Below are 57,671 nucleotides of genomic sequence, written 5' to 3'. Positions count from 1 at the left end.
GACGTGCTGGGCAAGGACCAGCGGACTGCCGTCGAGCTGATCAAGGAAGCCGGCCTCGAGGTCGGCACCATCGACCAAAGCTACAACGACGATGTCGACGAAGGCAAGGTCGCCGAGCAAACGCCCAACGGCCACACCAAGAAGGCCAAGGGCACCAAGGTGAACCTGGTGATCTCCAAGGGCCCCAAGCCCTCCGAGAAGGTTGAGGTTCCCCTGCTTGTCGGCCTGACCAAGGACCAGGCAGAAGCCGCGCTGGCAAGCGTTGGCCTGAAGGGCAACGCCTCCGAGGAGGCCAACGAGGCCGATGAGGGCCAGGTCTTTGAGCAGGGCACCGAAGCCGGTAAGGAAGTCGAGAAGGGCACGACCATCTCGTATAAGGTCTCGAGCGGCCCGGATACCACGTCCGTCCCCGACCTGACCGACATGACCGAGGCCCAGGCGCGCAACGCCCTCGATATGGCAGGCTTTGGCGTCGACGTGAGCTACCAGGAGAACGACTCGGTTACCGAGGGCACCGTGATCAGCTGGAACCCCAGCGGCAAGCAGAAGCCCGGCGCCACGATTACCGTCGTCATTGCCAAGAAGTCCGGCAAGGCCTCCGTCCCGGGCAACCTATACGGCAAGAGCATTTCCGCCGCCGTTACCGCGCTCAACAACGCCGGTTTCTATAACATTGGCTTCTGTGACCAGAACGGCAATCCCGTGAGCGGTAACGAGGATGCCACCGTTACGGGCGTCTCCCCCACCGGCAAGCAGTCCACCGACAGCACGATTACGCTGACGGTTACACTTTCTGGCTCGGGTTCGGGTTCGGGCACGGGCACGGGCGGCGATTCCGGTACGACCAACTAAGTCGCCCCCCACCGTTCATTTCGGCTCTCGCCGCAAACATATTCGCTCACAGGCGCCCGCTTGCTTCCCCAGCAAGCGGGCGCTTCGTTTTTGACATGACATGAACCAGAAGAGCCCGGCACCGTAGCGGTACCGGGCTCGATATTCCCCTGGTGCCCCCGGGCGGATTCGAAAACTCCCCCCCGCGGGGAAATAAGTGACGCGGGTGTCGACGGTCCGAATCCTGCCCTTAGACCAGAAGAGCCCGGCACCGTAGCGGTACCGGGCTCGATATTCCTCTGGTGCCCCCGGGCGGATTCGAACCGTCGACACCCGCTTTAGGAGAGCGGTGCTCTATCCCCTGAGCTACGGAGGCATGTTGTACTAGTGTAGCAGATTTGCGCCACTACCATGCAGCGCATAGCCACTCTTCGAGATAGTCGTCTGCGACGTTCTTTAATGACTAGTCGTTTAAGAACGTCCCAGGCGACTAGTCGCCTTTATGGAAGAGGCTTTTGATGACGGAGGGGATGCTCTTGGCGCCCTTAGCCGTCACATCGATAAAGTCGGGCGAACGAACGAGCTTGTCCTCGTCAATGTACTTACGCACCGCGCGAAGCGTTTCCTTGTCATTGCGCGTCGAAAACGTAAAGTGGCCATTCTCTTTGGTAAAGATGGCAAAACGCGTAATCTTCTTGGTGCCGCGCAAAACCTCGGCGGCAATATAGTCGACCTCGTCCCACGGGATTTGGATATAATCCTCGGGATTACGCTCGTTATAGTACTCAAACGCCTTATTGCCCACCATCACGTTACCGTGACTGGTAAGCCCCATCAGGCAGGTTGCCGGCGTTGCCAGATCGACCGTGCTGTTCTGAGATTGCGCCATACGCGCCTCGCCCTCCAATAAAAACAATCGGACCGCATCCAGTGTACCCACCGGGTGCGGTCCGTTTCAATGGCTCAAAAGCCCTTGCCTAGCAACTCTCGGTCTTAAGCCGAAGCGTGCTTACATGAAGCCGCAGACGCGACCGATGATGCCGACGGCGAAGAGAGCCAGGATGATGACGATCGGGCTGACCTTCTTCTTGAGGAGCTTGCAGACCAGAAGGGTCAGGCACACGGCGGCAAGGCCGGGGATGAGCTGATCGAGGTTGGCCTGAAGCGTGGTGACCTTCACCGGGTCGAGTGCGTTGGCACCGACAGAGCTGTACATCGTCAATGCCTGCTTGATGCCCTCAGAACCGGCGGGCAGGTTGGCCCAGTCGATATAGGCGCCAGCGGACTGCGTGACCTTGGAGACGACCGGGGTGAAGGAGATGGACACCCAGCGCTCGACCAGGGCGCCGATGATGAACATACCCAGGATGGAAGCACCCTCGGTGACCTTGCCCATCAGACCGCCGGAGAGGTCCTTGGCGATGGAGGAGCCGACCTTGTAGCCAAACTCCTGCGTGTACCACAGGAAGGCGTAACGGATGATGTTCCACGCGAAGAAGAACAGCAGCGGACCGGCGATGCTGCCGGACAGGGCCAGGGAAGCGCCCAGTGCGCCCAGAATCGGGCGAAGGGTGAACCAGAAGGCGGGGTCGCCGACGCCGGCGAGCGGGCCCATCATACCGACCTTGACGCCCTGAATGGCGACGTCGTCAATCGGAGCACCGTTGGCGCGCTCCTCCTCAAGGGCGAGGGTAACGCCAATGACGGGGGCGGAAACATAGGGGTGGGTGTTATAGAACTCCAGGTGGCGCTTAAGAGCGGCAATCTGGTCATCCTTGCTGGTGTAGAGCTTCTTGATCGCAGGGATCATTGCGAAGCACCAGCCGCCGTTCTGCATACGCTCGTAGTTCCACGAGCCCTGAAGGAACTGATGACGGAAGCAAACCTTCTTACGGTCAGCCTTGGTGAGCTGAATCTTGTTCTCTGCCATATGTATCACTCCCCTCCTACTCGTAATCGTTCAGAATGTCGCCGAGCGGGTCACCGGAGCCACCGCCCATGCCGCCACCCTGCTTGGCCAGATCCTTAAGGCCAAGGTAGATGAGGGCAAGGGAGATGCCGATGAGGCCAAGGGCGATCAGCGTGAGCTGAGGGATGGCAGCAAGGACAAAGCCGAGGATGAAGAACGGCCAGGTCTCCTTGGTGGCCATCATGTTGATGACCATGGCGTAACCGACGGAAGCGACCATGCCGCCGCCGACAGCCATGCCGCCGGACAGCCAATCGGGCATAGCGTTAAGCGCGTTGGTAACAGCCTCGGCCGGGATGATGCACAGAAGTACTGCCGGGATGGCGATACGAACACCCTGCATGAGGATGCCGGCGTACTGCCAACGCTCGATGCCGGCGAAGTCGCCCTTCTCGGCGCAGGCGTCCATGCCGTGAACCATAGCGGTAGCCAGGGTACGGCAGATCATGGTCAGGAACAGACCAGCGACCGACAGCGGGACGGCGACGGCGATGGCGGCGGTAACGGCCTTGGCCGAATCGGTGGCGCCACCGTTGAGGGCGAGCACCATGATGATCGAAGAAGCGACCGAGGCCAGAGCGGCGTCAGGCGCGACGGCGGCGCCGACGTTAGCCCAGCCAAGGGCCATCATCTGGAGCGAACCGCCCAGGAGGATGCCCTCCTGAAGGTGACCGGTTACGAGACCGATAAGCGTGCATGCCACGAGCGGCTGATGGAACTGGAACTCATCCAGAATGCCTTCCATACCGGCAAGCAACGCGACAATCGCAACAAGCAGAATAGTGATTGCAGACATGTATCGGACCCTCCTTTACTATGCTTGAGCGGCCAGTTCGGCCTTAGCTTTCTTCAACATGGCGTCGAGATCCTCGGAGGAATCCGAAGGAACCTTGCGGACCTCGAACTTGACGCCCTTGGCCTTGAGAGCCTCGAGAGTCTTAACGTCGTCATCGCCCATGGCGACGGCGTTGGTGACGACGACCTTGCCCTTGGAGTGAGCCATGGAACCGATGTTGGCTTCCTTGATGTCGACGCCGGCCTCGATGGCCTTGAGCAGATCCTGCGGGTTCTCGAAGAGCAGCATGGCCTTGGTGTCACCAAAGCGCGTGTCCTTGACGACCTCGGCCATCTTCTTGATGGGCACGACGTTGGCATGGACTCCCGGAGGGGCAGCCTGCTCGATCATGGTCTTGCGGAGCTCGTCGTGAGCAACGCCGTCGGAAACCACGATGATGCGGTTGGGGTTGATCTGCTTGGTCCACGTGGTGGCCACCTGACCATGAAGCAGACGGGTGTCGATACGGACGTGGGCGATCTTGATGTGCCCGTCGCCGATGACCGTTCCCGGAGGGATGGCGCCTGCAGGAGCAGCGGCGGCCGCAGCCGGCTTCTTCTCCTCGGGCTCCAGAGACTCGGGCTTGACGCGCACGCCAGCCTTAGCCTCAGTCACGAGATGTTTTGCGATCGCATGTGCAGTGTTCTTTGCGTCAAAGCGCTGCGAATATGCCTCGATGAGCATAGGCAGGTTGACACCGGTGACGATAGCCCAGGAATCGTGGCCCTCGATGAGCCCGCTGATCTGGTTGAACGGCGTGCCGCCCCACAGATCAACGAGGAAGAGCACCTGCTCCTGGTCCTCGAAGGAAGCGATTGCTTCCTCGACCTTGGCACGGAAGTCGTCGGGGCCCATGCTCGGCTCGAGCGAGACCACGGCAACAGACGGCTGATCGCCAAAGACCATCGAGCCCGTCTGCTTGATTCCAGCCGCCAAGTCACCATGGCTAGCAAGAACAATACTTACCATCACATAACCTCCTTTTTGTCTACGTATTTCCTACACGACAAAAAAGAGTATAGCTGCAATTACAGCAGAATTATATGAAAAACTGCAAAAGGTAGCATTATTTGTTTAAACGTCTTGATTTATTACAACCTGATTACATTCCAGCATTTTGGCTGATTTACTGCTGAGGATTGATAACTGATCTATGTACATGACCGAATTGAGCACGCTGTTCATTATTGCCGGTTTTAAACAGACACAAATGTGCTCTGGTTGAGGCTATTTCGTTTAAACAGATGGTGCTTGACTAATGGTAAGAAATATGCTCTAGCAAAGTAGTCGTTGGGGACGTTCCTAAATGGCTAGTCATTGAGGACGTTCTTTTTCGACTGGTCGTTTAAGAACGTCCCCAATGTCTAAGTTAGGCGATGTGGAGGGGGTTGGCGGCGTCGACGGCATCGGGGGCGTCGGAGAGGTCGCCAGGAGCAGCGTCTGCCGGGTCCTCGTCGGGGGTCTCGATCTGCTTGATCATGACCTCCTGGCCCTGCAACAGGTATGTCTCGCCGCTGCCGCAATGGGGGCAGGTCTTGCCGTGCTCGACCGTCGCGTAGTCGCAGCCGCACGCCTCGCAATGCGTCACGGCCTCGACGGGCTCCACGATAAGCTCCGCGCCCTGCGTGATAGGCTTTTTATCCGCCGCCCAGCGCCAAGCGTCGAGCAGCAAGTCGGGAACGACGCCCGAGACCTCGCCCAGCAGCAACGTCACGCTCGAAACGCGACGCACGCCATTGGCGCGCGCCACATTCTCGACATCGCGAATAATGTGGTAAACGATTCCCAATTCATGCAAGGCGAAAACCTTTCAACAATGGTTGATGCGATGTCAGCCAAACGTCAGCGAGCGACGATCCAGGTGCCCCAGGTTGCCCCGAAACAAGGCGTCCGCTGGGCTTTTGCCCGCGGCGCCGCAGTTGAGGGGCAAGATGGGGTACCTGGGTGCCGCGCAGCGTCGGCAGTGCCGCCGTTCGTTAGAACGGCGGAACCTCATTACTTCTTCCCAAACTTGATTTTGATGGCGCGCTTGAGTGCGTACTTGCCCAGGCTGGGAAGCTTTTGCTCGTATTTGACCATCGTTGAGCACTCGGGGCGGTCGCGATCCAGATGGATGGCGTCGAACGCGCACTTGGTGGTGCACAGACCGCAGCCGATGCACTTGTTGGGGTCGACGATCGAGGCGCCGCAGCCCAGGCAGCGAGCGGTCTCGGCGCGCACCTGTTCCTCGGTAAAGGTCTCGACGTACTCGCTAAACGGCGCGGCCTTCTCGCGTTCGCGGTCCACATGCGCAACCTCGCGGCTCGCGTTGTCGTAGCTCTCGAGCACAACGTCGTCGCGGTCGAGCGCGGTGTAGCGGCGCTGGTTGCGGCCGATGGTGAGCGTGGAGCCCGGCTGCACAAAGCGATGGATGGACACCGCGGCCTCGTGACCGGCGGCGATGGCGTCGATGGCAAAGCTGGGGCCGGTGTAGACGTCGCCGCCCACAAAGATGTCGGGCTCAGCGGTCTGATAGGTCTGGGGGTCGGCAAGAGCACCCTGGCCGCGGCCGAGCTCCACCTTGGAGCCAGCCAGCAGGTCGCCCCACACAATGGACTGGCCAATCGACATGACCACGCGGTCGGCATCGACGCGGCGCAGATCGTTCTCGTCGTACTCGGGCGCAAACCGGCCCTCGTCGTCAAAGACACGCGTGCAGCGCTTGAAGGTGATACCGCACACACGACCGGCCTCGTCCAGGTGAACCTCCTTGGGGCCCCAACCGCAGCTGATGTGAGCGCCGTCCTCAACGGCCTCGCGACGCTCCTCCTCGCTGGCGGGCATCTGGGCCTCGCTCTCCAGGCAGAACATCTCAACGTGCTCGGAACCCAGACGGCAGGCGTTGCGCGCGACGTCGATGGCCACGTTGCCGCCGCCCACCACGATGGTGCGGCCGGGCAGCGCGTCGATCTTGCCACTGTTGACCTCGCGCAAAAAGTCGACGGCCACGGTCACGTCCTCGGCCGCCTCGCCCGGAATACCGGCGAGGCGGCCGCCCTGGCAGCCGATGGCAACATAAAAGGCCTTAAAGCCCTGCGCGCGCAGCTCGTCGAGCGTCACATCGCGACCGACCTCCACGCCATAGCGGAACTCGGCGCCCATCAGGCGAATGATCTCGACCTCTGCCTCGATAACGTCCTTCTCCAGCTTAAAGCTGGGAATACCGTAGGTGAGCATGCCGCCCGGGCGCTCGTTCTTCTCGAACACGACGGGCTTGTAGCCCTTCTCGGCCAGATAGAAGGCGCAGGACAGACCGGCCGGGCCGGCACCGATGATGGCAATCTTCTGATCGAAGCCGCCAGCGCGTGTCGGCGTCACCACGGGCGGGACATAGCGGGTCGCGGCATCAAGATCGCGCTGGGCGATAAACTTCTTGACCTCGTCGATAGCCACGGCGGCGTCCACACGGCCGCGGGTGCAGGCATCCTCGCAGCGGCGGTTGCACACGCGGCCGCAGATAGCGGGCAGCGGGTTCTCGCGCTTGATGAGCGCCAGCGCCTCGTCATAGCGCCCCTGTGCCGCAAGCTTCAGATAGCCCTGAACGGCAACGTGCGCGGGGCAAGCCGTCTTGCAGGGCGCGGTGCCGGACTCGTGCGTCTCGATACGGTTATCGTTGCGGTAGTTGGGCGACCACTTGGTGTGGTCCCACTTGGTGGCATCGGGCAGCTCCTGGCGCGGATACTCAGGCACCTGTCCGCCGGCCTTTTTGCTGCAGAGCTTCTGGCCGAGCTTGGCGGCACCGGCAGGGCACACCTCAACGCAGCGACCGCAGGCCACGCACTTGTCCTTCTCGACCTTGGCGACATAGGCCGAGCGCGACAGGTTGGGTGTGTTGAACAGCTGCGAGGTGCGCAGGGCGTAGCACACGTTGACGTTGCAGTTGCAGATGGCGAAGATCTTGTTCTCGCCATCGATGTTGGTGATCTGGTGTACAAAGCCGTTGTCCTCGGCCTGGCGCAAGATGTCGTAAACCTCGTCGCGGGTCACGTAATGACCACGATCGGTCTCGACCACGTAGTCGGCCATATCGCCCACGGCGATGCACCAATCTGCCGGGTCGTCGGCGCAGCCCTCACCCATCACGCGACGGCTCGCGCGGCAGCTGCAGGTGCTAGCGGCATACTTACCCTCGTATTTGTCGAGCCAATGCTCGATATGCTCGATCGGCACCGAGGTGCTCGCGGCATCGATGGCCTTCTCGACCGGAATGACATGCATGCCGATGCCGGCACCGCCGGGCGGCACCATCGGCGTGGCCTTGGACAGCGGTCCCTTGGACGCCTGCTCAAAGAACTTGGCATAGACCGGATGCTCCTCGAGCTGGCTCACACGCATGTTGAGGAACTCGGCGGAACCCGGCACCAGCATGGGCAGCACCCACTGCTTGGCGCGCTCGGGGTTTTCCCAGTTGTACTCGAGCAGACCCGTGTAGCTCATGTCGTCGAGCATTTTCTCGATATCGGCTTCGGGCATGCCGGTGAGCTTGACCATCTCGGGCAGCGTATAGGGACGGCGCATCTTCATCTTGCAGAGCACTTCGGCCTGCTCGTCGGTCGCGGCCTCGGCAAACGACCAGTACTCGTAGCCCAGCAGCTCATCGCGATGCAGCAGGCGGTTGGTGCAGTGCTCGCACAGCTTGACGATTGCCTCGCGCGGATGCTCCGGCAGCGGCGGCACGAACTCCGAACCGATATCGGGCTCGGTATAGCTAATTCCCGGTCCGTTGAGAATCATGGTTGTCCCTTCTCTTGCCACAGCCCGGCGAGGCCGCGGCACCCCTCTTTTTTTGCAGGCCGGGCATGCCCCCATGCCGTTCACCCACCATTGTTGACATTGTGTCAAAAATAGTATTGACGAACCGTCAACAATATTCAAGACTGTTAGGCGAACGGTCCGGCAAAAGAGGATGAAAGGCGGCAAAACATGGGCAACAACGCAGCAGGTACCTCTGTGGTCGATGCCATCCCCGCATCCGATAGCGCGGCAAAGCGCCTGACGGGCGACGAACGCCGTCGCGAGATCCTCGATGCCGTGCGCACCGTAAGCTCCGAGCTGGGCGTGTCCCACCTATCGGTATCGGCCGTGACCAAGCGAGCCAGCTGCACGCGCTCGCTGTTCTACCACTACTTCGCCGACATGGACGCCGCCGTCACCGCCGTCATGGACGAGGCAATCGACGGTTTTATCTCCGAGCTCGAGCAGTGGAATGCCGGCCGCACCGTTGGTGATATCGAGGGCGCGCTCGACACCGTCGCCCCGCTCTTTAAACGCCTGGTCGCCAGCGGCCACGAGCTGCCGAGCACGCTCACCTCGAGCAGCGGCGCGCTCTACGGCGGCTTTTTGCACAACGTGGTCCAGCGCGTGGCGCAGTATATCTGCGATACCACCGTGGTGGATTTTGTCGCCCATCATGAGCTACGCATCGACCATGTCTACGAGACGTTCTACACCCTCATCATGGGTCTTTTGATGTATATCCGCACGCACCCCGATGTGCCCGACGAGACGGTCAAGGAAATCATCGCCTCGACACTCCACATCGAGGGCTATACCGCCAAGTATCCGGAGCGCAAGCCCCAGAACTGACGACATTCGGCCAAACTGCCCGCGATCAGAAGAGGGGCCGCGGGCGTGTGAAAGGAGAGCAGCATGCTGTTCGATGTTTGGGGTAGCGATACCCTTATCCACTGGGCCGGCTGGGCCATGGTCTTTATTGGCCTGATCGTGCTCAACGAGGTCGGCCGCCGCACCAAGCTGGGCGCGGCCATCATCTTTGGCGTGGCTCCGCTGGCCATGACCATCTACTGCGTCGCCATCGCCATCGGCGTTTCGCAGGGCGCCGAGTGGGCGCTCACCAACCCCACCCATGTGTACCAGAACAGCTGGTTCCACTACGCCAAGGTCTACGCGGCGTTGGCCGGTTGCTGGGGCTTCATCGCCATTAAGTATCAGTGGGGCAAGATCGGCAAGGCACACTGGTTCCGCGCGTGGCCGTTTGTGATCGTCGCCATCAACATCATGATCGCCGTCGTGTCCGACTTTGAGAGCGCCTATCACTTCTTTGTCCTGGGCCAGTCCACTTGGGTCACCTCCGAAGGTGCTACGCAGCTTGCCGGCTGGAACAACGTGTTCAACGGCATCGCCGGTATCATCAACATCTTCTGCATGACCGGTTGGTGGAGCGTCTACGCCTCCGAGGACAAGACCGACATGCTGTGGCCCGACATGACCTGGGTCTACATCATCGCCTACGATATCTGGAACTTCTGCTACACCTACAACTGCCTGCCCACCCACTCCTGGTTCTGCGGCTTTGCGCTGCTGCTGGCGCCCACCGTCGCCGCCTTTATCTGGAACAAGGGCGGCTGGATCCAGAATCGCGCCTTTACGCTTGCCATTTGGTGCATGTTTGCCCAGGTGTTCCCCTACTTCCAGGAGGAGTCCATCTTTGTGACCCACTCTACGCTCGACCCCGGCGCCGCTACCGCGGTCTCGATCGCCGCACTGGTCGCCAACGTCGCCGCGATCATCTACATCGCCTACCGCGCCAAGAAGCTCGGCCGCAATCCCTACAAGCAGGATGTCTTTGAGGGCACCAGCGATTGGGAAAAGGCCACCGCTCGCCGTGCCAAGGTTGATTACGCGCACGCCGAGTAACATGTTGGCCGCTGTTGGCACTTGGGCATAGGCCCGCTCACCAGGCCTTTCAATCCAATGTCTCGCAGAGCCCCCGAAAAGCGTTTCGCTCGCTTTCCGGGGGCTTTTTGTCGTTGCGCCTCTATTCATCTATTCAAAAACACGCGCATATATAAAATCGGATTTCAAATCATGCGGCGGCTCTATGGAGCCCCGTTTTTGGGTACAGTGTTGTCCCGATGTCGAGCTTGGGGGATATATGAAAGATGAGACGATGGGCCAAGAGGATGCGGCCCAAGATGCAGAAGCATGCGCCGAGGCCCTGGAGAGCCTAGACCAGATCGCGCTGGCCGAGATTGCGTTTGACGATTCGAGCGTTGATGTGCAGGATGAGCCGGAAATCGAGGCGCAGCCCGATGATCAGGATGCAAAAGACGATGGCGCCGCGCCCACCGAAGACGAAGCGGGGCACCAGGAATCCGAATGCGAGGCCGACGACCAGCCCGAATCCGACACGGGCGAGGAAACCGTCTTGCTCGACAGCTTACCGGCCGAAGATTCGCTGACTCGCGAGCTTCCTGGCCTGGGTTCCGCACCAGCCGTGGATGAGACCATCGCCATGGGCGATATTCCCCTGCCGTCCGTTCCCTCGGCACACGAAGCCGAGGTCCGCCATCGCAAGATGTCGCCCAAGCGCCGCAATCTGATGGTCGCCGGTGTCGTGGCCGTCGCGCTCGTCGCCGGCGGTGCAGGCTATGCTGCCTGGAACGGATATCAGCAAGAGCAGGCTGCCGCTGTCGCCGCCAATGCCCACACGATGATGTCGGTGCAGATTGGCGTGCATGCCGCGGGCCTCGACTGTTCCGCCGGCTCCAAGATTCCCGTACAAGTGAGTGGCCAGGATTCTGACGGATCCTCCGTGAGCGAAACACTCTATATTGACGAGCACGGCCGTGGCATCAAACTGCTACCCGGTGACTACACGCTCTCCATTGCCGCCTCCCCCATCGCGTCCGACGGCACCGTCTATACCGTGCCGACCACCAAGGCACAGGTCACGATCAAGAGCGACGGACAGGACCTAAGCAGCCAGGCCGCCTTTAAGCTCAAGGTGCCTTCGGCCGACACGGTAACCGACGACCAGATCGATGCCGCCGCCAAATATGCCGAGGAGGGAGGCGCGAGCTCCGCCGCCACCGCCAAGGTGCTCCAGCAGGCGGCAACCGCGCGGCGCGACGCCGCCGTCAATGCCGTGAGCGCGCAAAAGGCACAGGCAGCCCGTGATGCCGACGCCCGTCACAAGGCAACCGGCCTCTACCAGCTCGATATCCCTGTCGAGTGGTACGGCAAGGTCGAGACTTGGCAAAATGGCAGCACGCTATGCATCTATCTTGCCGGCGACAGCGATACGCCGATTGTGACGCTCGTCGCAGTGCGCGAGGGCGAGAGCTTTACGCCCGATGAGGGCGATACGGTTTTGGGTGCGGCCAACCTAGGCAACGGTTATACCGTCTACGCCAGCGGCCCCGTCTATCCGTACGTGGTGCCCCAGACCATCAACGGACGGACGCAGAATCCCGTGTCGACCTACCCCATGGACTCGGCCATTGAGCTTGTCGAGCTCACGACCGGCAACCGCTACACCTATAGCCAGATCAAGAACGTACTGGTCGGCAAAGACGGCAAGGCCGACGCTGCGACCAAACTCGAGACCGACTACCTCGCCCAGATTCTGATGCCGAGCATCAAGGCCCAGGACTAGCGGACCATGACACCTGAGTCCTGGCCTCGCAAATCCATAGACGATTAGGAAAGGAGCCACTTCCATGCGGGCACAGCATGTACCACGCCGTGTTTGCATGGAATATCGGCCTGCTCATCCATGGTAACGATTACCGACTCGCCAAGATCAAACTGGGCCATCGCGGCATCGAGCGCGGCAATTTCGCGCTCGCGCGTTTTCTCGCTTGTCATATCCACACTTACCTGAATCAGGCCGTAAGCCTGCATGAGCAGTGCATCCCCAGCCACAAAGTCCACCTCATGGCTTTTATTCTTATCTTTAATCAGCAGGCGGCAAACCGAACCGGGCCGCACGGCGGGGGTCCTTCTTCTGAGCGCATTGAACACCGCGGTCTCGAGCCTCTGACCATGATCCAATGCCGATGCGGGGGAGAACGCTCCGAACATCGCAGGATCGACGGCGTAGACCTTAGACGCAGACCGCGTATTATTTGCAAGCGAACGCGTGAACTCCGGCACCGAAAACAGCAGGTAGGCGTCCTCGTAATACTCAAGTAAGTCGCTGAGCGTATTTCGACTGACGGATATCTGTCTGCTCTTGAACTCGTTGTACACTTTGTTCACTGACAGCTCTCGTCCCGAAGATGCCATGCACCGCGCCAGAAACAGCGAGGCCAAACGGGGGTTCTTGACGTCGTAACGTTCAACGACGTCCATGGCGACCGTTCGCGACGCATATTCCTGTAGCAGCTGAATCGCGTCTGCGGGCGTCTGCTCAAGTGTCGCGATGAATCCCCCTCGCTCGAGATATCCGACCAGATGGTGTCGGAGCAACGCTGCATCGCTCGAGGAGAAGGGTGCGTTCGACTCAGGAACGCTCCCCGTCTTATATCGGACGTATTCCGAAAAACTCAACGGAAAAAGCTCTCGCACAAGAGAACGGCCCCTGAACTCGCTCTTAAGTTCTGAGGACAGCATCTTAGAAGAAGATCCCGTCACGTAAACGGTCGCCTTCTCCGTATCGACCACGCGTCGCAGAAACGCACCCCATTCGGGTATTTCCTGGATCTCGTCAAAGAAAAGGTAGGCGCCCTCGCCTCGAGCAGCAGGATATAGTGCATAGAATGTATCGAGCACGTCCGCTAGTAGCGATGGCTCATACGGACGCAAGCGCTCATCCTCAAAATTGAAATATAGCATCCGGTCAAGCTCGACGCCTTGGCCCTGAAGCCGCCGTATCTCCTGATACAGGCGATACGTCTTTCCACAACGACGGGCGCCCACAATCACATATACGATGTTGTCGCGCTTTGGCTCCTGCGGGTTGCCCAGATCAAGGTCGCGCTCAAAGACCTGCGGAATCCCCTGTTGCTCAAAGTCCTTTATTTTTTGAGCCACCAAGTCGTTGAACGCCATAATTCTCCAATCTTGCTCTCCTGCTAATCAAGATTATAACGATTCTTGATTAGCAGGAGAGCAAGATTATGCGTATCTTGATTAATGGATAAGCAAGTTTTCTATTAGTGGCCCCTCCCGGAGGATATCGAGCGGCCGAGGGGGGCAGGCATGAACGCCTCTAGCCGAAAACAAAGTAGCTAAAAAAGCCCCGTCCCAAATGAGCTACTTAACGCCAGGGGTCGGCTTCGAAGAGGAGCTCGCGCTCGGGGCGACGATCGCTATAAGGATCGTAGCCGTCGTCATCCTCGTTCTCGGCACGGATGTAGGGGTCGCGCGGCTTGGGCACAGGCTTGGGTGCAGGCTTGGGTGCGGCCGGCGCGGCGTTGGCGACCGGCGCATTCGTCTTGTTCTTGTCTATCATCTGCATATCTCCTTGCCATGCAATCGTGTTCAACATTATCGATTGTCGCACGAAAAAGGGCGGCGGACCCAATTGGATCCGCCGCCCTTGGCGTTTAGAGACGGCTGGCAGATTTTAAGGCATGTCCCATAAATCTACTCGGCGTCGGGGACCTCGTAGGTAGCAGACGGCGTGTTGTCGCACACGACGGTAAAGCCGCCGTCCTTGTCGGCATCGACCGTCACCTGATCGCCCTCGCACACCGTACCGTCGATGATGGCGGCGGCGATGGCGTCCACGACCTCGCGCTGGACCAGGCGCTTGAGCGGACGGGCACCGAACACGGGGTCCAGGCCACCCACGGCGAGCATCTGCTTGGCCGCCGGGGTGATGGCAAGCGTCATGCGCTCCTTGGCCAGACGCGCGCGGACGTCGGCAAGCTGGATGTCGACGATCTTCTCGATCTGCGCCATGCCGAGCGGATGGAACACCACGATATCGTCGATACGGTTGAGGAACTCGGGGCGGAAGGTCTGAGCCATGGCGGCGTCGACCTGATGGCGCATCTCCTCCTCGTCCTTACCGGACAGATCGGCGATGGCCTTGGAGCCCACGTTAGATGTCATGATGATGATCGTGTTCTTGAAGGACACCTGACGACCCTGGCCGTCGGTCAGACGACCGTCGTCGAGCACCTGCAGCAGCACGTTGAAGACATCCGGATGAGCCTTCTCCATCTCGTCGAGCAAGATCACGGAGTACGGACGACGGCGCACAGCCTCGGTGAGCTGACCACCCTCGTCGTAACCCACGTATCCCGGGGGCGCACCGATCAGACGCTGGACGCTGAACTTCTCCATGTACTCGGACATGTCGATACGCACAAGTGCGCGCTCGTCGTCGAACAGGCACTCGGCCAGCGCCTTGGCGAGCTCGGTCTTGCCCACGCCGGTGGGGCCCAGGAAGAAGAAGCTGCCGATGGGCTTGTCCGGATCGGAGAGGCCCGCGCGGCTGCGGCGCACAGCTGCGGCGACGGCGGAGACGGCCTCGTCCTGACCGATGACGCGCTTATGCAGCTCACCCTCCAAGCCCTTGAGCTTGTCGAGCTCGCCCTGCATCATCTTGGACACGGGCACGCCGGTCCAGGCGCTCACGACCTCGGCGATCTCGTCGGAGGTCACCTGCTCGTTGAGACCCTCGCCGTCCTGCTGCTTTTGTGCCTCGAGCGCAGCCTCGGAATCCTGAATCTGCTGCTGCAAACCCGGAATCACGGAGTAGCGCAGCTCGGACGCACGGCCCAGGTCGCCGTTGCGCGTCGCACGCTCCTCTTCGCTCTTGGCCTCGTCGAGCTGTCCCTTGAGCTCCTGCACGTGGTCGATGGCGTTCTTCTGGTTGAGCCAGCCGGCCTTTTGCACGTTGAGCTTTTCTTGGACCTCGGCAATCTCCTGGCGCAGGGCCTCCAGACGCTCCTTGGAGGCGTCGTCGGTCTCCTTCATGAGCGCCTGCTCCTCGATCTGCAGCTGGGTGAGCTGACGCGTGGTGGCGTCAATCTCGACCGGCATGCTGTCGAGCTCCATGCGCAGGCGGCTTGCGGCCTCATCGACCAAGTCGATGGCCTTGTCGGGCAGGAAGCGGTCGGCAATGTAGCGATCGGAGAGGTCGGCAGCTGCCACGAGCGCGCTATCGGTGATATGCACGCCGTGGAAGATCTCGTACTTCTCCTTGAGGCCACGCAGGATCGAGATGGTGTCCTCGACGGTAGGCTCGCTCACCATAACGGTCTGGAAACGACGGGCGAGTGCCGCGTCCTTCTCGATGTACTTGCGATACTCGTCGAGCGTAGTCGCGCCGATTGCGTGCAAGTCGCCACGGGCGAGCGCCGGCTTCAGGATGTTGCCGGCATCCATGGAGCCCTCGGTGGCACCCGCGCCCACGATGGTGTGGAGCTCATCGATGAACAGGATGACCTTGCCTTGCGCCTTTTGCACTTCCTTGAGCACGGCCTTCAAGCGGTCCTCGAACTCGCCGCGATACTTGGCGCCGGCGACCAGCGCGCTCATGTCGAGCTCGATGAGGTCGCGGTCGCGCAGGGTGCTCGGCACGTCGCCGGCCACGATACGCTGGGCGATGCCCTCGACGATGGCCGTCTTGCCGACGCCCGGCTCGCCGATGAGCACGGGGTTGTTCTTGGTGCGGCGGGACAGAACCTGGATGGTACGGCGGATCTCGTCGGTACGGCCGATGACCGGGTCGAGCTTGCCGGCGCGGGCCAGATCGCAGATGTTGCGACCGTACTGCTCCAGCGCCTCAAACTGGGTCTTATCCTCGGCAGACGTCACGCGGTCATCGCCACGCAGCTCCTCGTAGACCTGCTCGATGCGCTCCTTGGTGACGCCGGCGTCACGCAGTACACGACCAGCCTCGCCCTTGTCCTCGGCAAGCGCCATCAGCAAATGCTCGGTCACCACAAAGCTGTCGCCCATCTTGGTGGCCTTCTTCTCGGCCTTCTCGATGACGCGGACGAGCTCATTGGACAGGCCCATCTGCTGGCCCTCGCCCGAAACCTTGGGCGCGCGGTCGATGGCATCTTGTGTGGAGCGTGCAAGCTGGGCCGGATCGGCGCCGATGCGCTCGATGATCACGGAGATATTGCGCTCGCCGGCACCAAGCAGGGCGGACAGCAGGTGAATCGGCTCCACCGCGCCGGCCTGCGCGTCGGCAGCCGTGCTCATGGCGGTCTGCAGCGCCTCGCGCGACGTCATTGCTAGCTTATCGATTCTCATGGAATCACCTCTCTTGGGGCGGCCGCCCTACGGGGCGGCTTCACGTTGTTCGAGAAGTATTGTTGCCAGCTTTGCGCGATCTTATACACAAATCTAAGTCTCTATATATAAGATTTTCTGAGTGATTGAAAGATAGGGAGCAGGTGCGCTCACCCGCTACGGCCTCGTCCCCTTACTATCTCAATCTGTAACATCTAGCGACTGTTTATGGCTCTAGATGTTACAGATCGAGATGAAATGACCAGCGGCACCCGTTTATCTAAATCTGTAACATCTAGTCAGCAAATAGAGCTCTATCTGTTACAAATCGAGACAAACAGAAGACACCCGAATCGAAAATCTAAATCTGTAACACCAGGCCCACTTTTAGCGGCCAAGATGCTACAGATCGAGACAGACCGAAAACCACCACAAAGAGGACAGGCACCTTTGTGGTGGTCGCGGTCTCTACTCCTTCGCCGAACCCGTACTTCCCGATTCGACGGTCCAGGGCATCTCATCCTCGAACAGCCATGTACGGGCAGACCCACTATCGCGTGCAGTCTGCGGGTCAGGCAAGCAGGTCTGTTTATAGGCATCTTGGATACACTGACCCATAAAATCGTTGAGCTCGGTCTGGTCGCCCTCCATGACATAGGCGACATCGCCGTCCATGATGTAGATGCCCGGCCCCTCATTGCCCTCGTAGCCCGGATCGTACGAGACATCACATAACTTTGCGCCGTTTGCAGTGTCCAGCTCGATGGAAGAGTGGCATCCGCCAACCATGTCGTTCGCTTTTGCCCGATAGGACGCATATCCATACCAGCGCTTAAAGGTTTTGCCCTTGAGCAGCTCGGACGCCCTGTCGATCAGACTAGAATCCGTGGTATAGCGCATAGCCCCAAGCTGAATATGTGGATAATTACTAATGCCCAGCGCAGCCGGTTGCTCATCAAAATCAACGGTAATGGTCTCGGGCTTGTCGTCGCCGGTCAGAAGTTCGACAGATTGAGTCACAGGCTTGACCACCGGCTCCGTCACCGCAGCAGGTAGAAACGCCATGCCGACAGTGCCCACGCCAACCACGGCAATCGCAAGCGCCAAAACAATCAATCCAATACGGGCAGGACTTCTCACAGCAAAGCACCTCGCAACGCAAACCTTCGCTACCTGCACTAATGATATCGCCAGCCAGCACTATTACCAAAAGAAGCCGCGCGCTCCTCACCACCACAAAGGGGACAGGCACCTTTGTGGTGGTTTTAGACGCTAACGGTCGACCATCTCGCGCCATGAGATTAAACTTGAATTGTTCTCTGAACATATCTATTTCTGCCTATCCTCAACAGATCTTTGTCTCGAGGAGCGCATATGAAGCCGCCTCATTCCACCGGTCGCAACGTCATCGCCATTCTCGCCATACCCATCGTGATGCTCTTCCTTATCGTCATCACGCCCTTTTCCCTTGGTATCACCTCGCCCTTCGATTTATGCGGAATGGTCGACGCCGGCTCACGTGCCACCTCGCTCTCCTTTATCTGTCGCGGCGTGTTTTACGAAGATGGAATTCCCACCGGAATTTGGCAGTCAAAGTTGCCACTGCTCGGTCAGATCGACGGATGCTCCCCCTATTTCTGCCTTGGACCTCAGGCGCTAAACTATCTAATCGACGACCAGCCACTCGACTCCATCACCCTCGCCTACGACTACGCACCAAACACCGATGAGCGCCACATGAACCAAGTCCTCGACAAGATGCTTGGACAGTGCGGGCTCACCGAGGAGGCCGGTCGAACCATCTATAGCAACCAGAAATTAAAGCGAACAGAACTCCGCCGTGTCGGAAAAATCAAAGGGCGAAACGGGGCCGCCTACTGGGATGCCTGGGCAACACGCGACAAGGGCGAATTCGGACACAGCACCTATATGGTCACTGTCTACACCAAAGACGGAATTAAGGACAATGTTGACGATTTCGCGTCCTCCAAACTCGGCATCCCCAAAACAACCAAACCCGCCAACCCGGATGAAATCCTGTAGAGGCGCTTATTGGAATGTCGCTCAACGTGCACACCGACATTGAGCTCACCCCCACCACCACAAAGGTGCCTGACCCCAATGTGGTGGGTTTCGACAAAAAGAAGCCGCCCCAATAAAAGAGGCGGCATCAAGCAAGTCTATTTATTAGCATCCCTCAAGACCCAACGAGAACGCAGAAATGTAGCCCGGGGCCACCCTTTGCCGAACGCGACCCTCGCGAAGCGCGTGAGCGGGCGGGAAAGGGTGGCCCCGGGCGGACAATTAAGTGCGTTACTCGGCAGCGGCCTTGAACTTGTTGTAGTTGATCAGGCAGCCGGCCTTGACGATGGCACGCTCCTCGGCCGTCATATCGGCAATGTAAAGCTCAATCTGCTCGACCGTGCCGTCGGCGCGCACCACGTAGGCGGCGATGTTCTTGAGGTCGCCATCGAGCGCGGCACGGATACCCGGCACAAAGACGTAGTCGCCCACCTCAAAGTTGGGCTCCGTCTCCATCTGGAAGGGCACCATGCCCCAGTTCATCACGTTGGAGCGATAGCGCTTGGTGGCGTACTCGTGGACGATGTTGGCCAGGCCGCCGATCACGCGCTGGCAGCTCGCGGCCTGCTCGCGGGCAGAGCCGTCACCGGGCTTCTTGGCATAGAGCATGGAGCCGTACTCGGTCGCCTTGGCGTCGGCCGCGACACCCGCGCCGGTCAGCGCCTCAAACACGCCCGCAAGCTCGGCATCGAGCGCCGCTAGGTCGCCCGCGGCCTCGCCGGCCACACGACGCTTCTCCACAGCGTCGACCTCCTTGGAGCGGCCCACGTAGGCCGGATCGCGACGGCTCAGCGTAAACTCGGCCAGACCCAGCGGGTTGGAGCGGAAGGAGCTCGTCTCGCCCGAGGGAATGAGCTCGTCGGTCGTGGTGACCGGGTCCATGATCTTGGAGCACACCTTGAGCAGGATGTCGTCGCCGAGCGGCTCCATCGCAGGCCACGGCTTGATGTTGGGACCCTCGACCAGCTCGTCGGCCGGCTCGGCCTTGCCGAAGCCCCAGTACACGCGCTTCTTGTAGGGAGCGTCGTCGAAGGCGTACTCGCAGGCCTCGTCCCAGGTCTCCTCGGGCAGGTCGGTCGCCGGCGTCAGGACGCCGCCGTTGGCAGCCGTTGCCGCAATGGAGCGGGCGTCCATCAGGGCCACAGCGCTCAGCTGGCCATTGCCCGGCTTGGAACCCTCGCGGTTGGGGAAGTTGCGCGTGGTGTGGCGGATCGAAAGGCCGTTATTGGCAGGCGTATCGCCGGCACCAAAGCACGGGCCGCAGAACGCCGTGCGCACGATCGCGCCGGCCCCCATGAGGTCGTAGATATAGCCGCGACGCGTGAGCTCGAGCGCCACAGGCTGGCTCGTGGGATAGACCGACAGCGAGAACTCACCGCAGCCGGTGTTGGCGCCCTTAAGCACACGGGCAGCCTGGACCACGGAGTCGTAGTTGCCGCCCGAGCAGCCGGCGATAACGCCCTGCTGCACGTGCAGCTTGCCGTCGACGATCTTGTCGAGCAGGCTAAAGTGCGTCTTGCCCTCACCGATCTTGGCGGCCTCGAGCTCCACCTCGTGCAGAATATCCTCGAGGTTCTCGTTGAGCTCGTCAATCTCAAAGCCGTTGGAAGGATGGAACGGCAGGGCGATCATAGGCTTGATGCTCGACAGGTCGACCTCGACGCAGCCGTCGTAGTAGGCAACATCGGCGGGCTTGAGCTCGCGGTAGTCGTCGCCGCGGCCGTGCATGGTCAAAAACGCGTGCGTGTCCTCGTCGGTGGCCCAGATGCTCGACAGGCAGGTGGTCTCGGTGGTCATGACGTCGACGCCGTTACGGTAGTCGGTCGTCATGCTCGCGATGCCGGGGCCCACGAACTCCATGACCTTGTTCTTGACGTAGCCCTTGGCAAAGACGGCGCGGATGATGGCGAGCGCCACGTCATGCGGGCCGACGCCGGGGCGCGGGGCGCCCGTGAGGTAGATGGCAACGACGCCGGGATAGGCGACATCGTAGGTGTCACGCAGCAGCTGCTTTGCCAGCTCGCCGCCGCCCTCGCCCACGGCCATGGTGCCCAGGGCGCCGTAGCGGGTGTGCGAGTCCGAGCCCAGGATCATCTTGCCGCAGCCGGCGAAGTTCTCGCGCATAAAGGAGTGGATGACCGCGATGTGCGGCGGAACGAAGATGCCGCCGTACTTCTTGGCCGCGGAAAGGCCAAAGACGTGGTCGTCCTCGTTGATGGTGCCGCCCACGGCGCACAGCGAGTTATGGCAGTTGGTGAGCACGTAGGGCAGCGGGAACTGCTCCATGCCCGAGGCACGCGCCGTCTGGATGATGCCGACGAAGGTGATATCGTGGCTCGCCATGGCGTCGAAGCGAATCTTGAGCGCCTCGGGGTCGCCGGACGTATTGTGTGCCTGAAGGATCGAATACGCGATGGTGCCACGCTTGGCATCCTCGGGCGTCTGCGTAATACCGCGCTCAGCAGCCTCGGCCGCAGGCACAACCTCGCTGCCACGGCGCAGGTAGATGCCGTCCTCGTACAGCTTGACCATACTGTCTCCCACTCTGCCCAAACAATTTGGGCGCATAGCATACATTCGTTCAATATCGTGCCATAGAACGGTTGCGAGTGGGCTACGAATCTGCGCGTTCACTTTATCTCGGTAAAGCAAAGGACGAGCCCGGTGTGGGGCCGGCAGATTTGGCGCAAGAGTGTCCCTTTCGACTAGTCATTTAAGAACGTCCCCAATGACTACCGCATCCGGAGCAAGGCAACGCCGCAGGTAGAGGACGGACAGCGAGCGACGTCCGGAGCGAACAAGTTGGCATGAAAAAGGCAAGGCATAGACCTTCTGGTCATGCCTTGCCTTTTGAATGACAAATTGTCGCTCCGGACGTCGCGCAGCGTCGGCCGTTCGGTAGAACGGCGGAACCTAGAGATCTCCGCCGGCGCCCAGTAGCTTGCGCATGACTTGCTCGGGGTTAACCGAGCCATCGCGCGGGGCCAGGGCGGTGATCTTCTTCTGCATCTTGTACTCGTGCAGCTCATCCTCGAGCTGGCGCACGCGAGCGCGGAGCTTCTCGTTCTCGCGCTCGCGCTCCTCGGCACGCTCCTTCATATCGAGAATGCGCACCACGCCGGCAAGGTTGATACCCTCGTCAGTCAGCTGGTTGATGAGCTCCAGACGCTCGATATCGGCACGCGAATACAGGCGTGTGTTACCGCCCGAGCGCTGGGGGTTCACCAGGCCCTTAGACTCGTAGACGCGCAGAGTCTGCGGATGCATGCCGGTCAGCTCGGCCGCCACGCTGATCATGTACAGCGGTTTGTTCCTATTGTCCTCGGCCATGCTACCTGACCCCTTTCCGTCTCGTTATCGTCCATCATAAGCCCGCGGGCGCGGGCGCGCGCCGCGACCGCCCTAGTACGTCGCCTTGTAACGGTTGACCTTCTCGCGATAGTCGCGCGTGTCGGCCTCGCGCAGCTTGGTCATGGCATCGCGCTCGTCATCGGATAGGTTCGTGGGGACCTGCACCTTGATCTCGACGAGCAGCGCGCCCGTACGGCCACGGTGCTTAACGTCGGGCGCTCCCATCTCCTTAAAGCGGAACTTCTTGCCCGTCTGGGTACCCGCGGGCACTTTCAAACGGACCGTCGCACCGCCGGGTGTGGGCACGTCCACCGTGCAGCCGAGCGCCGCCTCGTAGACCGAGACCGGTACCTCCATGGTCACGTCGGCGCCTTTGCGCTTGAACAGCGGGTGCTCCTCCACATGCGTGGTCACGACCAGGTCGCCGCGCTCGCCACCCGCAACGCCATACTCGCCGCGACGCTTGTAGCGTAGCTTGCCGCCATCGACCGCGCCCGCGGGCACCGAGACCGTGATGGTCTGCTGCTCGCCTGTCGAGGGAATGCGATAGGTGACCTTGTGCGTCACGCCGCGAAACGCGTCCTCGGCCGAAACATCGACGGTCAGCGACAGGTCGCCGCCCTTGCGAGCGCGGCTGCGACCCGCGCCGGCACCGGCAGCGCCCGCAGCCCCGGCAAAGCCCGAGCCCCAATCGCTGCCCCAGGCGCCGTTGCCGCTAAAGATGCTGTCGAAGATGTCGCCCCAGCCGCTGGCGCCCGCGCCGGCACCGTAGCCGCCGCCATATGCGCCGCCCGCGCCCGGCATGCCGCCAAACATGAGCATCTGGTCGTACTCTTTGCGCTTCTTCTCGTCCGAAAGCGTCTCGTAGGCCTCGCTGATCTCCTTGAACTTGGCCTCGTCGCCGCCGGCATCGGGGTGATATTTTTGCGCGAGCTTGCGAAACGCGCTCTTGATCTCTTTGTCGGAGGCGCTCTTGGATACGCCCAGGATGTCATAGAAGGTTTTGCCTGCAGCCATCGTAGCTCCTCTCCTGTTTCATCCGCCGCCCAGCGGGCGGCGGCTCATGCTTTCATATGGCACTAGGCCAGAAAGGGCCCCGGGTGTTGCCCCGGGGCCCTTCTCAATTACTCCTCGGTGCTCTCGGCCGTATCGGCCGAAGCATCCTCGGGCGCCGCTTCGGGCTCCGGTGCGGGGCGCTTCTCGCCACCGTAGGTCACCGTCACCATCGCGGAACGCAGGATGCGATCCGCCATGCGGTAGCCCTTCTGGTACACGTCGTTGACGGTCTCGTCGTACTGCGATGCGTCCTCGACGCGACCCACAGCCTGGTGCTCGAGCGGATCGAACGCCTCGCCCTTGGGGTCGATGGGCTCAACGCCCTCGTGCGCAAACACATCGAGCAGCTTGGCATGCACCGCATCGACGCCATCGACGAACTGCTTAAAGTCGTCGGCAAGCTCTTGGCTGCGGGCATGGTCGATCGCGCGCTCGATATCGTCGATTACCGGCAACAGCGCGGTGACAAGCTTCTCAGTCGCGCGGTCGCGCTCGGCGATGCGCTCGTTGGCGGTGCGGCGACGGAAGTTCTCCCAGTCGGCCTGCAAACGGGCGGTGCGCTCGGTGGCGTCCTTCGCCTTGTCCTCGGCAGCCTTCTGAGCCTCTGCCGCAGCATCGAGCTCGCTGCGCACGTCGGCAAGCTCCTTTTGGGCCTGCTCGAACTTGAGCTTAAAGTCGTTGTCGGCGGCTTCCTCACCGGCGCGGATAGCGGCTTCCACCATCTCGTCCTCGGTCATCGTCGCCTCCTTGTTGGAATCCTCTACCTGGTTCTCGGCAGCCTCGGCGGCCTCGGCCTCGTTGGCCTCGGTATCGTCGACGGCCTCTACGGGAATCTTCACGTCCTTCTCCTCAGAGTCAACGGGGGCGGCGCCAGCGGCAGCCGCCTCCGTGCGAGCTTTACGGGCGGACATGATTACTTGTCCTCGTCGTCCACAACCTCGTAGTCGGCGTCGACCACGTCATCGTCGGCAGGCTGGGCGCCGGCGGCACCGTCGGTCTGCTGCTGAGCGTCGGCGTAGACAACCTGGGCCAGCTCGTAGGCCACGGACTGCAGGGACTCGCCAGCGGCCTTGATGGCCTCGACGTCAGAGCCCTCGAGCGCCTTCTTGGCGTCGGCGATAGCGGTCTCGGCCTTGGACTTCACATCGGCGGAAACCTTGTCGCCCAGCTCGTTGAGGGTCTGCTCGGTGGAGTAGCACAGGCTATCGGTCTGGTTGCGGACCTCGACCTCCTCCTTCTGCTTCTTGTCCTCCTCGGCATGGGCCTCGGCGTCCTTGACCATGCGATCGACTTCGTCGTCGGACAGAGCGGTGGAGCCGGAGATGGTGATCTGCTGCTCCTTGCCGGTGCCCTTGTCCTTAGCAGAGACCTTGACGATGCCGTTGGCGTCGATGTCGAAGGTGACCTCGATCTGCGGCACGCCGCGGCGGGCAGCCGGGATGCCGGTCAGCTGGAACTTACCGAGCGACTTGTTGTCGCGAGCAAGCTCGCGCTCGCCCTGGAGCACGTTGATCTCGACGCTGGTCTGGTTGTCGGCAGCGGTGGAGTAGACCTCGGTCTTGGAGGTCGGGATCGTGGTGTTGCGGTCGATCATCTTGGTCATGATGCCGCCCATGGTCTCGACGCCCAGCGACAGCGGGGTAACGTCGAGCAGCAGGATGCCCTCGACGTCGCCGGTGAGCACGCCGCCCTGGACGGCAGCGCCGTCGGCAACGACCTCGTCGGGGTTCACGGACATGTTGGGCTGCTTGCCGGTCATGGTCTTGACGAGCTCCTGGACGGCGGGCATACGGGTGGAGCCGCCGACGAGGATGACCTCGGTCAAATCGGAGAGCTTAAGCTTGGCGTCACGCAGGGCGTTGGTGACAGGCTGCTTGCAGCGCTCGAGCAGGTCGCGGGTGATCTTCTCGAACTCGGCGCGGGTCAGCGTGTAGTTGAGGTGCAGCGGGCCGGACTGGTTCATGGTAATGAACGGCAGGTTGATGGTGGTCTGCTGGGCGGCGGAGAGCTCCTTCTTGGCGTTCTCGGCGGCCTCCTTCAGACGCTGCAGGGCCATGGGGTCCTGACGCAGGTCGACGCCGTTCTCCTGCTGGAACTTGTCGGCCATCCAGTCGATGACGCGCTGATCCCAGTCGTCGCCGCCCAGGTGGTTGTCGCCCGAGGTGGACAGAACCTCAAACACGCCGTCGGCGAGGTCGAGGATGGAGACGTCGAAGGTGCCGCCGCCCAGGTCGAAGACCAGAATGCGCTGGTCGGTGCCCTGCTTGTCCAGGCCATAGGCCAGAGCAGCAGCGGTCGGCTCGTTGACGATACGCTTGACGTTGAGGCCGGCGATCTTACCGGCATCCTTGGTGGCCTGACGCTGGGCGTCGTTGAAGTAGGCCGGGACGGTGATGACGGCGTCGGTGACGGTCTCGCCCAGATACTTCTCGGCGTCGGCCTTCATCTTTGCGAGCGTCATGGCGCTCACCTGCTCGGCGGTGTAGTCCTTGCCCTCGATGTCGACGACGGCACGGCCGCCCTGGCCCTCCTTGACCTCATACGGCACGGTCTTGATCTCGGAGGTGCACTCGGAGTACTTGCGGCCCATGAAGCGCTTGATGGAGAACACGGTGTTCTTGGGGTTGGTGACAGCCTGGTTCTTAGCGGCCTTACCCACAACGCGGTCGCCGTCGGCACGGAAGCCCACGACGGACGGGGTGGTGCGGTCGCCCTCGGCGTTCACGATAATGGTCGGAGAACCGCCCTCGAGAACGGCCATGGCGGAGTTAGTAGTACCAAGGTCGATACCAAGAATCTTACTCATTAGAAATTCCCTCTCTCTTTTGCGTTCGCGTCGCCTCGACGGTCTGTCGCGCGGCGCTTCGGCTTGTCTTTCAGGATGTAGTGTATCCCCTTATGGGCTGGAATATACAAAATCTAAGTCAATTCATATAAGATTTCTTATTGCTGAGAGTTTAGGTTCTTAAATGCGCAGGTAGATGCGCTGATTGAGTTCTCGGCAGATCTATTGAGATCTATGTAGAGTTGACTGAGGTGTGAGCCTGAAGCCGTACAGGGGGCCTTGGAGCGACCCCGGGGGAAGCGCGACCCAGTCTGAGCGTAAATTCCGGGACGCAGTTTCCGCCGGGCGGTCCAACCGGAAACCGTGTCCCGTTTTGGACGTGGATTACGGGATGCGGTTTCCGCAAACACGCTCAATCGCCCTATATTTCAAGTCACCTGTAGCTAACATTTGCGCAGCTCAACGGCCTCACCTGCATGTTTTTTAGTAAGCCATGGCATACTCGGCGAACGGTATGAAGATGCCGGTCAGAGGGTATTGCAAACGGTCGCTCCCGTGGTATGTTTTTGCCCGAATCAAACCGACGCGCATCGCCTGTAGCGTCGGTCAACAGAGAGGAAACTACCATGGCTCATCCCGTAATTGATGCCGACGAGTGCATCGCTTGTGGCGTTTGCGTCGACTCCTGCCCCGCTGGCGTTCTGGAGCTCCAGGACGTCGCCACCGTCGCTGACGAGGACTCCTGCGTCGCCTGTGGCGCTTGCCAGGACGCTTGCCCCGCTGGCGCGATCACCGAGATCGTCGAGGAGTAACAACTCCCGCACTTGCACACTCAAAAGTACACCGTGCACAAAAAAGGAGGCCTCCGCATCGCCGCGGAGGCCTCCTTTTTTTGTGCGGATAACCAATTAGGCACCATCGCAGGTTGAGCTCACGTCAGCGAAAACGTCCCTAAGCGAGCAAGGTGACGTGAAAGAGGAGGGAAGCGTACTTTGGTACGCGACCGACGATTGAACGTCAGATTGCCGCTTAGGGACGTTTGCAGCATCGGCTACGACAGATCGTCCTCGTAGGGCATCAGGTCTGCCAAATAGCCTTTCTCCTTGAGTATGGCCTCGATCTCGTCGAGGGTTTGCTCATCCTCTGCCGCAATGCGGTGGAAGTGATAGCCGCTCGTCACCGTTAGTAGTGGAAAGCTCTTGCCGCTCTCGATATCGTGCAGGTAGCGCTCAACATCGCGACGATTGCGAATGTCCAGGTCGGCCGTGATCTTACCGTACACGCGGTGATTGACGATCACGTTGAGCACGGCGCCGCCGGCGTCGACGATACTCGTGAGCTCATCGCCTGCCTGCTCCACGCTGTGGCGAACCTTGACCAAGCGCGTGGGCACGGCGGGGCTGCTGGGGGCCTCCTGCAGCACGTAGCCGCGGTTGGTTGCCACGACATCGTGCCCATCGGCGCGCAACAGGGCAATATCCTGAACCACGACCTGGCGGCTCACGCCAACCTCGCGGGCAAGTGCGCTGCCCGAAACGGGCTCCCTGGCTCCCTCGAGCACGCCCATGATGGCACGACGGCGCTCGCGGGCGTTCATTATTTACCGTCCAGCAGACGCAGGTGCTTAAGCGAGAGGTCGAGGATCGGGGCGGAGTGTGTCAGCGCGCCCGAGCTAATAAAGTCGACGCCCAGATCGGCCAGGGCGCGAATATTGCTGGCGTCCACATTGCCCGAACACTCAGTCTTGGCGCGACCGGCGATAAGCTCGATAGCGGCGGCCATGTCGTCGTGGGTCATGTTGTCGAACATGATGATGTCGGCGCCGGCTTCCACGGCCTCGCGCACCATGTCCAGGTTCTCGCACTCGATCTCGACCGTCGTGGTAAACGATGCATGGGCGCGCGCCATCTCAATCGCGCGCGCCACGCCACCGGCGGCGTCGATGTGGTTGTCCTTGAGCATGACGGCCGTCGACAGGTTGTAGCGATGGTTGCTGCCGCCGCCGATCTCAACCGCCGCCTTCTCGAAAACGCGCATGCCCGGCGTGGTCTTGCGTGTGTCGACAAGCACGGTCTTGGTACCCTCGAGCGCCGCTGCCATTCTGTGCGTATAGGTAGCGATACCGCTCATGCGCTGCAGGTAGTTGAGCGCCACGCGCTCGCCCGAAAGCAGCACGCGCGCATCGCCGCGCACCTGGCCCACGTGGTCGCCGGCGTGCACCTCGTCACCGTCGGCAACATCAAACAGCACCGAGCTCTGCGAATCCAGCAGCTCAAAGGTGCGGGCGAACACATCCAAGCCCGCGATGATGCCATCGGCCTTGGCGATGAGCTCCACCGTGGCGGGGCGCGCCGTGGGGCACACGCTCGCCGTGCTCACGTCCTCAAACGTAATGTCCTCGCGTAGAGCCTGCAGAATCAGATCATCGACGACGAGCTTCATGGTAATGGGATTCATGGTCTACTCCTCCACGGCCTGCGTGCCGGCGGCACGGGCCAAATCATCGATTGCCAGGGAGTCGGCGCTCAGGGCGCGATGACGCCCGTCGAGCGCGGGCTCGCCCGCCTGCTCCACGGCGAGCGACTCGCCGGTGCGCATGTACCACGCGGCGCGACGACCCCAGACCAGCGCCTCGAGCAGGCTGTTGGAAGCCAGGCGATTCTTGCCGTGCACGCCGTTGCAGGCCGTCTCACCGGCTGCGTAGAGCTCGGGCATCGAGGTGCGGCCGTCCTTGTCGACCCACACGCCGCCCATAAAGTAGTGCTGCGTAGGCGTAACGGGGATGGGCTCGTCCAAGATGTCGCGGCCGTCCTCCAAGCAGCGTGCGCGAATGTTGGCAAAGTGCCCGGTCACTACATCGCGCTCGACGGGGGCAAAGCTCAGCCACTCGTGCTCGGTACCGTCCCGCTTCATCTGCTCGCGAATAGCGGCAGCGACCACATCGCGCGGCTGAAGCTCGTCGGTAAAGCGCTCACCGGCGGCGTTGAGCAAAATCGCGCCCTCGCCGCGGCAGCTCTCGCTGATCAGGAAGGTGCGGCCTGGCTGCGGCGAGAACAGTCCCGTGGGGTGGATCTGCACGTAGTCCAGGTGCTCCATCTTAATGCCATGCTCCTGAGCGATGTAGCAGGCATCGCCCGTGAGCTGCGGATAGTTGGTCGAGTGGTCGTATATGCCGCCGATGCCGCCCGTTGCCCACAGCGTGTGGCGGGCATGGATCTTAAACGGCTCGCCGGCATGCGCGCCCTCGGCGGCATTTATCAGCTCGTCGGCGGGGCGGACCGAGTTGTCCTCGTCCACGGGAACGGCGACGACACCGGCACACACCGTGGCGCCGTCACGCTCGCCCGTCAGGATGTCGGTCATGGCCACGTGCTCCAAAATCTGCACGTTATCCAGTTTGCGAACGGCCTGAAGCAGCTTGGTCGTGATCTCCTTGCCCGTAATGTCGGCATGGAAGGCAATGCGGGGGCGGCTGTGCGCACCCTCGCGGGTAAAGTCGAGGCTGCCGTCGGCCTTGCGCTCAAAGTCCACGCCCATCGCCAGCAGGTCGTTGATGACCGAGCGGCTCGAGCGGATCATGATGTCGACGCTCTCGCGGCGGTTCTCGTAGTGGCCGGCGTGCATGGTGTCCTCAAAGAAGGCATCGTAGTCCGAGCCCTCGGGCAGCACGCAAATGCCGCCCTGCGCGAGCATCGAATCGCACTCGTCGACAGCGCCCTTGGAGAGCATGATCACGCGCGTGCTCGTCGGCAGATTGAGGGCCGCGTACAGGCCCGCCACGCCGCAACCGGCAATGACAACGTCGCACTCCATGTCGGGGTATTGTTTGGTTTCCACAGGAATCCTCTCCCTTGTTATGTGACATAAGGGACTGTCCCTCATGTCACATTGGCTTAGCGCGCCGCGTACTCGAGCATGCGGTCGAGCGTAAGTTTGGCCTGGTCGGCGGCCTCGTCCGACACGCCGATCTGCACCTCGCCCTCGCCCGTCTCCAGGCAGCGCACGAGTTTTTCGAGCGTGATGAGATCCATGTTGACGCAGGTGGGCTGCACCGCGGGGAAGTAGAACTTTTTGCCGGTGCCCTCGCAGCGGCGCTCGAGCTCGTAGAGCACGCCGCGGACCGTCACGATAATGAACTCGCTCGCGTCGGACTCCTCGGCGTACTTGATGATGCCGGCGGTGGAGCCGATGTAGTCGGCCTCGGCCAAGACGTCGGCCTTGCACTCAGGATGCGCCAGCACGAGCGCGTCGGGGTGGGCCTCCGTCGCGTCAACGATCTGCTCGACGGTGATGATGTGATGGCGCGGGCAGTAGCCGTTGTTGAGGATGACGTGCTTTTGGGGCACCTGCTCGGCTACGAAGCGGCCCAGGTTCTGGTCGGGAATGAACAAGATGTGCTGCTGCGGCAGCTCGGAGACGATCTTGACGGCGTTTGAGCTGGTAACGCACACGTCACTCCAGCTCTTGATCTCGACCGTGGAGTTGACGTAGCAGACCACGGCCAGGTCGTCGCCGTACTCGGCGCGCGCCGCATCGACCGTCTCGCGCTTGACCATGTGCGCCATGGGACAGTCCGCGCCCGGCTCGGGCAGCAGCACGGTCTTGGTGGGATTGAGCAGCTTGGCGCTCTCGCCCATAAACTCCACGCCGCACAGCACGATGGTCTGCTGCGGCAGGCTCTTGGCAAGCTTTGCCAGGTAGAAGCTGTCGCCGACGTAATCGGCCACAGCCTGAACCTCGGGCGCCACGTAATAGTGCGCCAGGATCACCGCGTCGCGTTGGGTTTTAAGTTGCTGAATGGCCTCGACGAGCTCTGCGGGCACCAGTGCCGCGCGCTCCGTTGCCGTCGTTGCCGATGCTAGGCCGGCCGCGATATCGCGTGCAAGCTCCGACGCATCCATGTTCGCGCTCTGTGCCATCAAGGCCCCTCTCTTTTGGCGAATCTTGGGGCTTTAGTATGACACCTAGGTTTACAGCTGACAAGACAGCTGTAAACCTAGGTGTAAAGTTGAAATAAAGATTCGACCATGCGGCAAGTCCATATTCGAACTGGCAAGCTGAGGATAGCCGAGCTCTCGATAGCGCAGGAGGCATCTTTCGCCACCGCAATTCCGCTCGGCGCGAGTTGCACGCCGTGGGGCGCAAACGGGACACGCCTCCGCGAGCGGTCCGCACCCAATGTGGCAAAATCGAACTACTAAGGGGGCTCAGAATGCTCAAGATTATTGCCTGCGACGATGACGTCGCTTTTCTAGATAGACTGCACCGGATGATCGACCGTTGGTCGATCGAGACGGGCACGGCGGTCGACGTTGTGCTCGTCACGCGCGGCGAGGACCTGCTGGCGCGCCATGCCGCGTCGCGCGCCGACATCATCCTGCTCGACATGATCATGCCGCTCGTCAACGGCATGGACACCGCACGCGAATTGCGCCAGGCCGATACCGCCGTGCGCCTGGCGTTTCTCACCTCATCGCCCGAGTTTGCACTGGAGTCCTACGAGGTCCGCGCCTTCGACTATCTGCTCAAGCCCGTGACTTACGAACGCCTGGCGCAGTTACTCGACGAGCTTTCGAGCATGCGCCCGGCGGCAACCGACGAGCTCGTGATCAAAACGTCCTTTGGCTACCACGCCCTGCGCCTGTCCGACATCGAATATGCCGAGGCGCGCAACAAGCACGTGGTCTTCCACCTGCGCGACGGACGCGATATCGAGGCACTCGAGTCGTTCCGCAGCGTCGAGGACCGTTTGGCGCAAAATGCCACCTTCTTTAAATGCCACCGTAGCTACCAGGTCAACTTGCGCAACATCGACCACTTCAATCGCACGGACATCGTCATGCGCTCGGGCGCGTGCATTCCGCTGTCGCGCAGCAGCAAGCAGGGGTTCCAAGACGCCTACTTTGCGGTGCGCTTTGAGGGCGGGAGGCGCTGATGATCTCCTCGGTCGAAATGGTCCTTTGGGCAATCCACCACGCCACGACGCTGCTCTTTGGCGTCTTTGCTTCGGCGGCGCTGTGCGGTATCGAAATCAATCGACGCCATGCACTCGAGTTGGTGGGGGTCGGAGCCGCAACCGGCGCTGCCTTTTCGATCGCCAATGTCGTTGGCGGAGAGCTTTTTGCCCGTCAGGTCTATCCGCTCGTCGTGCACTTGCCGCTTACCGTCTACCTATGCGCGCGCTACCACTTGAGTCCGCTACTCGCGACGTTGGGCGTCACCAGCGCCTATCTGAGCTGCCAGTTCAGCAATTGGATGGGCATCGCCGCATTTGCCGCAACCGATTCTCAGATCGCGTACTATCTGGCGCGCATCGCTACCACGCTCGGCGTCTTTGCCGTCCTGCTGCATTGGGCCGGCGACATTGGACCCCGCCTGGCGATTAAAAGCCCCACCGAGCTGGGCATCCTTTTAATCCTGCCGCTCGTCTATTACATCTTTGACTACGCCACCAACGTCTACACCACGCTGTTCCACTCGGGCTCGGTGGTGACAGTTGAGTTTTTGGCATTTGCGCTCTGTGCCTTCTATCTTATGTTTCTTGCCGTTTACCTGCGCGAATACGAAGAAAAGGAAACCGCCGAGCGAGAGCGTTGGATGCTCGAAACCCGCGACAGCGCCGCCATCAAAGAGCTCGAGGCTTGGCGTCAATCTGGGCGCGAGCTGTCGATTCTTCGCCACGATATGCGCCACTTCCTACGCGGCCTGGCCACTTTAATTGAGGAGGGCCACACCGACGAGGCGCTCAAACGCATCGATGAGCTCTGCGAAGCCGGCGACCGCACCGCCGTACGCCGCTTCTGCGCCAACGAGACCGTAAACATCGCGCTTTCGTCATTCAACTCAGATATCAATAGAAACGGCATTACCGCCAACCTGCGCGCCGCCGTACCCGAAACCGTCCACGTAGGTGACGCCGACCTGTTTAGCGTGCTCTCAAATGCCTTGGAAAACGCTATCACCGCCGCAAGCGCCGCACCCCAAGGAAAGCGATTCGTCGACCTTGACCTGCGACTTGAGGACGGCCAGCTGTTGCTGTTAGTTTCCAACACGTTTGACCGCGCGCCGCGCATGGTCGACGGCATGCCCGTGACCCGGCATGCGGGCCACGGCTTTGGAACCAAGAGCATCAAACTTGCCGTGGAGCGCATGAACGGCAACTGCCAGTTCCGCATTAACGGCGATCGGTTTGAGCTGCGCGCTGTGATGTAGAAGTACGGCGCCGATCTCGCGGCGCGCCTCGCCCGCCAGGCAATCGCTCGCCGGTGCCGATCCGCTACAGTGGAGCGACCGCCGGGGTCAGCTGCTTGATGTAGGCCCACATGCGCTGCTTGGCCGCTTTGTCGGTCAGCGCCGCCTCAAAGCCATCGAGCGCGAGCACGCGGCGGCCCTGCACATGGGCGACCAGGCCGGGCTTGAGCATGGCGGTGTCGAAGTCATCAATCGCCACGAGCATATCGGCGTAGGTTTCGCGCATGACATCGGCCGCGCTGTTATCGAGCAGCAGCACCGCCTCGGGATCCAGAGCCTCAAGCGCCTCGCGGAACAGCTCGCACGGCAGAGTCTCGCCCACCGCGACCGCTCCGTCGCCTGCGCCGGCGACGCTTGCCAGCACGCAAAAATCCTCGGGCGCGTAGCCGATGGCCCCAAGCGCCTTGCGCAGCGCAGCACCGTCCGGACCGGCAGCCAGCTCGCCGCCCGAACGCTCGGCCTCGTCCAAATCGCCTTTGACCAGCACGATCGGCGAGCACGCGTTGCCCACGATGCGCACGCCACGGACCGCAAGCGATGTGAGCTCCTGCTCGGCCGCCTGGGCGATGGCTTCTTTTTTCTGGCTTTGTGACGTGGACATGCGCTCTCCAATCGTTTGCGTGCCCACCATTATATAAAAGAGCTGCCCGCGAGTGGTTGCTTTGCGGGCGGCTGGGTATAAGCACGGTCGTACTGAGTTTTACGCGGCCGAGCCGCGTCGTATTATGGAGGTCACCATGGCTGACATTAAGCAGATTACCCCCGAGAACTTCGATTCCATCGTTAACGACAGCCTGCCCGTGCTGGTCGATTTTTGGGCGCCGTGGTGCGGGCCCTGCCGATCGCTCTCGCCCATCGTTGACGAGGTTGCCGATGAGCTGGCGGGCAAGCTTGCCGTTGCCAAATGCAACGTCGACGACAACCAGGACCTGGCCATGAAGTATGGCGTCATGAGCATCCCCACGCTGATTGTGTTTAAGAACGGCGAGGAGATTGACCGCTCGGTTGGCGCTCTGCCCAAGGCGAGGCTGCAGGCGCTGCTGGAGAAGCATCTGTAATACGCTTGTTACTTGCCCGCCGTCCATGAGCGGTTTTGCACCGCTCGCCGGACTGCCGGGTGCGGCGCGTGCGACCACGGATAGTATGGTAGTTACAAACAGCCCCCAGTGAACGGGTGCGAGTCACACAGACTCGTACCCGTTTTCTTATGCAGCAGCGCATAGAGCGAGCGTAGTAAAATCTGAACCACTGAACTGCCCCATACAAAAGGAGATTTTCCATGCATGATGTTGGAATGAACATGAGCCAGCTTGCCATGAGCGTCAAACAGGTCGACGACACCATCGAGCTCGCTCACGAATGGAGCCATCAGTTGCTGCATGCGACCGAGAATTTTGACATGGAGCGCATCGGCGCCAAGCTCGAGGCCGCCATGGCCGCGTTGCACGAGGCGCATGACGCGCTCGAGGGCTACGAGGAAGCCATCGAGGCCGACCACAACTCCGTCGGCTCCGTGAAGCTGGTGTAAGGTGGCCGAACACGAGCACGGCTGCGGGTACGAGCACGAGCATCCGCACGGGGCGGACGGTGACGCGGGCTGCCACTGTAGTGGCTCCGGCTCCGAGCTGGTCCGTTTTTCGGTTACCGCACCGGATGACCTGCTGCGCCGTTTTGACGAACAGATCGCGCGCCGCGGCGACGTGGCCAACCGCTCCGAGGCCGTGCGCGACCTGATTCGCGCCTCGATCGCCAAGGAGCAGATGCGCACGCCCGACGAGCATGTTATCGGGTCGCTCACCATGATCTACGACCACCATACCGGCGACCTGACGCGCCGTCTGGACGAAGTGCAGCACGACTACACCGACGAGATCGTATCGACCATGCACGTGCATCTGGATCACCACAACTGTCTGGAGATCCTGGCACTCAAGGGTCGCGGCGAGCGCGTCTACGAACTAGCCGATCGCCTGCTGGGCCTGCGCGGCGTTAAGCACGGCGAGCTCACGTGCGCCGCCACCAAGCAGAGCCTGGGGCTGTAGCGCACCTACCAAAAAGGGACAGGTTTGTTTTGGCAGGTTTAGCGTTTTACCTACCAAAATAAACTTGTCCCTTTTTGGTCGGTTTTGATGAGGAGTGTCGCATGCGGCATGTGCATATTCATGTGACGGGCATTGTGCAGGGCGTTGGCATGCGACCATTTGTGTATCGCGAGGCCATGGCGCATGGCATTTGCGGATGGGTGCTCAATGCGGGCGACGGCGTACATATTGAGGCGCACGCTCCGGCCGATGCGCTCGATGCTTTTGTTGCCGCGCTTTCTGAGCATGCGCCCGCGGCGGCTCGCGTAGAGCATGTCGAGGTTGTGGACTTGGGGCCTGGCGGTTGGAGTGCTGCCGATGAGCAGGGCTTTCGCATTGTGGCATCGCAGGACCAGACCGCGCACACGACGCTCGTCTCGCCCGATATCGCTACCTGTGACGATTGTCTGCGCGAGTTGTTCGATCCCGCCGACCGACGCTATCACTACCCCTTTATCAACTGCACTAACTGCGGCCCACGCTTTACCATCATCCGATCGTTGCCTTATGACCGAGCGGCCACGTCGATGGATTGTTTTCCCATGTGTCCCAAGTGTGCCGCGGAGTATGCCGACCCACTCGACCGGCGTTTTCACGCGCAACCCGATGCCTGCTTTGATTGCGGGCCGCATATTACGTGGCGCGAGGCTGTGAACGGCGATGCGTGCGGGAATTCGTCCGCGACACCGGCAGTCGGCACCACACGCGAGGCCAGCGACGCCATTATCGAGCGCTGCGTTGAGCTGCTGGCCAGCGGTGGCATCGTCGCCATCAAGGGCCTGGGCGGATTTCATCTAGCCTGTGACGCCGCCAGCGAGCAGGCGGTGGCCGAGCTGCGCCGTCGCAAACGCCGCAGCAACAAACCACTTGCCGTCATGATGCGCGACCTTGCCGACGTTGAACGCCTATGCCATGTCAGCGACGTTGAGCGCGGCTTGCTGGCCGGCAGCATTCGCCCCATTGTGCTGCTGCGCCGACGTACTGCTTGCGAGAGCGGCGGCTCCCCCGACGCCCTCGCGCTCGCGCCGTCCGTCGCGCACGACCTTCCAGAGCTCGGCATCATGCTCCCCTATACGCCGCTTCAACATCTGTTGCTTGCCGCGGCAGAAGCCTGCGGTATGCACGCGCTCGTCATGACCAGCGGAAACCTGAGCGAAGAACCCATAGAAACCGACGACGATCTTGCCTGGGAACACCTCGTTGCCGCCGGCATCGCCGATGCATTGCTCGGCAACGACCGCGCGATCCTCTCGCGCTACGACGACTCTGTAGTGCGCGTGGTCGACGGCGCCGTTATGCCCGTGCGCCGCGCTCGCGGATATGCACCCCAGCCGTTGCCGTTGCCGGCGCTCGACGGCGCTCCGTCCTGCGTGCTCGCCTGCGGGCCACAACAAAAGGCCACGATTGCGCTCACGCGTGAAGGGACGAACGGCGAGGCAACCTGTTTTGTGTCGCAGCATATCGGCGATGTCGAAAACGGCGAGACCTTCGATGCCTGGAACGCCGCGCGCACGCGCTTGGAAGATCTCTTTGACTTGGCGCCCGCCGCCTTGGCCTGCGATTTGCACCCCAGCTATCTATCGAGCCAGTGGGCGCGCGAGCAGGCACGGGAGCACAATCTGCCGCTCGTCGAGGTGCAGCACCATCATGCGCATATCGCGAGCGTAATGGCCGAGGCCATCGCCGCGGGCCAGCTTACAACCGACGCGCGTGTCCTTGGCATCGCCTTTGACGGCACCGGCGCCGGCACCGATGGGACCATTTGGGGCGGCGAGTTTCTTGTTGCCGGCCTTGGCGGCTTTGAGCGCGCCGCGCATTTACTCACCTGGGCGCTCCCCGGCGGGGCGGCCTCCGTGCGCGACGCCCGCCGCAACGCCTTTGCCCTGCTCAGTGAGCTCGGTCTGCTCGAGCACCCAGGCGCCGCTCGGCTTTTGGGCAGCCTCGACGAGCAAACGCGCAGCGTGACAGCCACCATGATCGAGCACGGCATCAACAGCCCGCGCACCAGCAGCATGGGGCGTCTCTTTGATGCCGCGGCAGCAATTCTGGGCATCTGCGACAAGGCAACCTACGAGGGCGAGCCTGCCATAGAACTCGAAGCCGCCGCCTGGCGCGCGTTCAGCAGTGAAAGTGCCTGCCCCACCGGCAATATGGCCAGCTTTTCCGTAACCGAATCATCCCGTCCGGACGACTTCCATGTTCTGAACTCCAGACCGCTTTTTGAGGCGCTTTTGGAGGGAATCAGGACCGGCGTGCCCGCCGGCAAGCTCGCGCTCGACTTCCATGTCACCATCGCACGCGCGTCGGCCCGCATCGCAAGCGAGATCTGCGTCCGTGAAGGCCTCGATACCGTCGCGCTCTCGGGCGGTGTGTTCATGAACCGGCTTTTGCTTCAGCTTCTTACCCACGAACTTAAAGACGCCGGTCTTGCCGTTTTGGTCCCTCACGCTGTACCCGTCAACGACGGCTGCATCGCCTACGGCCAGGCCGCCATCGCTCGCGCTCGCCTCGCGCAGACGGCGTTGCGATAGGCTGTTTTGCCAGCCTGCGCGCCGCCGTCTCACAGGTGTAACGCGTTTGCTCGTGACTCCCGCGAGCGCTACCATCAACTGATGGGTAATTAGGCGCCTATCCAGCGCAAAACGTATAAAAGGGGAACATTATGTGCCTTGCCGTTCCCGGTAAAGTGGTCAAACGCGACGACGACCTTAAGGCGACCGTCGACATGATGGGCATCGAGCGCCCCGTTTCGTTGCGCCTCGTGCCGACGGCACGGGTAGGCGACTATATTCTCGTGCACGCCGGCTTTGGCATTCAGATTGTCGACGAGCAGGAAGCCCAAGAGACACTCGAGCTCGTCAATACCATGACCGAGCTGGCCGAAGAGGACCAGCTCGCCACCAATCCGGCCGAGGCATACTAGTGGCGGCGGCGCAGCCGGTTCGCTCCGGTATCGACTTTTCGGCATTTCGCGACCCCAAGCTGGCTCGCGAGCTCATCGATCGTATTCATGAGCTTGTCGGCGACCGCAGCATCAACCTTATGGAAGTCTGCGGTACGCATACCGTGAGCATTGGCCGCTATGGCTTTCGCTCCATTATGCCGACGGGACTCAAACTGCTAAGCGGCCCGGGGTGCCCCGTTTGCGTCACCGCCAACCGCGACATCGATCACGCAATCGCGCTTTCCAACATGGACGGTGCCATCATCACCACCTTTGGCGACATGATGCGCGTGCCCGGATCGTCCACCTCGCTTGCCGCGCAAAAGGCGGCGGGGCGCGACATCCGTATCGTCTACTCTCCGCTCGACGCACTCGACATTGCCGAGCAAAATCCCGAACGCCCGGTCATCTTTATGGGTGTCGGCTTTGAGACCACAACGCCCACCATTGCCGCCGCTATCCTGGAGGCCGACGCGCGCGGGCTCCAGAACTTCTCGGTCTACTGTGCTCACAAGACCACGCCGCCGGCTCTGCGTGCGATCTCCAACGACCCCGAGACGACCATCGACGGCTTTATCCTGCCTGGTCACGTCGCTACCATCACAGGCCTGGCGCCCTTTGAGTTTTTGGTCGATGAGTTCGAGACCCCCGGCGTAGTCACCGGGTTTGAGCCGGTCGATATCTTGCAGGGCATCTGCATGCTGGTCCAGATGATTGTCGAGGGGCAGCCCGCGATCGACAACGCCTACCGTCGCGGCGTCAATGCCGACGGCAATCCCGTGGCGCGCCAGCTGGTTGAGCAGGTATTTGAGCCGTGCGATACCACATGGCGCGGGCTGGGGCCGATTGCCAACTCGGGCCTTTCCATCCGCCCTGAGTTCTCGCGCTTTGATGCGTGCGCCCGCTTTGATATGCCCGTTGAGGCGACGGTCGAGCCACGCGGATGCCGCTGCGGCGACGTGCTGCGCGGTGCCATCACACCGAGCGACTGCCCGCTGTTCGGCCACGCATGTACGCCCGAACACCCCGTCGGCCCCTGCATGGTGAGCTCCGAAGGCAGCTGCGCAGCGTACTACCGCTACCGCGACTGCTAGGTTCCGCCGTTCTAACGAACGGCGGACCGGCCGACGCTGCGCACCATTCAGGCGAGCGATTTGCCTTTCAATCGTCGACTGCGGGCAAAAGCCCAGCAGCCTCCTCTTTCAAGGCAACTCACTTCGTCTGAATGGCGCTCGCTGACTTTTACTTAACATCGATTCTGCCACACTCGGCTATTGCCGATTCCACCCACGATTGGAGTTTTCGATATGTCCCGTACTGCCACCGATAGCACTGTCCTGCTGGGCCACGGCTCCGGCGGCCAGATGATGAAGCGCATTATCGATGAGGTCTTTCTGGATGCCTTTGGGTCGCCCGAGCTGCTCGCGGGCAACGATGCCGGCGTCGCCGCGCTGCCCGCAAGCGGGCGAATCGCCATGTCGACCGACAGCTTTGTGGTAACGCCGCAGTTCTTCCCCGGCGGCAATATCGGCCGCCTCGCCGTATGTGGAACCGTCAACGACGTCGCGACCTCGGGCGCCAACGTGCGCTACCTCTCATGCGGCTTTATCCTCGAAGAGGGCTATCCCATGGACAAGCTGCGCCAGATTGTGCAAACCATGGCCGAAACAGCGCGCGAGGCGGGCGTGTCCATAATCACCGGCGACACCAAGGTGGTCGAGCGTGGAGGTGCCGACGGCGTCTACATCAATACCGCCGGCGTGGGCGAAGTGCCCGCGGGCGTAGCGCTCAGCGGTGCAAACTGTCGGCCCGGCGATGTCATCCTGGTGTCGGGTACGCTAGGCGACCACGGCATCGCCATCATGAGCCAGCGCGAGGGCTTGGCGTTTTCGAGCAACATCGAAAGCGACGCCGCACCGCTCAATCATCTGGTTGCCGACGTGCTCGCCGCCGCCCCCGACACCCGCTGCTTCCGCGACCCCACGCGCGGCGGCCTGGCATCCACGCTCAACGAGTTTGCCCAGGCCAGCGGCGTTGCCATGGAGATCGACGAGGATGCTGTGCCCGTGCGCCCCGACGTGCAGGCCGCCTGCGAGATGCTCGGCTACGATGTGCTGCAGGTGGCAAACGAGGGCAAGATGGTTGCCGTGGTGCCGGCCGAGCAGGCCGATGCCGCGCTGGCAGCCATGCGCGCCGCGCGCTACGGCGAAAACGCCGCGATTATCGGTCGCGTGCTGCCGCTTGCCGAGGACACCCGTCCCGCCGTGCGCGTACGCACCGGCTGGGGATCGACCCGCATCCTCGACATGCTCGTAGGAGAACAGCTTCCGAGAATTTGCTAGGGCGGAACCGCACGGTCGGCGCGATGCGGCTTGATATCCCTGGAGATGTTCAGATTCCAGCCACGCCAGACACGTAAGCCCAGTATTATGAGGTGCGTTTTAAACCCAATGACGGGAGCTTTCATGGCAGCAGCTTTTTCCCATGTGATTTTTGATTTAGACGGCACCATCCTCAACACGCTCGAGGACCTGGCGGCCGCCGGCAACCATACCTGCGAGACGCACGGCTGGCCTACGTTTGCCGTCGACGAGTACCGCTACAAGGTGGGAAACGGCATGCTCAAGCTGGTTGAGCGCTTTATGCCCGCCGAGTATGCGGGCGACGGCCGTATGTTTGAGCAGACGCTTGCCGAGTTTAGGGCTTATTACGGCGAGCACAAGGAGGACCACACCGCCCCCTATGCCGGTACGATCGAGATGCTCGACCGCCTGCGCGCCGCGGGTGTGCAGCTTGCCGTGCTCACTAACAAGGACCACGTCTCGGCGGCTCCGCTTATCGAGAAATACTTTGGTTCCGAGCGCTTTGCGCTGGCGCAGGGCCGCGTCGATGCGTTTCCTCCCAAGCCCGAGGCGCCTGTTACGCTGCATGTGATGAAAGAGCTAGGCGCCGACCCGGCAACCACACTCTATGTGGGCGATTCCAATGTCGATGTTCTGACCGGCCACAACGCCGGCCTTAAGAGTGCGGGCGTCAGCTGGGGCTTCCGCGGCCGCGCAGAGCTGGAAGCCGCCGGCGCCGACTACGTGGTGGACACCCAGGACGAGCTCGCGGCGCTGATTCTGGGCGAGTAGCGGGGCTGTCGCTCAACACGGCTGCATAGATTCTGTCGCGCGGAAAGCGCATCCCGTTTTGCCGCCTCAGAATGGGATGCGCTTTCCGGTTGAGCCTTGTCGGGGAAACCGCATCCCGTTTCAGAGCAGTATTCCGGGTCTCACTTTCCGCAACCCACCCCATCCGGAAACCGTGACCCGCTATTCGGCCAAATACCGGCTCGTATTTTCCCGAGCATTCGATGCAACGCTGGCGCAAGGAGTGTCCCCAACTGCCGGCAGAAAAGGAACGTCCCCAACTGCCATCTTCGGCAGCGATGACAACGCCACAGGTACAAGTGCCACCTAAGCCAGCCAAGGAAACGCCGTTGTTTTGGCAACGACAGCGAAAGCCCGCCAGAGCGAGCAAGGTGCCTTGAAACGAGGCGGCATTGACCTTCTGGTCATGCCGCCGAAGTTGAAAGGCAGATTGCCGCTCTGGCGGGCTTGCAGCGTCGAGCAGTTACGGCGTTTGGTAAAACGCCGTAACAAACTACCGCGTAACTCCCCTAGTTCATCATTGCATTCATCATCTCGGTGGTTGCGGAATCGTCAGCAGACCACTCGCCATCGTCATTGGCGGTGTACTTGAAGGTAACCTTGGTGTCCTTGGTCTTAGCGGCCTTGGTCACGTCGACCATGACCTGGCCGGCCATCTTGTACAGGTCGTCCTCGGAAGGCATCGTATCGAGCGCCGCGATCTTCTCCTGATACTGGGTGGCGAAATCTTCAACGATCTTGTTCATGGACTTGCAGGTAATGGTGACATCGGCAGTCGCGGTGCCCTTGTCCTCGTCGACCGTCACATCGCCGATCTTGTAGTCAAAACCCTCGAGATAGCTCTTGGCGTACTCCTTGGGATCGATGCCCAGCTGCTCGAACTCGTCGCCCGAGGCCTCTTCCAGGCCGGCGAGGAAGTCGTCGCCGCCGTTCTTGACCTCGTCAAACTGCGTCGTAAGATCCTCGGTGATGAGCTCCTCAACCGAAGGACCTCCGCAGCCGGAAAGCACAACCACGCACGCGACCAGAACAGCCATCAGGGGCGCAAGCAGCAGCTTCTTCTTCATGACATTCCTCCCAACAAGCGGCACCGCGCTTCCCGACGCGGTGCGCGTCGTAACAATAAGGCCATACTAGCCGATAACGAACACCCCCGGCAAAGCAAAGGCGCAGTCGGCTCGATTTAACGTCCGAACGGTTTACCGGTCCGCCCAACGCGCAATAAAACGTTCCGCCGCATTGCAATAAAAAAGGGCGGCCGGATAACCCGACCACCCCAAAACACCCTTATGTTGCCGCAGACTACTTGCGGACGACCTTGACGATGGCATCGCCAGCGGAGACAGCGGAGTCAGCCTCGACGGCGAGCTCGACGTCGGCGAACTCGGCGGTGTTGGACACAGCCACGACGACGCAGTCCTTGTAGCCGGCAGCGGCGATCTTGGCGCGGTCGATCTTGAGCATGGGCTGACCAGCCTTGACGACGTCGTCGGCCTTGACGAAGCCCTCGAAGCCGTCGCCGTTCATGTTGACGGTATCGACGCCAACGTGCACCAGAACCTCGATGCCGCTATCGGACTGCAGACCCACGGCGTGGCCCATGGTGACGGTCACCTTGCCGTCGCAGGGAGCGTAGACCAGATCGTCCTCGGGCCACACAGCGCAGCCCTTGCCCAGAACCTCGCCACCAAAGACGGGATCGGGCACGTCGGCCATCTTGATGACCTTGCCCTTGACGGGCGAGCACAGCACGTCGGCGCCGGCAGAAGCAGAGATGGAGGCCGGAGCAGCGACAGCCGCGGGCTCAGCCTTCTTCTTGAACATGTCAAACAGACCCATACGTTTTCTCCTCTTGATTAAGCGCAACGTTGTGCGCATGCCTATGGTGATTATAGTGCCAAATGGTTCAAATGCTAAGGTGGGGACTCGAATCGCGAGCCCATCCCAACGCTTTTCCCCGGTGGCACTCATATTGTCGATTAATCCAGGCCCTCGGCACCGTTGGACTTGATGATCTTCTGGTAGGCGTAGAAGCTGTCTTTGCGGCGTCGCTCGTAGGTACCGGTGCCGTCGTCGTACTTATCGACGTGGATAAAGCCGTAGCGCTTGCGCATCTCGCCCGTGCCGGCGGAAACCAGGTCGATGGGGCCCCACCAGGTGTAGGCGATCAGGTCGACGCCGTCGGCAATGGCCTCGCCCATGGCCTTGACGTGGCTCTGCAAGTAGGCGATGCGATACGGGTCATGGATGGAGCCGTCCTCCTCGACCTCGTCGTAGGCGCCCATGCCGTTCTCGACCACCATCAGCGGAATCTCGTAGCGGGCGTAAATCTCGTTGAGGGCGATGCGCAGGCCCAGCGGATCGATCTGCCAGCCCCAATCGGTGGACTCCAGATAGGGGTTCTTGCCGCCAAAGGTCATGTTGCCCTCGGTCATCTCGTGATCCTTGTGGGTGCCCACGGTGCCGGACATGTAGTAGCTAAAGGTGTAGAAATCGACCTTGCCGTCGGCGATATCCTGCAGGTCGCCGTCCTCCATCACGAGCTCGACATCGTTTTCGGCCCAGAAGCGCTTGGCATAGAACGGATACTTGCCGCGCACCTGCACGTCGGAGCAGTACCAGTTCATGGTATTCATCTCCTGCTGCGTGGCGAACACGTCGGCCGGATCGCACGTGGCGGCATAGGAGAGGATGAAGCAGTCCATGTTGCCCATCTTAAACTGCGGATAGTGCTCGTGGGCATAGCGCACGACGCGGCCGCTGGCGACAAACTGGTGATGCAGGGCCTGATAGCGCTGCTGAGCGGTGGTCTTGATGGCGCTTGCCGGGCCCTCGAAACCCTGGATCAGACCGGTCTCCATCATGGCGCCCATGTCCTGAGTGCCGCAGTTGATCTCGTTGAAGGTGAGCCAGAACTTGACCTTGTCCTGATAGCGGTCGAAGACGGTCTGGCAGTACTTCTCAAAGAAGCCGATGAGCTCGCGGCTCGCCCAGCCGTTGTATTTCTCGACCAGGTGATAGGGCATCTCGTAGTGCGACAGGGTCACGAGCGGCTCGATATTGTGAGCGCGCAGGCAGTCGAAGACGCGGTCGTAAAAGGCGAGGCCGGCCTCGTTGGGCTCGGCGTCGTCGCCGTTGGGGAAGATGCGGCTCCAAGAGATGGACATGCGGAACATGTTGAAGCCCATCTCGGCGAACAGCGCGATGTCCTCCTCGTAGTGATGGTAGAAATCGATGCCGTCATGATTGGGGTAGAAGCGGTTGGGGTCGATGTCGATCGTAATCTGGCGCGGTTCCTTGTAGCTGCCGCCCAAGAAGTGGTCGTCGACCGACGGACCGCGGCCGTCCACGTTCCAAGCGCCCTCAAACTGATTGGCGGCGGTAGCGCCACCCCAATAGAAACCCTCGGGGAATCCCATAAGTGCCTCCTCGCTCATGCGTGTTGCTGATGAAACGAGTATGCCGCCGAGTCGCTCCAGGCCAGGGCGAAGGCGCCGATTTGGACACTTCTTTTCGCAGACGCGCGCTGCAACAGCGCTGCAGCTGAAACTTTTTGACACCGAAGGAGCGAAGACGATCCGCTCCGCGCTTACCGGCGGTATGCCGCGGGGGTGCAGCCATACTTGTCGTGAAACTTACGGTAGAAGAAGCTCATGTTTTCATAGCCCACCGCATGCGCAGCCGCCCCGGCCGTGGCGCCGCCGCACAGAAGCTCGGCCGCACGTACCAGGCGTCGCTCCTGCACAAGCTGCCTAAAGGTCTTGCCCACATGCCGCTTGAGGAGCGCCGTCGCATAATTAGGGCTCAAGCCAAACTCCGCCGCCATCCCCTCGAGGGAGCACGCGGCGAATTCGCGATCGATATAGCCGAGCATTCCCGTCACCAGGGCAGTGGGCCCCGCCGCGCCGTCCGCCGCGCCGCGCACCAGCTCGCGCTCGTAGCAATCCATGAGCTCGGCCAAAAACAGCTGAAACAGACGCAAGACGATCTCGGGACCGTTGGGGCTCGGGTCGTACAGCTCGCAGAGCATCTCCTGCATGTAGCGCCGAATCCGACGGCTCTCGCCGCAATGAAAACGGACATGGCCCCGATGGTCCGTCTCGCTGTTGAGCGCGTTGAACAAAAACCGCGAGACCGCGCTCTCGCGCGAGAGGCTCGACTCGAGACTCCGGCGCAAAAAAGAGCGTGAAACGGTCATGCTTAGCATGATGTCGTCCTCACCAAGCGCCGCCACGGCATGCGGGCAGAGGGCGTCGAGCAAAAGCACCTCGTTGCGGCCCAGCTCGAGCCTCTCCCCCGCCACCGTCTGCGGGCAGCGTCCGCGATACACATAGCTCAGCTCCACGTAATCATGCACGTGCTCGGGAACTGCATTAAAGCGCGAGTTTTTCCTTATCGTCAGGCCACGCGGCATGCCGGGCTGGGCATAGGCAAACCCTGGCTGCCCAATCTTGCGCACTGGGCATCCGTCGATTTCGACATGCTCGGTCATAATCGACCAATCAAATGCCATGCCGTCTTTATAAGCGATCTCACTGGTGCTCAGTTCGCTGAGCCTACGCTCGAGCTCGTCGATCTCCATGGCTTGCCAATCGTTGATTTGGTCATAGTTCGTCGTGATTCAGATATTAGCAGAACGCGCCGACGCGTCCATAATCTGTGCTATGCAGCAGATCGATCGAGCCAAGGAGGATCCATGACCGCGTACTATCAGCAGGTGCTCGAGGGCACATACGACAACCACGTGCTTCCGTTTTTGTGGATGAAGGGCGAGAGCCATAAGACCATTGCCGAGTATCTGGAAAAGATCGCCGGCGCCGACATCCACGAGGTCTGTCTCGAAAGCCGCCCACACCCCGATTTTTGCGGCGAGGGCTGGTGGCGCGACTTGCGCTTTGTCATTGACGAGTGCAAGCAGCTGGGCCTTAAGCTCTGGATCTTGGACGACGCGCACTTCCCCACGGGCTTTGCCAACGGCGTCGTCAAGGAAGCCGTGCCCGAGCTCCGCAAGATCGTGCTCACGCACCGCACGTTCGACATCGTGGGCCCCACGTCCGCCGCAAGCATCGCGCTCGCCAACATGCTCGACAAAACGGAGCGCTTCCACGGCGTGACATTTATGCAGGACGGCAGCCCCGTCGACGTCGCTTACCGAGTAATCGACGATGTAGACGGCAACCCCAGCCGCCTGGTCTTCGATGCACCTGCGGGCCTCACACAGGCATGCGTGATGTTCACGAGCGGCAAGACCTCCTACAACGAGGACTACATCAATATGGTCGACCGCGCCTCGGTGGCGCAGCTCATCGATGCTGTCTACGAGCCGCATTTTGAGCATCTGGGCGATGAGTTTGGTAAGACGATCCTGGGCTTTTTCTCCGATGAGCCCGGATTTGCCAACGAGAAGGGCACCACGGGCCCCGATGGCATCTCGGACACGCTCATCGGCAAGGCCACCGCGCCCCTACCCTGGTCGGCCGAGCTTGAGCGTCGCCTACGCGCGGCACTGGGCGAGCGCTACCTGGCCGAGCTCCCGCACCTGTGGGACCGCGAGCCGGCCGGCGCGCACGTACGCCACGTCTATATGGACATCGCGAGCACCCTCTATAAGGAGTGCTTCTGCGACCAGCTCGGAGACTGGTGCCGCGCGCGCGGCGTGCAGTACATCGGCCACGTTATCGAGGACAAGGACTGTCACGCGCGCCTGGGCGTGGGCGCCGGGCACTACTTCCGCGCCGTGGGCGGTCAGGACATGGCGGGCGTCGACATCGTGATCAACCAGCTGGTACCCGGCATGGACCGCGGCCTTCACAGCTACGGACGCGGCGTGTGGAACCTCGAGTTCTATAACTACGTGCTGCCCAAGCTGGGCTCCTCGGCAGCACACCTCGACCCCAAAAAGCAGGGGCGCTGCATGGCCGAGGTCTTTGGCGCATTTGGATGGCACGAAGGCCTACGCGAGATGAAGTGGATCGCCGATCATTTTTTGGTGCGCGGCGTCAATTGGTTTGTGCCGCATGCCTTTAGCATGGCCGCCTTCCCCGACTGGGACTGCCCGCCGCATTTCTATGCGCATGGCCAAAACCCCCAGATTGCACACTTTGGGCAGCTCATGAGCTACATGAACCGTACGGCGAGCCTGCTGAGCGGCGGGCGCGCAACGACCCCGGTGGCGCTTCTCTACCATGCGGACGCCGAGTGGGCAGGCGAGGCGAACTTTATGCAGCATGCCGCCTCCGAGCTTTTGCGCGCGCAGGTCGACTTTGACATCGTGCCGGCAGAGGCATTTGAGGACGCAGGGCGCTATGCCATTGAAATTGCCGCAGACGGTAGCGGCTTTAGCGTGAACGGCCAGGCATACCGCTGCCTGGTGATGCCCGGAGCCGAGTTTGTCGGCGGAGCCGTGCTCGACTTTGCCGCGCGTGCCGCAGCCGCAGGTGTTGCCGTGTACGCGCTGGATGAGCTGCCGAACAAGCGCTACGACGGTGACACTGCAGGCCGCGAGGGCTTTGCCTCCCTGGATGCAGCCGCGGTCGCCGACATCAAGCTCCTGGCGACCACCGAGCTCGCAGACACACTTGCCAATACCGGCATGCAGACCGTGGTTTGCGCCGAGCCCCAGCCCTGGCTGCGCGCACTGCGCTACGAGCGGGCGGGCGAGAGCTATCTGATGCTCGTCAACGAGCATCCCAAGCAGGGTATCTCCACTCAGATTGCGCTTGCCGACGGCACACCCGTTGCAGGCGCGCGCCTCGACCTGCTCAACGGCACCGAGCCCGCCGCCTTTGACGGCACGCTCGAGCTGGCTCCCTACGAGAGCTGCATCGTGGTCCTTGGGGCTACAGGTTCCGTTGCTGTGGCAACCGCCGAAGACGAAGCCACATGCGTCGACGGGCCCTGGGCGGTTGCCTTCTCTGCCCCTGGCACCGATGCCTTTGGCGAGTCTGTTGAGCTTGCAGACCTGCGCGACCTTTCCTCGGCCGAGTTCCCCGGCAAGGCCGGCACATTCCGCTACCGGGCCTCCTTTGTCCTGGGCGAAGCGGCCACCCGCACCGTCATCGACCTTGGCGAGGTCTTTGAGACCGCAACCGTCACCCTCGACGGCAAATCCCTCGGCACACGCATCTGTCCGCCTTACCGCTTTGAGGCCGGCGCGCTTTTGGCCGGCGAGCACGCGCTTACGATCGATATCATCAACACCCTCGACCACGCCGTCCCCGACATGTTCGGCATGACCGAGCCCTCCGATCCCAGCGGCCTCTTGGGGCCCGTACGCGTGCTCGGATAGCAGCCCGAGCGCAAACAACTCGGGCAGGGCACGCCCTATGTTGAGCCCGCGCAGCGTCGAGCGGTCCGTCGTTCATAGACCGGCGGACCAAAACTCCCAGCCAAGCCGAACGTTTTATTTATCGCTATGATTGGTTTATCGCGACGCAAACGCATAGGAGCCATATGGATATCAGGCGAAAGATCACGCAGGGCAAAAGCCTCACCCCCACCGAGCAACAACTTGGGCGAACGGCCCTCGCCATGGGCGAGGATGTGCGCGGGCTTTCCATTAAGGAATTTGCCGCGTGCGCCAACGTTTCGGTCGCGAGCGTGCACCGCTTTTGCAAAAAGCTCGGCCTCGAGGGCTTCAAAGATCTCAAGGTCGAGCTCATCCGCCAGGCGACCGAGGCGGGCAACCGGCGCGACGTGGACATCAACTTTCCCTTCGATGCCACCTCCACCCCTGCGCAGGTGATGGAACGCATGGAGGGGCTCTACCAGACCACCTTGGCCGAAACGCAGGAGCTGCTCGACCCTGCACAGCTCAACCACGCCGCCAAGCTCATCATGCGCGCCGGCACCGTGGACATCTACACGGGCTCGCATAACCTGTATCCAGCGGGAATGTTCCGCGATCGCCTGCTTTCCGCCGGCAAAAGCGCGACGTGCCACGACAGCGTCGAGGCTCAGGTGCGCACGGCGCTCGCCTCGGGTCCCGACCATGTGGCAATCATCATCTCCTACAGCGGCCTTGCCCCCAACCTCAAGGAGATCTTGCCGATCCTTAGCAGTCGACATGTCCCGGTCATCGTCATCGGCACGCCGTACTGTGCCCGCATTCACCCCGGCTTTGCCGCCTATCTCACGGTAAGCGACCACGAGAGCATGACGCACCGCATCACGCAGTTCGCCAGCCATATCGCCGTGCAATACGTACTCGATTCGCTCTATAGCAGCTACTTTGCCAAAGATTACGCCCGCTGCTCCGAGTTCTTAGAGCGCTCGTTCCCCTACACCCGCCTCCCCGGACTCAAGTAACAACGAGCGAGGATTATTGGACACTCAAATAACGAGCGTGGATAATCTCCCGTTTTTGACCTGGATGCAGGCTCAAAGTGGGAGATTATCCACGCTCATTTTGCGGGTAGTCATTGGGGACGTTCTTGAATGATTAGTCGTTTAAGAACGTCCCCAACGACTACATCAGGAGTGTCCCCAGGTGTCGGCAGAAAAGGAACGTCCCCAAGTGCCGCATCTGGACCAGGACAACGCCGATGTTTTGGTAGCGACAGCGAAAACCCGCCAGAGCGAGCAAGGTGCCTTGAAACGAGGCGGCATTGACCTTCTGGTCATGCCGCCGAAGTTGAAAGGCAGATTGCCGCTCTGGCGGGTTTGCAGCGTCGAGCCGTTACGCGGTTTGGTAAAACCGCGTAACTAACGGAGGCGGAACCTACTTGACGCCGTACTGCTCGTAGTAGGCGTCGATGGCGGTCTTGAGCTCGTCGTCGATGACAACCTTGCCGTCGATCTCGTGGTTGTAAAGGGTCTCGACGACCTCGGCCATGGAGACGATGCTCGCGACGGGGAAACCGTACTTGGCCTCGATCTCCTTCTGCGCGGTGGTCACGCCGCCCTTGCCGACCTCCATGCGGTTGAGGGACACGATCAGGCCCTTGATCTCGACATCGGCAGCAGCCTTGACCTTGGGATAGGTCTCGTCGATGGACTTGCCGCTGGTGGTGACGTCCTCGACCATGATCACACGGTCGCCGTCCTGGGGCTCGTAGCCCAGCAGGTTGCCCTTGTCGGCGCCGTGGTCCTTGGCCTCCTTGCGATCGCAGCAGTACTTGACCTCCTTGCCGTACAGCTCGTGGTAGGCAATTGCGGTCACGACGGCCAGCGGAATACCCTTGTAGGCCGGTCCAAACAGCACGTCAAAGTCGTCGCCAAAGTTATCGTGGATGGCCTGGGCGTAATACTCGCCCAGCTTCTTGAGCTGGTAGCCCGTCACATAGGCGCCGGCGTTCATAAAGAACGGGGACTGACGGCCGCTCTTGAGCGTAAAGCTGCCGAATTTAAGAACGTCGGACTCAACCATGAACTTGATGAACTCTTGCTTGTAAGCCTCCATGCGGGCTCCTCTCGTAATCGCGTACGTGCCTTCCAGTTTAGCGCAGGCAGGGCGCGTTGCGGGCGCGCTTTGGGGCCTCGGCATTCTGTAAAGGCTTTGTCAGGGGCAATGGTTTTCCAAACATTGGGGTTGACACGGCAAACCCCCTCATCAAGAATACGGGCGGATTGTAACGGGTACGAGATACCCAAAGCGCGCCGCGCCCGGCCTTAAGGAGGTGTGCCATGGAAGGCAGTCATAGTCGAAAAACCTGCATGTCGCCCTCGGCACGCCGCGAGGATTCCGCGCACGCATAAGCGCCAACAGCCGATCGTCAAAACCACCACAAAGGTGCCTGTCCCTTTGTGGTGGTTCGAAAGCATGACGTGAGCGACATCTAGGTTTTTTGAAGCACATACGACACGTACGCTAACTCCCTTCAACAAGGAGGACCCTATGCTGATGCTCAAAACCGCCACGGTACTCGAAGCCATCTCCAAGCGCCGCCGCACGGCGCGCCCCGCCGCTCATACCGGCATGTCCAAGAACACCATATTCGCCGCCACCCATAGCGCCGAGGATGCCCTCGTGCTGCTCGACGCCACAGCCGACGGCCTCACCGCCGAGCACGCCGCCGAGCGCCTGAGCGCCGTCGGCCCCAACACCATCGAAGCGCCGACCAAGACGCTCGCCCGCCGCATCGCCGACGCGTTCGTCGATCCCTTCGCTGGCATCCTCGCCGCCCTCGCACTGGTCTCGCTCTACATCGACGTGCTCGCCGTGCCCGAGCTGCAGCGTGACCCCTCCACGGTCATCGTCATCGGCATCATGCTGCTGGTATCGGGCGGCATGAAGTTTATCCAGGAAGCCCGCAGCGGCAATGCGGCCGAGGCCCTTAAGGACCTGGTCTCCAGCACCTGCTGTGCCCTGCGCGACGGCGAGCGCGTCGAGATCCCCTTCGACGAGCTCGTCCCCGGCGATGTAATCCGCCTCTCTGCCGGCGACATGGTGCCGGCAGATGCCCGCATCATCACCGCGCGCGACCTGTTTGTGATCGAGTCCGCACTCACCGGCGAGAGCGAGGCCGTCGAGAAGACCGCTGCCGCCGCGGGTGCCGACAGCTCCGCGCTACCACTCTCTGCCTGCAAGAACATCGTCTTTACCGGCACCTCCGTGCAAAACGGCACCGCCATGGCGCTTGTCGTTGCCACCGGCTCGGACACCTACCTGGGCGGCATCGCCAAGATGCTCAACGGACGCGGCGAGAAGAGCGCGTTTGACCGCGGCGTCTCGAGCGTCTCCATGCTGCTCGTGCGCCTCATGCTCGTTATGGCGCCGGCGGTCTTTGCCATCAACGCCGCCACCAAGGGCAACGTCATCGACGCGCTGCTGTTCGCCACGAGCGTGGCCGTGGGCATCACGCCGCAGATGCTTCCCGTCATCGTGACCACGAGCCTGTCGCAGGGCGCCAAGGACCTCGCCCGCCGCCAGGTTATCGTCAAGGAGCTGCCGGCGATCCAAAACCTCGGCGCGATGGACGTCCTGTGCTGCGACAAGACCGGCACCCTCACCGAAGACCGCATCGTGCTCGAGCGCTACCTCAACACCGACGGCAACGAGGATGCGCGCGTGCTGCGCCATGCGTTTTTGAACAGCTTCTTCCAGACCGGCCTCAAAAACCTTATCGACCTGGCCGTCATCGACCGTGCCGATGTGACGCCCTCGACCGTCGTGCCCGATTCTATGCTGGGCCAGAGCCTGCGCGACCGCTATACCAAGGTCGACGAGGTGCCCTTCGATTTCTCGCGCCGCCGCCTGAGCGTAGTTGTCGCCGACGCCCAGGGCAAAACCCAGATGGTCACCAAGGGAGCTGCCGAGGAAATGCTCGAGATCTGCTCCTTTGTCGAGGTCGATGGCGCCGCCCAGCCGCTTACCGAAGATAAGCTCGCCCAGATTCGCAAGCAGGTCGCCGGGCTCAACGCCGAGGGCCTGCGCGTGATTGCCGTGGCGCAGAAAACCAATCCGCGCTGCGTGGGCGAGTTTGGCATTGCCGACGAATGCGACATGGTGTTGATGGGCTTTTTGGCCTTCCTCGATCCGCCCAAGGCGAGTGCCGCGGGCGCCGTCGCCACGCTCGAGGCCAAGGGTGTGGCGGTCAAGGTCCTGACCGGCGACAACGACCGCGTCGCCGCCACCGTCTGCGAACAGATCGGTATCGACGCGAGCAACGTCTTGCTCGGCTCCGAGATCGATGCGCTCGATGACGCCGAACTTGCCGAGCGCGCCGAGAACACCCACCTCTTCGCCAAGCTCTCGCCTCTGCAGAAGGCGCGCCTGGTGCGCGTCATGCGCGAGCTGCTCGGTCACACCGTGGGCTTTATGGGTGACGGCATCAACGACGCCGCCGCCATGCGCGCGAGCGACTGCGGCATCTCGGTCGACTCCGCCGTCGACATCGCCAAGGAATCCGCCGATATCATCTTGCTCCAGAAGGACCTGGGCGTGCTCGAGCGCGGCATCATCGAAGGCCGCCGCACCTACGGCAACCTACTCAAGTACCTCAAGACCACGGTGAGCTCCAACTTTGGCAACGTGCTATCCGTGACCGTCGCGAGCCTGTTCTTGCCGTTCTTGCCCATGAGCGCTCTGCAGCTGGTGCTGCTGTCGCTGGTCTACGAGATCGTGTGCATCGCGCTGCCGTGGGACACCGTCGATGACGCCTGGACTGCCCGTCCGCGCGCCTGGGATGCCGCGTCCATTAAGGGCTTTATGCTCGAGTTGGGTCCCGTGAGCTCACTGTTTGATATCGTGACTTTCGCCGCGCTCTTCTTTGTGGTGTGCCCCGCCGCCGTGGGCGCGAGCTGGGCCGAGCTTGCCGCTGTAGGCGACGTCGCAGGCATGGCGGCCTTTACGGCGCTCTTCCAGAGCGGTTGGTTTGTCGAGTCCATGTGGTCGCAGACGCTCGTGGTCCACATGCTGCGCTCCCCGCGCCTGCCACGCCCGCGCGACCACGCCGCGCCCGCGCTGTGCCTCCTCACCGTGCTGGGCCTGGTGCTCGTCACCTGGCTGCCGGCAAGCCCCATCGCCGATGCGCTGGGTCTCATGCCGCTGCCGCCAATCTTCTTCGCGCTGCTCGTCAGCATCGTCGCCGCCTACATCGCACTCACCCAGCTGGCCAAACGCCGCTACATCGCCCGCCACGGCGAACTGCTGTAACTCCACAGGCGCTCCCGTCAAAACCACCACAAAGGTGCCTGTCCCCTTTGTGGTGGTTCGCGCTGGCAGTGGCTGCCCAAAACAGCTAAAAAAGCCCCGTCCCAAATGGGCTAGTCCTTGGGCGCCCAGGACCAGAAAAAGTTGATGAGGGCCACACGTGAGGAGGCGCCGGTCTTTTTGTTGATCGAGGCGATATGACGGTAAAGCGTGGAGCGCGAAAGGAAGAGCGTTGCGGCGATGTCTTGAACACTCTCGCGCGATGCGACCAAGGCCTCCAAAATATCGCGCTCGCGCTGCGTAAGCTCAAAGGCGACGGCGAAGGTATCGAGACGCTCGTCGAGTGTGGACTCCGGCACCTCTGCGGGGGCGGGCTCGCTCTGGGCGGATACGGGATCCGTGCCAAGGTCGCTAGCAGCAAACGCCAGGTCGCCGCGCACTTCAACGTCATAGACCTGATGCCCAGACTGTCCCAGCAGCGAGATCGCAATGCCCACAAGCAGTACAAGCCCCACGCCCACTGCCAACAGCACGTTCTGGCTCGAGACAATCGCCACCGCCGGTGCCGTCACGAGCATCGCGCAAACGTTATTGATGACGCGGCCCATGCACGGCCACAGATACGACCAATGCGCATACACCGAAATGGCGGCAAACTTCGCCGTGAAAAACACCACGAAGAAGCCCGCACCCAGATAGAAGATGACGGTGGCGGCAAGTATGTTGGCGCCGTTGGCATCGGTGATAAGCACAGCGAATGAGAGCGTGGACAACATGGCGGCGCAGGTCATGATGATGTTCATACACGAGCGCCCGCGCAGGTCAAATAGGGCGCCGGCGAGCAGAGCGCTCACGCCCATCAGCAAGCGCGACCAATCGCCCAAGTCAACGGACCCGGCGGCGTGCGAGATCGTGAGCCCCGCATTGAGGGCGGCAAACACCCCGGTAAGGCAGGCGGTTGCAATCGTCAGACGCACCACGGCGCGCCGAAAAGCCGCCGTTGACTCGGGATCGTTTCGCCATTTGGCGCCAAACTCCGATGCATCCACCGAAAGCTCGGAGATATCGGGTTCAGGCCCAAACTCAGATTCGCCGCGCAGCTTGGCACGGCGGACGCCGTGGAGGAGCGCCACCTGCGCGACCGCACAGGCAACAAAAACAAACTGCTGCGGAATCCCCGCGGGTATCACCATGTGGCTGAACACCTGAAGCAGGACGCCCAGAGCATATGAAAGCGCCGCCGCGCGCGCCAAGTACGGCGTCCGCGCAAAGCGCCGCGCAAAGTTGGCGTGAGCGGTCGATCCGCAGTAGCCCAGCGTGCAACACGCCATCAAACCGCCGGCAATTACCACCTCAAACCGAACCGCCATAATCATCAGCAGCAATGCCGACACCAGCAGCACGCCCGTGATGTCGCTCGTCGTATCGATCGCGCGGGGGCGGCGATAGTACAGAATAGGACGCACAAAAAAGCCGATTACGCTCGCACCGACGATGAGGGTCTCGTAGGTAGCAACCTCGCTCGGCGGCACAAACTCGGCCACGCGCATGTCGAAGAGGTACTCGCCAGCCAAAAACGTAAAATAGAACAGCGCCAGGCATATAATCTCCCGAATGCCCCAACGCAAATACGCTGTTGTGTCTCCCATACCTTTCATGAATACCCCCCCCCCCCGCAGTCGCTTAATGGCCTGCAAACTCATTCTATTAGAGAACCAGTCCTAATATCGAACCTATCCTCAAAATGTCGCTAATTTGACCCCAACAGCCCACGGCGTAAACCGATTTTGAGCCGCAAGGCCCAGAAGGGGCGCGCACGGCTTGCAGCTCGGCAAGGAGTGTCCCCAACTGCCACTCATTTAAGTACGTCCCCAATGAGTGCAAGTGACGCAAGTGCCAATCAAATGACGAGAGCGGATAATCTCCCACTTTGAGCCTGTATGCAGGCCAAAAACGGGAGATTATCCACTCTCATTCTGTGGGTAGCCATTGGGGACGTTCTTAAACGACTAGTCAAACAAGAACGTCCCCAATGATTATGTCCAATGCGCTACACCAGGCGCATGGCCTCCTGGACAGCACCGTAAAGGTTGGCGTCGTTGCCGAGCTCGGCCGCCTTTATCTGCGGCACAGGAATGCCGGCAAGGGTCCCTTCGTAACTCGAGAGGGCCAGCGGCATCTGCGCACGCAGGGCATCGACGAGCTCGGGATGGCACGAGATGCCGCCTGCGATCACAAAGACCTCGGGGTCGAGCACGGCCTGCAGGTTGATGAGCTGTCCGTCAAATGCGCGAGCGTAGCGGTCGAGCGCGCGCTGCCCCGCCATGTCGCCATCCGCGATCCACTCAAAGACGCGGCGGCCGTCCACCGGAGAATCCGCAGGCAGGCCCTTCTCGGCAACGGCGGCATCGCGGAGCGCACGCCAACCGCCCGAACCCGCAAAGGAGTTTTCCATGCTCGCAGCAGTCGTGACATCGTTGCGCAAGAAGCTAAACTCGCCTGCAAAGCAGTGCGCGCCGCGCAGGACCTTGCCGTCGATGACGATACCGCCGCCGATGCCCGTGCCGATAGCGAGCACCACGCCAAAACGCGTCCCGCGCAGAGCGCCAGCCGCATACTCACCGAGTGCACAGCACCTACCGTCGTTATTGACGGCAATCGGCACCCCCAGAGCCTCGCGCATGAGCTTTCCGAGCGGACAGCCATCCATAAACGTGAGCGCACCACCGCGATGGATCGTTCCTGTGACATCTCCCTCGTAGATGCCGCCGGGCGCACTCACGCCCACGGCGCTCACGCGCTCGCGATACGGCTCGACGAGCGAGATCAGCGCCGCGACCGTCTCATCAGCCGTGGTAAAGCCCGTCGGCAGGCTTCCGCGCTCGCGGATGGAAAAATCCTCGCCCAGCACAGCCCATTTAACGGCCGTACCGCCCACATCGATTCCAAAAAACTCCTGCATGTTCACTCCTTACAAGCGTAGCCCCGGACGCGCATCGCCGCGACCATCACAGGGGCCACCCCCCTGCGATGGTCGTGCAGCAAGTCACACCCGGAGCCGATTATCTCTGTTTTACGCCTCTAATTTGGTCAGGCGAAGCATCATATACTGCTTACTTGGGAGATCGATGCGGAACTTGCCCTCAAAGGTTCCGGGAAGCTCCTCCTCCGTCATGCCTCATGTGTCCACGACACGCACCTTGTATCGAGCGCCCGCCTCGCCCACAGACTCACGAGACCACTCATTTAAGAACGTCCATTACAGTCGAAATTGTCAGCCCGGGCCCGTCTCGGGCTACGATTGAGGCGCGCCCAGAACGGGCCGCCGACCGGGCGCCCGCGCACGGCCGAACGTCCCTGCCCCCGAGAGGGCCCGTTGGGTGCTGCCGGCGCGGGACGCGCCGCCCCCGACGGCTGATAGGAAAGTGCCGGGCAGAGGCCGCGGCTGGTAATGTGAGTGCCGAGGGGGAGGCCATCCGGTCGAACGACTACCGGAAGGATACCACCGTGAAAGCGCCATCCACCAGGCCCGCGGCCGTGCTCGGCCTGGACGTCGGCAAGTCCTCCCACTGGGCCTGCCTTATCGACCGCGGCGGGGAGGTGCTGGCCAGCGCCCCCGTCCGCAACCGGGAGGGCGCTCTAGACGCGCTGTTCTCCTCCGCGCCCGCCGGCACGCTCGTCGTGGTCGACCAGTTCCGCAACATAGGGTCCCTCGCCGTGCGGCGCGCCCGCGCCGCGGGGCTGGCGGTCGCCCACCTGCCCGG

49 protein-coding genes and 1 tRNA gene (1 of these 50 running past the window's edge) are annotated in these 57,671 nt (G+C 61.6%); 21 read left to right on the top strand and 29 right to left on the bottom strand.

Annotated elements, in window-relative coordinates:
• On the top strand, positions 1-852 hold the end of the coding sequence (gene pknB, locus DW821_RS08480; RefSeq protein ID WP_118066475.1) for a Stk1 family PASTA domain-containing Ser/Thr kinase. 1,110 nt of this gene lie to the left of the window's left edge; 852 of the gene's 1,962 nt are visible here — the last part of the coding sequence; the start codon falls outside the window, past its left edge; it ends in the stop codon at positions 850-852.
• Between the two features lie 279 nt (positions 853-1,131).
• On the opposite strand, the gene DW821_RS08475 is transcribed toward pknB, so the two are convergent.
• From DW821_RS08475 to DW821_RS08445, 7 genes are all read right to left on the bottom strand, one after another.
• A tRNA-Arg gene (locus DW821_RS08475) sits at positions 1,132-1,207 on the bottom strand.
• 114 nt (positions 1,208-1,321) lie between these two features.
• Positions 1,322-1,720, bottom strand: coding sequence for a DUF956 family protein (locus DW821_RS08470; protein WP_117736764.1), 399 nt, complete (start codon positions 1,718-1,720; stop codon positions 1,322-1,324).
• Between the two features lie 120 nt (positions 1,721-1,840).
• Complete coding sequence (locus DW821_RS08465) at positions 1,841-2,761, bottom strand: PTS system mannose/fructose/sorbose family transporter subunit IID (protein ID WP_117564942.1); 921 nt, start codon at positions 2,759-2,761, stop codon at positions 1,841-1,843.
• 16 nt (positions 2,762-2,777) lie between these two features.
• Positions 2,778-3,596, bottom strand: coding sequence for a PTS mannose/fructose/sorbose transporter subunit IIC (locus tag DW821_RS08460; RefSeq protein WP_089573274.1), 819 nt, complete (start codon positions 3,594-3,596; stop codon positions 2,778-2,780).
• Between the two features lie 18 nt (positions 3,597-3,614).
• Positions 3,615-4,604 (bottom strand): PTS sugar transporter subunit IIB, encoded by a 990-nt coding sequence (locus DW821_RS08455; RefSeq protein ID WP_118066473.1) that lies wholly within the window; start codon positions 4,602-4,604, stop codon positions 3,615-3,617.
• A gap of 400 nt (positions 4,605-5,004) precedes the next feature.
• Complete coding sequence (locus tag DW821_RS08450; RefSeq protein ID WP_118066471.1) at positions 5,005-5,433, bottom strand: hydrogenase maturation nickel metallochaperone HypA; 429 nt, start codon at positions 5,431-5,433, stop codon at positions 5,005-5,007.
• 197 nt (positions 5,434-5,630) lie between these two features.
• The gene (locus DW821_RS08445) at positions 5,631-8,408 is read right to left on the bottom strand and encodes an FAD-dependent oxidoreductase (RefSeq protein ID WP_199584321.1); all 2,778 of its coding nucleotides are present in this window, start codon (positions 8,406-8,408) and stop codon (positions 5,631-5,633) included.
• A 189-nt stretch (positions 8,409-8,597) separates the two neighbouring features.
• Here DW821_RS08445 and DW821_RS08440 point away from each other — a divergent pair, with 189 nt between their 5' ends.
• The 3 genes from DW821_RS08440 (at position 8,598) to DW821_RS08430 (ending at position 12,072) form a co-directional block, all read left to right on the top strand.
• Positions 8,598-9,260, top strand: coding sequence for a TetR/AcrR family transcriptional regulator (locus DW821_RS08440; protein ID WP_118066469.1), 663 nt, complete (start codon positions 8,598-8,600; stop codon positions 9,258-9,260).
• A 63-nt stretch (positions 9,261-9,323) separates the two neighbouring features.
• On the top strand, positions 9,324-10,331 hold the full coding sequence (locus tag DW821_RS08435; RefSeq protein ID WP_117806530.1) for a DUF5692 family protein: 1,008 nt from the start codon (positions 9,324-9,326) through the stop codon (positions 10,329-10,331).
• 238 nt (positions 10,332-10,569) lie between these two features.
• Complete coding sequence (locus DW821_RS08430; protein WP_118066467.1) at positions 10,570-12,072, top strand: hypothetical protein; 1,503 nt, start codon at positions 10,570-10,572, stop codon at positions 12,070-12,072.
• 44 nt (positions 12,073-12,116) lie between these two features.
• On the opposite strand, the gene DW821_RS08425 is transcribed toward DW821_RS08430, so the two are convergent.
• The 4 genes from DW821_RS08425 to DW821_RS08410 form a co-directional block, all read right to left on the bottom strand.
• The gene (locus DW821_RS08425) at positions 12,117-13,469 is read right to left on the bottom strand and encodes an ATP-binding protein (protein WP_055250796.1); all 1,353 of its coding nucleotides are present in this window, start codon (positions 13,467-13,469) and stop codon (positions 12,117-12,119) included.
• 208 nt (positions 13,470-13,677) lie between these two features.
• Positions 13,678-13,872, bottom strand: a complete 195-nt coding sequence (locus DW821_RS08420) for a hypothetical protein (protein WP_233553034.1) — start codon at positions 13,870-13,872, stop codon at positions 13,678-13,680.
• A 134-nt stretch (positions 13,873-14,006) separates the two neighbouring features.
• Positions 14,007-16,634 (bottom strand): ATP-dependent chaperone ClpB, encoded by a 2,628-nt coding sequence (clpB, locus tag DW821_RS08415; protein WP_118066465.1) that lies wholly within the window; start codon positions 16,632-16,634, stop codon positions 14,007-14,009.
• Between the two features lie 447 nt (positions 16,635-17,081).
• Complete coding sequence (locus DW821_RS08410) at positions 17,082-17,753, bottom strand: hypothetical protein (RefSeq protein ID WP_147325196.1); 672 nt, start codon at positions 17,751-17,753, stop codon at positions 17,082-17,084.
• A 234-nt stretch (positions 17,754-17,987) separates the two neighbouring features.
• Here DW821_RS08410 and DW821_RS08405 point away from each other — a divergent pair, with 234 nt between their 5' ends.
• Positions 17,988-18,656 carry a hypothetical protein gene (locus DW821_RS08405; protein WP_117640733.1) on the top strand — a complete coding sequence of 223 codons (669 nt, stop codon included), beginning with the start codon at positions 17,988-17,990 and terminating at the stop codon, positions 18,654-18,656.
• Between the two features lie 270 nt (positions 18,657-18,926).
• On the opposite strand, the gene DW821_RS08400 is transcribed toward DW821_RS08405, so the two are convergent.
• From DW821_RS08400 to dnaK, 5 genes are all read right to left on the bottom strand, one after another.
• Entirely contained in the window at positions 18,927-21,227 is a 2,301-nt protein-coding gene (locus tag DW821_RS08400; RefSeq protein ID WP_118066463.1) for a hydratase, read from the bottom strand.
• A gap of 381 nt (positions 21,228-21,608) precedes the next feature.
• The gene (locus DW821_RS08395; RefSeq protein ID WP_006235210.1) at positions 21,609-22,025 is read right to left on the bottom strand and encodes a heat shock protein transcriptional repressor HspR; all 417 of its coding nucleotides are present in this window, start codon (positions 22,023-22,025) and stop codon (positions 21,609-21,611) included.
• Between the two features lie 72 nt (positions 22,026-22,097).
• The gene (locus tag DW821_RS08390; protein WP_006235211.1) at positions 22,098-23,063 is read right to left on the bottom strand and encodes a DnaJ C-terminal domain-containing protein; all 966 of its coding nucleotides are present in this window, start codon (positions 23,061-23,063) and stop codon (positions 22,098-22,100) included.
• Between the two features lie 107 nt (positions 23,064-23,170).
• Entirely contained in the window at positions 23,171-24,013 is an 843-nt protein-coding gene (locus DW821_RS08385) for a nucleotide exchange factor GrpE (protein ID WP_117776389.1), read from the bottom strand.
• 2 nt (positions 24,014-24,015) lie between these two features.
• On the bottom strand, positions 24,016-25,908 hold the full coding sequence (dnaK, locus tag DW821_RS08380; RefSeq protein ID WP_055250813.1) for a molecular chaperone DnaK: 1,893 nt from the start codon (positions 25,906-25,908) through the stop codon (positions 24,016-24,018).
• Between the two features lie 605 nt (positions 25,909-26,513).
• On the opposite strand from dnaK, the gene DW821_RS08375 reads away from it, so the two are divergent.
• Entirely contained in the window at positions 26,514-26,699 is a 186-nt protein-coding gene (locus DW821_RS08375) for a DUF362 domain-containing protein (RefSeq protein ID WP_006235216.1), read from the top strand.
• Between the two features lie 239 nt (positions 26,700-26,938).
• Here DW821_RS08375 and DW821_RS08370 read toward each other — a convergent pair whose 3' ends face one another.
• The 4 genes from DW821_RS08370 to nadA are packed head-to-tail and all read right to left on the bottom strand — an operon-like array spanning position 26,939 to position 30,806.
• On the bottom strand, positions 26,939-27,484 hold the full coding sequence (locus tag DW821_RS08370) for a transcription repressor NadR (RefSeq protein ID WP_117776390.1): 546 nt from the start codon (positions 27,482-27,484) through the stop codon (positions 26,939-26,941).
• On the bottom strand, positions 27,484-28,344 hold the full coding sequence (gene nadC / locus DW821_RS08365; RefSeq protein WP_055250817.1) for a carboxylating nicotinate-nucleotide diphosphorylase: 861 nt from the start codon (positions 28,342-28,344) through the stop codon (positions 27,484-27,486). Before nadC ends, DW821_RS08370 begins: the two co-directional genes overlap by 1 nt.
• Positions 28,345-28,347: 3 nt before the next feature.
• Positions 28,348-29,724, bottom strand: coding sequence for an L-aspartate oxidase (locus DW821_RS08360; RefSeq protein ID WP_233540510.1), 1,377 nt, complete (start codon positions 29,722-29,724; stop codon positions 28,348-28,350).
• 56 nt (positions 29,725-29,780) lie between these two features.
• Positions 29,781-30,806: a quinolinate synthase NadA gene (nadA, locus tag DW821_RS08355; protein ID WP_089573637.1), complete on the bottom strand. Its 1,026-nt coding sequence runs from the start codon at positions 30,804-30,806 to the stop codon at positions 29,781-29,783.
• Between the two features lie 293 nt (positions 30,807-31,099).
• Here nadA and DW821_RS08350 point away from each other — a divergent pair, with 293 nt between their 5' ends.
• Positions 31,100-31,822 carry a LytTR family DNA-binding domain-containing protein gene (locus DW821_RS08350; RefSeq protein WP_118066461.1) on the top strand — a complete coding sequence of 241 codons (723 nt, stop codon included), beginning with the start codon at positions 31,100-31,102 and terminating at the stop codon, positions 31,820-31,822.
• Complete coding sequence (locus tag DW821_RS08345; RefSeq protein WP_118066459.1) at positions 31,822-33,099, top strand: GHKL domain-containing protein; 1,278 nt, start codon at positions 31,822-31,824, stop codon at positions 33,097-33,099. Before DW821_RS08350 ends, DW821_RS08345 begins: the two co-directional genes overlap by 1 nt.
• A 64-nt stretch (positions 33,100-33,163) precedes the next feature.
• Here the strand turns inward: DW821_RS08345 and DW821_RS08340 are convergent, their stop codons facing one another.
• Complete coding sequence (locus DW821_RS08340) at positions 33,164-33,739, bottom strand: hypothetical protein (RefSeq protein WP_117778738.1); 576 nt, start codon at positions 33,737-33,739, stop codon at positions 33,164-33,166.
• A 136-nt stretch (positions 33,740-33,875) separates the two neighbouring features.
• Between DW821_RS08340 and trxA the strand changes: the two genes are divergently transcribed.
• The 8 genes from trxA (at position 33,876) to DW821_RS08300 (ending at position 41,297) form a co-directional block, all read left to right on the top strand.
• Positions 33,876-34,196 (top strand): thioredoxin, encoded by a 321-nt coding sequence (trxA, locus tag DW821_RS08335; RefSeq protein ID WP_055250861.1) that lies wholly within the window; start codon positions 33,876-33,878, stop codon positions 34,194-34,196.
• 221 nt (positions 34,197-34,417) lie between these two features.
• Complete coding sequence (locus tag DW821_RS08330) at positions 34,418-34,666, top strand: hypothetical protein (protein ID WP_006235225.1); 249 nt, start codon at positions 34,418-34,420, stop codon at positions 34,664-34,666.
• Between the two features lies 1 nt (position 34,667).
• Positions 34,668-35,180, top strand: a complete 513-nt coding sequence (gene nikR, locus DW821_RS08325) for a nickel-responsive transcriptional regulator NikR (RefSeq protein WP_118205863.1) — start codon at positions 34,668-34,670, stop codon at positions 35,178-35,180.
• Positions 35,181-35,281: 101 nt separating this feature from the next.
• On the top strand, positions 35,282-37,750 hold the full coding sequence (gene hypF / locus DW821_RS08320; protein ID WP_118066457.1) for a carbamoyltransferase HypF: 2,469 nt from the start codon (positions 35,282-35,284) through the stop codon (positions 37,748-37,750).
• 131 nt (positions 37,751-37,881) lie between these two features.
• A complete protein-coding gene (locus DW821_RS08315) occupies positions 37,882-38,142 on the top strand; it encodes a HypC/HybG/HupF family hydrogenase formation chaperone (protein ID WP_117637955.1) in 261 nt (86 codons plus the stop codon).
• Positions 38,142-39,257 (top strand): hydrogenase formation protein HypD, encoded by a 1,116-nt coding sequence (gene hypD / locus DW821_RS08310; RefSeq protein ID WP_118066455.1) that lies wholly within the window; start codon positions 38,142-38,144, stop codon positions 39,255-39,257. The genes DW821_RS08315 and hypD overlap by 1 nt, the downstream gene beginning before the upstream one ends.
• A gap of 213 nt (positions 39,258-39,470) precedes the next feature.
• Positions 39,471-40,505, top strand: a complete 1,035-nt coding sequence (hypE, locus tag DW821_RS08305) for a hydrogenase expression/formation protein HypE (RefSeq protein WP_118066453.1) — start codon at positions 39,471-39,473, stop codon at positions 40,503-40,505.
• Positions 40,506-40,628: 123 nt separating this feature from the next.
• Positions 40,629-41,297 (top strand): HAD family hydrolase, encoded by a 669-nt coding sequence (locus DW821_RS08300; protein ID WP_233553033.1) that lies wholly within the window; start codon positions 40,629-40,631, stop codon positions 41,295-41,297.
• A 527-nt stretch (positions 41,298-41,824) separates the two neighbouring features.
• On the opposite strand, the gene DW821_RS08295 is transcribed toward DW821_RS08300, so the two are convergent.
• The 4 genes from DW821_RS08295 to DW821_RS08280 all read right to left on the bottom strand — a co-directional run bounded on the left by DW821_RS08295 (position 41,825) and on the right by DW821_RS08280 (position 45,897).
• Positions 41,825-42,382: a hypothetical protein gene (locus DW821_RS08295; protein ID WP_117800616.1), complete on the bottom strand. Its 558-nt coding sequence runs from the start codon at positions 42,380-42,382 to the stop codon at positions 41,825-41,827.
• Positions 42,383-42,617: 235 nt separating this feature from the next.
• Complete coding sequence (locus DW821_RS08290; protein ID WP_118066449.1) at positions 42,618-43,154, bottom strand: PTS glucose transporter subunit IIA; 537 nt, start codon at positions 43,152-43,154, stop codon at positions 42,618-42,620.
• A 140-nt stretch (positions 43,155-43,294) separates the two neighbouring features.
• Positions 43,295-44,734: a glycoside hydrolase family 1 protein gene (locus tag DW821_RS08285; protein ID WP_118066447.1), complete on the bottom strand. Its 1,440-nt coding sequence runs from the start codon at positions 44,732-44,734 to the stop codon at positions 43,295-43,297.
• A 170-nt stretch (positions 44,735-44,904) separates the two neighbouring features.
• Complete coding sequence (locus DW821_RS08280) at positions 44,905-45,897, bottom strand: helix-turn-helix domain-containing protein (RefSeq protein WP_117797326.1); 993 nt, start codon at positions 45,895-45,897, stop codon at positions 44,905-44,907.
• A gap of 114 nt (positions 45,898-46,011) precedes the next feature.
• Here DW821_RS08280 and DW821_RS08275 point away from each other — a divergent pair, with 114 nt between their 5' ends.
• The 3 genes from DW821_RS08275 to DW821_RS08265 all read left to right on the top strand — a co-directional run bounded on the left by DW821_RS08275 (position 46,012) and on the right by DW821_RS08265 (position 50,022).
• Positions 46,012-48,603, top strand: coding sequence for a glycoside hydrolase family 2 (locus DW821_RS08275; protein ID WP_118066445.1), 2,592 nt, complete (start codon positions 46,012-46,014; stop codon positions 48,601-48,603).
• A 164-nt stretch (positions 48,604-48,767) separates the two neighbouring features.
• Positions 48,768-49,622, top strand: coding sequence for a MurR/RpiR family transcriptional regulator (locus DW821_RS08270; RefSeq protein ID WP_118066443.1), 855 nt, complete (start codon positions 48,768-48,770; stop codon positions 49,620-49,622).
• A 181-nt stretch (positions 49,623-49,803) separates the two neighbouring features.
• Positions 49,804-50,022, top strand: a complete 219-nt coding sequence (locus tag DW821_RS08265; RefSeq protein WP_147487039.1) for a hypothetical protein — start codon at positions 49,804-49,806, stop codon at positions 50,020-50,022.
• A gap of 12 nt (positions 50,023-50,034) precedes the next feature.
• Here DW821_RS08265 and pyrE read toward each other — a convergent pair whose 3' ends face one another.
• Complete coding sequence (pyrE, locus tag DW821_RS08260) at positions 50,035-50,715, bottom strand: orotate phosphoribosyltransferase (RefSeq protein WP_117736922.1); 681 nt, start codon at positions 50,713-50,715, stop codon at positions 50,035-50,037.
• Positions 50,716-51,150: 435 nt separating this feature from the next.
• Between pyrE and mgtA the strand changes: the two genes are divergently transcribed.
• Positions 51,151-53,910 carry a magnesium-translocating P-type ATPase gene (gene mgtA, locus DW821_RS08255; RefSeq protein WP_118066439.1) on the top strand — a complete coding sequence of 920 codons (2,760 nt, stop codon included), beginning with the start codon at positions 51,151-51,153 and terminating at the stop codon, positions 53,908-53,910.
• A 110-nt stretch (positions 53,911-54,020) separates the two neighbouring features.
• On the opposite strand, the gene DW821_RS08250 is transcribed toward mgtA, so the two are convergent.
• From DW821_RS08250 to DW821_RS10210, 3 genes are all read right to left on the bottom strand, one after another.
• Positions 54,021-55,565, bottom strand: a complete 1,545-nt coding sequence (locus DW821_RS08250) for a helix-turn-helix transcriptional regulator (RefSeq protein WP_118258730.1) — start codon at positions 55,563-55,565, stop codon at positions 54,021-54,023.
• Between the two features lie 392 nt (positions 55,566-55,957).
• Entirely contained in the window at positions 55,958-56,869 is a 912-nt protein-coding gene (locus DW821_RS08245) for an ROK family protein (RefSeq protein ID WP_118066435.1), read from the bottom strand.
• 111 nt (positions 56,870-56,980) lie between these two features.
• Complete coding sequence (locus DW821_RS10210) at positions 56,981-57,082, bottom strand: DUF5605 domain-containing protein (protein WP_158567560.1); 102 nt, start codon at positions 57,080-57,082, stop codon at positions 56,981-56,983.
• Between the two features lie 332 nt (positions 57,083-57,414).
• Here DW821_RS10210 and DW821_RS08240 point away from each other — a divergent pair.
• The coding region (locus tag DW821_RS08240) for a transposase (protein ID WP_147346320.1) at positions 57,415-57,671 on the top strand (257 nt) is incomplete at its 3' end.

Source organism: Collinsella sp. AM33-4BH (assembly GCF_003469205.1).
Taxonomy (GTDB): domain Bacteria; phylum Actinomycetota; class Coriobacteriia; order Coriobacteriales; family Coriobacteriaceae; genus Collinsella.
This window is presented reverse-complemented; position numbering and strand designations above follow the sequence as displayed.

What these genes read in the sequence shown, in the direction of transcription:
- DW821_RS08470 (WP_117736764.1), bottom strand. Translation starts at nt 1,720, where the DNA reads ATGGCGCAATCTCAGAACAGCACGGTCGATCTGGCAACGCCGGCAACC.
- DW821_RS08465 (WP_117564942.1), bottom strand. Translation starts at nt 2,761, where the DNA reads ATGGCAGAGAACAAGATTCAGCTCACCAAGGCTGACCGTAAGAAGGTT.
- DW821_RS08460 (WP_089573274.1), bottom strand. Translation starts at nt 3,596, where the DNA reads ATGTCTGCAATCACTATTCTGCTTGTTGCGATTGTCGCGTTGCTTGCC.
- DW821_RS08455 (WP_118066473.1), bottom strand. Translation starts at nt 4,604, where the DNA reads ATGGTAAGTATTGTTCTTGCTAGCCATGGTGACTTGGCGGCTGGAATC.
- DW821_RS08445 (WP_199584321.1), bottom strand. Translation starts at nt 8,408, where the DNA reads ATGATTCTCAACGGACCGGGAATTAGCTATACCGAGCCCGATATCGGT.
- DW821_RS08440 (WP_118066469.1), top strand. Translation starts at nt 8,598, where the DNA reads ATGGGCAACAACGCAGCAGGTACCTCTGTGGTCGATGCCATCCCCGCA.
- DW821_RS08435 (WP_117806530.1), top strand. Translation starts at nt 9,324, where the DNA reads ATGCTGTTCGATGTTTGGGGTAGCGATACCCTTATCCACTGGGCCGGC.
- DW821_RS08430 (WP_118066467.1), top strand. Translation starts at nt 10,570, where the DNA reads ATGAAAGATGAGACGATGGGCCAAGAGGATGCGGCCCAAGATGCAGAA.
- DW821_RS08425 (WP_055250796.1), bottom strand. Translation starts at nt 13,469, where the DNA reads ATGGCGTTCAACGACTTGGTGGCTCAAAAAATAAAGGACTTTGAGCAA.
- DW821_RS08420 (WP_233553034.1), bottom strand. Translation starts at nt 13,872, where the DNA reads ATGATAGACAAGAACAAGACGAATGCGCCGGTCGCCAACGCCGCGCCG.
- clpB (WP_118066465.1), bottom strand. Translation starts at nt 16,634, where the DNA reads ATGAGAATCGATAAGCTAGCAATGACGTCGCGCGAGGCGCTGCAGACC.
- DW821_RS08405 (WP_117640733.1), top strand. Translation starts at nt 17,988, where the DNA reads ATGAAGCCGCCTCATTCCACCGGTCGCAACGTCATCGCCATTCTCGCC.
- DW821_RS08400 (WP_118066463.1), bottom strand. Translation starts at nt 21,227, where the DNA reads ATGGTCAAGCTGTACGAGGACGGCATCTACCTGCGCCGTGGCAGCGAG.
- DW821_RS08395 (WP_006235210.1), bottom strand. Translation starts at nt 22,025, where the DNA reads ATGGCCGAGGACAATAGGAACAAACCGCTGTACATGATCAGCGTGGCG.
- DW821_RS08390 (WP_006235211.1), bottom strand. Translation starts at nt 23,063, where the DNA reads ATGGCTGCAGGCAAAACCTTCTATGACATCCTGGGCGTATCCAAGAGC.
- DW821_RS08385 (WP_117776389.1), bottom strand. Translation starts at nt 24,013, where the DNA reads ATGTCCGCCCGTAAAGCTCGCACGGAGGCGGCTGCCGCTGGCGCCGCC.
- dnaK (WP_055250813.1), bottom strand. Translation starts at nt 25,908, where the DNA reads ATGAGTAAGATTCTTGGTATCGACCTTGGTACTACTAACTCCGCCATG.
- DW821_RS08375 (WP_006235216.1), top strand. Translation starts at nt 26,514, where the DNA reads ATGGCTCATCCCGTAATTGATGCCGACGAGTGCATCGCTTGTGGCGTT.
- DW821_RS08370 (WP_117776390.1), bottom strand. Translation starts at nt 27,484, where the DNA reads ATGAACGCCCGCGAGCGCCGTCGTGCCATCATGGGCGTGCTCGAGGGA.
- nadC (WP_055250817.1), bottom strand. Translation starts at nt 28,344, where the DNA reads ATGAATCCCATTACCATGAAGCTCGTCGTCGATGATCTGATTCTGCAG.
- nadA (WP_089573637.1), bottom strand. Translation starts at nt 30,806, where the DNA reads ATGGCACAGAGCGCGAACATGGATGCGTCGGAGCTTGCACGCGATATC.
- DW821_RS08350 (WP_118066461.1), top strand. Translation starts at nt 31,100, where the DNA reads ATGCTCAAGATTATTGCCTGCGACGATGACGTCGCTTTTCTAGATAGA.
- DW821_RS08345 (WP_118066459.1), top strand. Translation starts at nt 31,822, where the DNA reads ATGATCTCCTCGGTCGAAATGGTCCTTTGGGCAATCCACCACGCCACG.
- DW821_RS08340 (WP_117778738.1), bottom strand. Translation starts at nt 33,739, where the DNA reads ATGTCCACGTCACAAAGCCAGAAAAAAGAAGCCATCGCCCAGGCGGCC.
- trxA (WP_055250861.1), top strand. Translation starts at nt 33,876, where the DNA reads ATGGCTGACATTAAGCAGATTACCCCCGAGAACTTCGATTCCATCGTT.
- DW821_RS08330 (WP_006235225.1), top strand. Translation starts at nt 34,418, where the DNA reads ATGCATGATGTTGGAATGAACATGAGCCAGCTTGCCATGAGCGTCAAA.
- hypF (WP_118066457.1), top strand. Translation starts at nt 35,282, where the DNA reads ATGCGGCATGTGCATATTCATGTGACGGGCATTGTGCAGGGCGTTGGC.
- DW821_RS08315 (WP_117637955.1), top strand. Translation starts at nt 37,882, where the DNA reads ATGTGCCTTGCCGTTCCCGGTAAAGTGGTCAAACGCGACGACGACCTT.
- hypE (WP_118066453.1), top strand. Translation starts at nt 39,471, where the DNA reads ATGTCCCGTACTGCCACCGATAGCACTGTCCTGCTGGGCCACGGCTCC.
- DW821_RS08300 (WP_233553033.1), top strand. Translation starts at nt 40,629, where the DNA reads ATGGCAGCAGCTTTTTCCCATGTGATTTTTGATTTAGACGGCACCATC.
- DW821_RS08295 (WP_117800616.1), bottom strand. Translation starts at nt 42,382, where the DNA reads ATGAAGAAGAAGCTGCTGCTTGCGCCCCTGATGGCTGTTCTGGTCGCG.
- DW821_RS08290 (WP_118066449.1), bottom strand. Translation starts at nt 43,154, where the DNA reads ATGGGTCTGTTTGACATGTTCAAGAAGAAGGCTGAGCCCGCGGCTGTC.
- DW821_RS08285 (WP_118066447.1), bottom strand. Translation starts at nt 44,734, where the DNA reads ATGGGATTCCCCGAGGGTTTCTATTGGGGTGGCGCTACCGCCGCCAAT.
- DW821_RS08280 (WP_117797326.1), bottom strand. Translation starts at nt 45,897, where the DNA reads ATGGAGATCGACGAGCTCGAGCGTAGGCTCAGCGAACTGAGCACCAGT.
- DW821_RS08275 (WP_118066445.1), top strand. Translation starts at nt 46,012, where the DNA reads ATGACCGCGTACTATCAGCAGGTGCTCGAGGGCACATACGACAACCAC.
- DW821_RS08270 (WP_118066443.1), top strand. Translation starts at nt 48,768, where the DNA reads ATGGATATCAGGCGAAAGATCACGCAGGGCAAAAGCCTCACCCCCACC.
- pyrE (WP_117736922.1), bottom strand. Translation starts at nt 50,715, where the DNA reads ATGGAGGCTTACAAGCAAGAGTTCATCAAGTTCATGGTTGAGTCCGAC.
- mgtA (WP_118066439.1), top strand. Translation starts at nt 51,151, where the DNA reads ATGCTGATGCTCAAAACCGCCACGGTACTCGAAGCCATCTCCAAGCGC.
- DW821_RS08250 (WP_118258730.1), bottom strand. Translation starts at nt 55,565, where the DNA reads ATGAAAGGTATGGGAGACACAACAGCGTATTTGCGTTGGGGCATTCGG.
- DW821_RS08245 (WP_118066435.1), bottom strand. Translation starts at nt 56,869, where the DNA reads ATGCAGGAGTTTTTTGGAATCGATGTGGGCGGTACGGCCGTTAAATGG.
- DW821_RS10210 (WP_158567560.1), bottom strand. Translation starts at nt 57,082, where the DNA reads ATGACGGAGGAGGAGCTTCCCGGAACCTTTGAGGGCAAGTTCCGCATC.